Consider the following 57,671-nt stretch of genomic DNA (forward strand, 5'->3'; position numbering starts at 1 on the left):
CTGACTATATGGTGGGTCATATTTTGATCATTGACGGTGGAATATCGGCATTAGTGTAAACGGAGGAGAAAGGAAGGAAGAAATATATGGCGGAAAAATCCAATTTTTATAAAGGGCTTAAATTACTAGGCACACAAAAAGAGCAACAGCTGAATAGTAAAATTCAAAATCTGCTGAATAATCGCGAATTAATCGAAAGAGTGAGCGATAATGCGCAAATGCAGGTGCCAAGAATAAATAGTCTGCAGGAAGCATCAGAAAGAATGTCCATCATCATGAATTATCCAACAAAAAAAGATGTGGCGAGTTTAGCGAAATTAGTCATCCAACTCGAAGAAAAAATTGATGGGTTGGAAGAATTGGTCTCTATACTTGTTGAGAATAGGGGCGGGAATGTCGGGGGTAATTCTTCAATTCGCAATATAGGCAATGCCAATTCATCCCGCAGCATCAAAAAGAAATCAAGATTGGCATCCGATGAAAAGGAAGGGAGTAAAAAAAGGATATCTGATTTTCTAAATAACTCCTTATTGTTAAGCTCACAGTTGCCTGAGTTCAATTCAGTTCGACAGGAGAATTCAAATGGCTAAGCGGAAAGTGCCGAAAAATCAATCTGAGTCCAAAACTAAATGGCAACATTTATTGGATATTCCCAATCAGCCATTGCCTGAAATGGGACTGACTCCGAAAATAGCGGTATGGAAAAAAAACAAATCAACGCTTTGGTTTTATCCTTCAGCACAAAAAAAATATGAGGTACCGGTTTTTCTTATATATTCACTAATCAATACTCCTTTGATCCTTGATTTATCCCCAGGTAATAGTTTAATAGAATCTTTTGTAAATGAAGGTTTTGATGTGTATTTACTTGATTTTGGAAGCCCGGGATTTGAAGATGGTGACATATCGATCGAAGATTATATCGTCGATTATATTCAAAAAGGAGTGCAGCGTACATTACGCCACTCTGGAGCATCGGAAATTACAGTCATGGGGTTTTGCCTCGGCGGTACAATAGCCGCAATATATGCTGCCATTGCAGACGAGCCGATCAAGAATTTGATACTTTCCGTGACCCCGGTGGATTTCAGTGCCTCGGAATTTTTTGATCAATGGCAGGAGGCGCTTAAAGAAGGGACAGCGGATTTTGACGAGACAATAGATATTTATCAAACGATACCGGCCAGTGCAGTTAAATATGGAATCCGGTTAATTACATCGCCCGTCTATATATCACCTTATTTATCTTTATTGAATCAAGCGGATGATGAGAAATACGTTCAAAACTGGCGCCGCTTCAATGCTTGGGCTAATGGGCATGTACCATTATCCGGAGCAGCCGCAAAACAAATAACCAAGGATTTATTGATAAAAAATAGCTTGGTTAATGGTAGCTTTAAGGTAAGGGGAAAAAAAGCGAAGCTATCGAAAATTGATGCTAGTGTTTTGGTCATAGCAAGTAAGTATGATCGACTGGTCCCACAGGAAATGATTAATCCAGTAATGGAGCATTTAACATGTAAGGATAAGACATATAACCTATTGAAAAGTGGACATGCTGCTAAACAATATTCCGGTGTACTCCCATATTATTTGAAGGAATGGCTGCCAGGGCGTTCTTCACCCATTCAATAAGAGGGGGATGTGAAATATACGTGTTGAACCTCAGTGAGGATATCAAAATCATGCCGGTTGTTGAGTATATAGGCTTTGCGTCATTGATATTTTCAAAATTTTTTGCAACATTTCCGGATTACTAAAGCGAAATAAAATAAAAGGGCTGGCTCGTTATGTAGAGCCAGCCCCTATTATATCATTGATAATATTTCACTCTTTCATCAAGTGGTGAGAAGTCTTTATCGCCAGGTTCTGCAGTGGGTTTTCCAAAGGGCATCTGTGCGATGAGTTTCCAATCTCGTGATATATCCCATGTCTTTCTCACTTCGTCATCGATTAAAGGATTATAATGCTGAAGGCTTGCACCAAACCCCTCAATTTCCAAGGAAGTCCATACGACAAATTGTAAAATGGCAGAAGATTGGTTCGACCAAATCGGAAAATTTTCGGCATACGTTTTGTATTGTTCTTGGAGCCTATTTATTATGGCCTGGTCTTCAAAGAATAAAACCGTTCCATAACCATTTATAAAAGACCTCATTTTTTCTTCCGTTTTTTTAAAATCTTTGCCATCGGCTGCTATTCTTAATGTTTCTTTCGTGATATCCCATAATTGGTCGTGGCTTTGACCAGTTAAAACAATCACTCTGGCACTTTGGGAGTTGAAAGCGGAAGGGGAGTATTGAACGGCATGATCGATAACTTCTTTAATCCTTTTATCAGGAACAACATGTTCCTTGCTAAGGGAATAATAAGAGCGTCTATCTTCAATTGCGCTAAAAAAATCTTTAACCATATATCACACCTCCATTCTTATACCGATTTATTTTGGCCTGATTTTTTTATTTTATGATAAGTGAATCCGGTTGAAATTATTTGAATGAAAATGGTTGACAATTTTATCCCTGTGGTTTATCTTTAAATCAAGATATTTGCATTAAAAGTATTATTTCAGGTTAAATACCTTGAATTCGAGATATTATTAGCGGATTAATTCATCTCCGTAAGGGGAGATTTATAAAGATAGGAGTGGTACGGATGGAATTAAAAGGATTACATCATGTTTCGGCGATTACAGCAAAAGCGGGAAATAACTTTGAATTCTACACAAAAGTCTTAGGGATGCGATTAATCAAAAAAACGGTGAATCAAGATGATGTTCGTGTGTATCACTTATTTTATGGAGATCAAATTGGTTCACCGGGTACGGAATTGACGTTTTTTGAAATTCCAAATGCTGCCCGCACTCATGAGGGAAACAATAGCATTTCAGAAATTTCTTTAAGGGTGAAGGATGATGAGACGCTAGAATATTGGAAAAAACGGTTTGTGGAATTCAATGTTGAGCACGATGAAATATCGAGCCGTTTTGAAAGAAAGGTACTTTCTTTTAAAGATCCTGAAGGGCAGAGGCTTCTTCTGGTTTCCGATCAGGATAATAACGGTGTTCAAGGAGGATTTCCGTGGGATGGAAGCCCAGTACCGCAAGAGTTTTCCATCCTTGGATTAGGACCAGTAAAACTTACAGTACCCAATATTGAACAAACAGAAAGTGTTCTTATCGAGGTATTGGGATTCAGGAAATCAGGCACATATCCATCCGCTATCAGGGGGCAAAATCCGATAGTCGTTTACGAGACAGGTGAAGGAGGAACAGGAGCGGAACTCCATATTGAAGAAAGGAATGACATACCTCGGGAAAGGCTGGGGAGGGGTGGGGTACACCATGTTGCCTTCCGGGTGGATGATGAAGAAGAATTGAGAAAATGGGTAGAAAAGATTAGTGAATCGAAATTCGTGAACTCGGGATATGTGGACCGCTTTTATTTCCGTTCACTCTATTTTAGGGAGCCGAATGGCATATTATTTGAACTAGCTACTGATGGACCTGGTTTTGAAGTGGATGAAGCTGAGCAGCATCTAGGTGAGAACCTTGCCCTGCCACCTTTTTTGGAATCGAAAAGAAAGGATATTGAAGCGAATTTAAAACCACTAAATACAAAATCAACTAATTAATCAACGGGAAAGGAAGTAATCGGCATGCAAAAGCAAAATGCAGGGATACATCATATAACCGCAATTGTAGGCAATCCTCAAGAGAATGTGGATTTTTATGCTGGAGTATTGGGAATGCGTATGGTGAAGAAAACCGTTAATTTTGATGATCCAGGCACCTATCATTTATATTTCGGAGATGAATCCGGTTCACCGGGCACAATCATTACTTTCTTTCCTTGGCCTGAGGCATACCGAGGGACAATTGGCTCCGGACAAGTGGGGATTACAACATATGCAGTTCCGGAGGGTTCAATGGGCTTCTGGGAAAATCGTTTGGGTAAATTTAATATAGACTTTGAAAAGGTTTCACGTTTCGGTGAGGAATATCTTGATTTCCAAGACCCACATGGTTTGCAACTTGAACTGGTTGAGCGTAAAGAAGGTAAAAATAGCGAGTGGTCATTCGGCGGTGTACCAGCTGATAAGGCGGTCAAGGGTTTCGGCGGAGCTGTATTATTGACGTCAAAACCGATCAAAACGATGGAACTATTAGAGGAAGTGATGGGCCTTCAACAGGTTGGGGAAGAGGGCGATTTCATCCGCTTCAAATCCACATCGGATATCGGAAATTTGATCGATGTTAAAAAAACGGTTTTACCAAACGGTAAAATCGGAGTGGGAACTGTCCATCACATTGCATGGCGTGCGAGCGATAATGAAGATCATAAAGAATGGAGGGAGCATATCGGTAACCATGGCTATGGTGTGACACCCTTTACAGACCGACAATACTTCGATGCGATTTATTTCAGGGAAGATGGAGGCATACTCTTTGAAGTTGCCACAGATCCACCCGGCTTTGCTCATGATGAAACGAAGGAAACGATGGGCAGTAAATTAATGCTGCCGCCATGGTTGGAAGAAAAGCGGGAAGTTATGGAAAAAACGTTACTGCCGGCAGTGCCGAGAGTACTAGAGGAGGATAAATGATGAAACATATTTTTCAAAAAGGAAGTAATCCAGAAGCTCCGTTACTACTGCTTTTACATGGCACTGGAGGAACGGAAACAGATCTCTTGCCATTATCCGAAATGGTTTCACCGGGTTCATCCGTATTGAGCGTACGGGGAAATGTACTTGAAAATGGAATGCCCCGTTATTTCCGACGGTTAGCTGAAGGGGTTTTTGATGAAGAGGATTTGATCTTCCGAACGAAGGAGCTTTATGACTTCTTGGAATCAGCATCCGGAAAATATGACTTCGACCGTGACAGAGTGGTGGCATTAGGTTATTCCAATGGTGCAAATATAGCGGCAAGTTTGCTGTTCCATTACGAGGGGGCATTACAAGGAGCGATTCTTCATCATCCAATGGTTCCAAGACGAGGGATTGCTTTGCCGTCCCTTTCAGATATGCCTGTATTTATAGCTGCAGGTAAAAACGATCCGATTTGCCCAGCAGAAGAAACTGATGAACTTAATCAACTTTTACGGCAAGCTGGCGCTACAGTTGAAGTTCAGTGGGAAAATTACGGTCATCAGTTGACACGTTCAGAGGTTGATGCAGCAGGTTCATGGTTTCAAAAGAACTTTTTATAAGAATGAGAGGGAATGAAGATGATTTCTGTTAACCCTGAAAGTCTGACTGAACGGGATAATTATAAGTTTTTGACTGGAAGCATTATACCGAGACCTATAGCGCTGGTTACGACACAATCCGAAACCGGTACAATCAATATAGCGCCGTTCAGCTTTTTTAACATAGTCAGTTCAAATCCTCCGATGATTTCCATTTCTGTTCAACGGAAAGAAGGAGTTTCAAAGGATACAGCCCGAAATGCAATTCAAACAGGTGAGTTCGTTGTTCATATCACTGACGAAAATAATGTTGCTGATGCAAATCGAACGGCCAAGGAACTCCCATCTGACGAAAGTGAATTGGGTCTTACTAATTTCACGCTGGCTGTTAGTGATAAGGTATCCGTACCAGGATTGGAAGAAGCGAAGGTGCGGTTCGAATGTACATTAGAGCAATCGATTCCATTGGCAGGTTCCAAGAACAAACCTGGTTGTGATTTGCTGATAGGGAAAATAGTCTGTTATCATATAGAGCAAGATATTTATCATAATGGCCGTATTGACCCGAATGGGCTAAAACCTGTAGCGAGATTAGCAGGTCATACTTATACAAAACTAGAGGAATTATTTGAAATAGAACGTCCTTAAGGAAAAAGAAAAAAATGGCGACATCTTTTAAGATGTTGCCATTTTTAAGACCAATATGAACCCGGTTAGTTTTATTTGCCATTATAATACGCTTAGCGCTTGTTCCAAAAACAATTTAATATTAATGCCCCAGCCATGATCGTTAGCATTTAAAAGGAAGTCTTTACATTCCGAAACAAAACTTGACAATTTTTTCATAGATTGATAAAGTTATAAAAAAATAATTTCTTATCCAGAGAGGTGGAGGGACTGGCCCTATGAAACCTCAGCAACAGGTCTACAAAGACACTGTGCTAATTCCAGGGGGTGAAACCTTGATAGATAAGACCGTACGTGTTTATTTGTCAGTAACGCACTCTTTTTTGGAGTGCGTTTTCGTTTTTTCTGGATGCAAGATTAAGGAGAGTTAGAATGGAGAACAAAAGGAAGCATGATTTTCAAAGGCAAATGCAAGCACGGCATATAATAATGCTATCGCTTGGCGGGGTGATTGGAACGGGTTTATTCTTAAGTTCGGGTTATACGATTCAACAGGCTGGTCCGTTCGGAACCATCCTTTCGTATCTGATTGGTGCATTAGTGGTTTATCTAGTCATGCTATGTCTAGGTGAACTGTCAGTGCATATGCCCGAGACAGGTGCGTTTCATAGTTACGCAGCCAAATACATCGGACCAGGGACAGGGTATACAGTAGCCTGGTTGTATTGGCTAACCTGGACTGTTGCACTAGGTTCGGAATTCACGGCTGCAGGATTGTTGATGCAGCGATGGTTTCCATCAATCAGTGTCTGGATATGGAGTGCTCTATTTGCTATTTTGGTCTTGGCATTAAATGCGTGGACCGTAAAGTTTTTCGCTGAATCCGAATTCTGGTTTGCGTCTATTAAGGTATTTGCTATTGTGATATTCATTATTCTGGGAGCTGCGGCAATGGTAGGTTTCATTCCAATGATTAACGCACAAACAGCTCCGTTATTTTCCAATGTTACAAGCGCAGGGTTATTTCCAAATGGTGCTTTTGCCATTCTAATGACGATGCTCGCGGTGAATTTTGCATTTTCTGGAACTGAATTGATCGGAGTTGCAGCTGGAGAAACTGTGAATCCGGAAAAAACGATTCCAAAGGCAATCCGTATGACATTATGGAGATTGATTATCTTTTTTGTAGGAACCATCGTTGTTTTATCCGCATTATTGCCTGTTTCGGATGCAAGCGTATTAGAGAGCCCCTTTGTTGCCGTTCTAGAACGAATTGGAGTGCCATATGCAGCGGATATTATGAATTTTGTTATATTAACTGCCATTTTGTCTGCTGCAAACTCAGGACTATATGCCTCATCAAGGATGCTTTGGTCACTTGCAGATAAGAAAACCATTTCGCCAATATTTGCAAAATTGACAAAACGGGGTGTTCCATTGAATGCAGTCCTTTTCAGTATGCTGGGCGGTGTTTTAGCACTTTTCTCGAGTATTATTGCGCCGGATACTGTATACATAGTGCTTGTATCCATTTCTGGACTAGCCGTGGTTATAGTTTGGATGAGTATTAGCGCGTCACAGTTTCTATTTCGCAGACGATATATAAACGAAGGAAACTCAGTTAATGATTTGGCTTACCATACACCATTATATCCATTCGTACCAATCGTTTCATTTATGTTATGTCTTGCTTCTTGCATAGGAATTGCATTTGATCCTACACAAAGAATTGCACTATATTGTGGCATTCCGTTTATTTTGTTTTGCTATGGAAGTTATTATCTGACACAAACCATAAAGAAAAGAGGAGAAAAACCATGAAGAATAAAATTAACCCAATTGAAGCAATTTTACGAGGTCATTCAGTCATGATTTTGGACGGAGCTTTAGCTACAGAGCTTGAAAGTCATGGGTGTGATTTGGACGATCCCCTGTGGTCTGCACGTGTATTACTTGAAAATCCAGAAGTGATTTACCAGGTTCACTCTGACTACTTTCGAGCTGGTGCTGACTGTGCGATAACGGCAAGCTATCAAGCAACGGTTGAAGGTTTCGCCCTCCGCGGAATACAAGAAAAAGAGGCATTGGATCTAATCCGGAAAACGGTTTTACTTGCAAGAAAAGCAAGAGATGAATTTTGGAAGGAAGAATATCAAACGATTAGACCTAAGCCATTGGTTGCTGCATCAGTTGGACCTTATGGGGCTTATCTTGCAGATGGTTCAGAGTATGTTGGGAATTATGGTGTTTCAGATGAAACTTTAGCGGCATTTCATCGCTCACGATTATCAGCTTTGATTGAAGCAGGAGCTGATATTTTAGCATTTGAAACGATTCCTTCCCTGCAAGAAGCAAAAGTATTACATTCATTATTGAAAGATTATCCAGAAGTCTATGCTTGGCTGTCCTTTTCTTTGAAAAATGAAAAAGCGATAAGTGACGGCACATTGCTGGAGGAGTGTGCCAGATTGTTTGGGGACAGTGAGCAAATTGCCGCAATTGGCATCAACTGTGCGCCTGTATCAGTTATCACGGAAGCCATACAGGTGTTGCGTGCAAACACGCATAAACCAATTATCGTTTATCCGAATTCCGGTGAATCATATAATCCAGAAACTAAAACATGGCATGGTCCAGAATCATGTAATAGGCTCGATGTGAAATCTGAAGATTGGCACCATGCGGGGGCAAATATAATTGGAGGATGTTGCAGAACCGCTCCTCATCATATTGCGGGCATTTCAAGAAAGTGGCGACCTTCCGTGGTAACGTTCTCCTAGCATTTTTTGTTATCAAAAATATTGTTAGTCGGGAAACCTATAAACAAAAAGAACAGGAATCTGGCGGTTCCTGTTTTTTTTGAGCTCTTTATTCAGATTCGAGTAATCTGAAAGGATTGAACTATTAATTTCTTGGCACTTTAGAAATAAGTCGCGCAAGATCGGCTGAAAATTACGGGTAAACCAACCCTTTTGCAAAAACTGTAAAAAGAGAAATTAAATCATATTTTTTTCGTGCTTGGGAAAACTAGACAAACAATGAATGGAAAGGAGAGAATGAGTTATGAGTCGTGGTAAAAATTTTAATCATAAAGAAAAAGGACATCCAGGAAATTTACCAAATAATAGAATTAGCGAAGAGAAGGAACACAGCCGCCAGTATGAACAGATTGAGGATATTGTCACTCATGAAGCTTTCAAGAATAGGGAAAAAGAAGATGAAATGCCTTAATATATGGAAATGCAGCATATCTGTTGAGACATTATATTGAGCAATTTTCCATTTCTTTAAGGATTCCAATAATAGAAGCACATGAATTAAGACATAACTCTCACTTCATGTTGCTTCTTTTTTTGATTAATTCACCGGGGGAAACCATGATCTTTGCCATGTTTTTTCTTTCATTGCAAATAGATAAAGGGGGAAAAAGAATAAGGCTAAAGAGGACAACAGAAAATGAAGATGGATGATTTTTTTAAAAAAACGACTTTCTTCTATATAATAATTAATGAAATTTAAATTTCTAAACACAGAAATAATTACGTGCAACCGTCAAAATGGGCGAACCGACCTATCCTAATTGATGAAAGCCGCGGTATATTACAGTTATAATGAACATGTCAGGCAGTATAAGAACCTGCTGATGAAGTACGGTTCTTTTACCAAATACCAGTTTAAACTCAATGTCTGCTATGTTTCATTTTGTTTATCGCGATTTATTTCCACTTCCCGTTTAGCTCTAATAAAAGCGATAAATTGAATCGTTTCCTCTTCAGAAAGGGAAATTCCATCTACAGCTAGCTTCATATCTGGTAAATCCGTTAATTCCATGACTTGAGGTGACCCATTACCCATATCCTTAGATGGATAATCTACTCGACCCAGAATGTAATCAGTTGAGGTATCATATAAGCCTGCCAATAAATTAATCGTTTCTAATGAAGGGCGGCGGTGGCCCGATTCGTAACCGGCATAGGTACTTTTGGCGATTCCGAGCCTGTCAGCGGTATATTGCAAAGACCATCTTTTGGACTTCCTTAATGTAGTCAATCTATTTAAAATCATTTTTATTACTCTCCTTTTATATAAATCCATTATAACATCAAATTGAAAAAAGTGTACGCGTAATGAATAACTTTCGCTTGATTTCACTATGAAACATGACTATAATTACATGTGTTGTACGCGTTACATGAACATTTATAGCGGAAACATCCTTTTCTGAGATATTAGAATGATTGTGAAACAGGGAGGCTTATTAGGGGGTAGTATATTGGAAAAGTTAAAATCAAAAATGAAGAAGTTGATGTTGCTTACTACAGGTGGTACAATTGCATCGTTAGAAGGAAAAAATGGACTTGTTCCAGAAATGAAAGCTGACGAAATTTTAGGCCACCTACCGGGATTGGATTTACTATGTCAGATTGATAGTAAGCCTTTGATGAATATTGATAGTACAAATATGCAGCCGGAAGATTGGACAGAAATGGCACAATCCATCCATAAGCACTACCATGATTACGATGGCTTTGTGATTACCCATGGAACAGATACAATGGCTTACACTTCTGCTGCGCTCTCATATATGTTACAAGATTTAGGGAAACCAATCGTCATTACTGGTTCTCAGGTCCCGATTGCCTTTAAAAAGACAGATGCCAAAAGGAATATCTCTGATGCGATCCGGTTTGCTTGTGAAGATATTGGAGGAGTATATGTTGTTTTTGATGGCAGAGTCATTCAGGGTACGAGGGCCATTAAATTGAGAACGAAAAGCTATGATTCGTTTGAAAGTATTAACTATCCTTATATTGCGACCATATTCAAAGATAAAATTGAGTATCTAAAGCCAGTTCATTCACCAAAGAATAAGGAAGCTAAGTTGGATGCTTCCCTATGTACTGATGTTGCTTTAGTCAAGCTGCATCCCGGTATTAAGCCTGAATTCTTTGATTTCCTGAAAAAGCAATGTCGGGGAATCGTAATTGAAAGTTATGGAAGCGGTGGTATTCCATTTCAAGGAAGAAACATTTTAGAGAAATTGAATGAGTTAGTGCAATGTGGAATATCCGTTGTCATTACTACCCAATGCTTAGAAGAAGGGGAAGATATGGATATTTACGAAGTGGGACGAAAAGTGAACAAGAATGTCATCATTCGTTCCAGGAATATGAATACAGAAGCCATCGTTCCTAAGTTGATGTGGATATTAGCGAAGACACAGGATCCTAAAAAAGTGAAGGAAATGATGGAAACACCGATTGCAGAGGACATTACATTCTAGAACAAACAAAGGGGCAAGAGGAAATGTTGATAGAAGAGAAAACATACCGAATCGAGAAAGACTTTCTTGGGGAAAAGGAAATTCCAGCAGATGTTTATTATGGTATACAAACTTTACGCGCAGTGGAAAATTTTCCGATTACCGGTTACAAAGTCAATGAAGAAATGATTCGTGCACTGGCCATGATTAAAAAAGCGGCCGCTTTAGCGAATATGGATACCAAACGGTTATATGATGGTATTGGAAGCGCTATCGTCAAAGCTTCTGAAGAAGTGATCGATGGAAAGTGGCATGAATATTTCATCGTTGACCCAATTCAAGGCGGTGCGGGGACATCGATGAATATGAATATTAATGAAATCGTTGCCAACCGTGCGTTAGAACTTATGGGACACAATAAAGGTGATTATGTACATGTTAGCCCAAATAGCCATGTTAACATGTCTCAATCAACCAATGACGTATTCCCAACTGCCATTCATTTATCCACACTGCGTCTTTTGGAGCAATTGTTACAAACAATGACCAAGATGAGTACGGTTTTAAAGAAAAAAGCAAAACAATTTGATCATGTTATCAAAATGGGCCGCACACATCTTCAGGACGCAGTGCCGATTCGCCTTGGTCAAGAATTCGAGGCTTACAGTCGCGTTTTGGATCGGGATATAAAAAGAATAAGTCAATCACGTCAACATTTATATGAAGTGAATATGGGAGCAACAGCAGTGGGAACGGGATTGAACGCAGATCCGCGTTACATTGAAAACGTTGTTACATATTTAGCTGAAATCAGTAACTTGCCGCTTGTAGGAGCAGAACATTTAGTAGATGCAACCCAAAATACGGATGCATACACTGAGGTATCAGCTTCATTGAAAGTATGTATGATGAATATGTCTAAAATTGCAAATGATTTACGTTTGATGGCTTCAGGACCGAGAGCGGGATTAGGAGAAATCACACTTCCAGCCCGTCAACCAGGTTCATCCATCATGCCAGGTAAAGTAAATCCAGTCATGCCAGAATTAATTAATCAAGTCGCTTTCCAAGTAATCGGGAACGATAATACGATTTGCTTAGCATCAGAAGCGGGACAACTAGAGTTGAACGTAATGGAGCCAGTGCTTGTATTCAATTTGTTGCAATCTATCAGCATTATGAACAATGCTTTCAATGTCTTTACAGATTATTGTTTGGAAGGCATTGAGGCTAATGAGCAGCATTTAAAGGATTATGTCGAACAAAGTGTCGGAGTGATTACAGCAGTCAATCCGCACCTTGGGTACGAAGTGGTTTCACGTATTGCCCGTGAAGCGATATTGAAAGGGAAGTCAGTTCGAGAACTTTGTTTACAATATGATGTGTTGACAGAAGAAGAATTGGATCTGATTCTAAATCCTTATGAGATGACAAAACCCGGAATAGCGGGGGCTTCTCTTTTTGATCGGCAATAACCAGTATTTTGGTAGAAAATATGAATCTATATGATTTTTGATATAATGACCATGCCTTTAGGACCGTTGGTATAAAGGCATGGTCATTTTTTATATGCATTTCAATAAGGTATGTCAAACAAACGTCCGTCAACTGCTTTTCACCATATATAACTGAATATTCAGTCATTGTAAGGCGTCAATCTAATCATGGGTCGGTTTAACTGACAATAGAAAACCCATCCCCCTTAGAATATATCCAGGGGTATGGGGAAACTTGAGCTCAATAATATGCTTGTATTAGCCCTTTACCACTTCCTGTCCTCGAACATTCCAAGTACATGCAAAGACCACTACTGCCAGTACACAAGAAATCGTAATTAATGTAAAACCTGCATTCCAGCCTGAAAAGTCAACTACGTATCCCATAATGGCATTAGCCGCTACAGATCCACCTAGATATCCAAATAAGCCAGTCAGTCCTGCTGCAGTGCCTGCAGCTTTTTTAGGAACTAAATCAAGTGCTTGCAGACCTATTAACATTACTGGTCCATAAATTAAGAATCCAATCGCAATTAGGGATATAATATCAATCATTGGGTTGCCTGCAGGGTTAAACCAATAAACAAGGACTGCGATTAATACTCCTAGCATGAAGACAACGCCAGCAGGTCCCCGACGGCCTTTAAAAACTTTATCAGAGATATAGCCGCATAATAAAGTACCCGGAATACCTGCCCATTCGTATAAGAAATAAGCCGTACTGGACTCGTCCATGTTGAAGCCCTTTTCTTCGCTTAAATAGGTTGGTGCCCAATCAAGTACCCCATAACGGACGAAATATACAAAGATGTTTGCAATCGCAATCGCCCAGACCCATTTGCTATTTAATACATATTTAAATAATATCTCTTTTGTTGTAAGTTCTGTTTCAAACGTTTTTTTCATTTTATTAGGAAAATCATTACGATACTCTTCAATCGGCGGCAATCCAACTGATTGTGGTGTATCACGTATTAAGATAAATGATATGATTGCTATTAATATGGCAACTAGAGCAGGTAGTATAAAAATTCCTTCATAACCTGCATATGAAGAACCCATTAATGTTGCAAAGATGGAGACACCTGCAATTGCCAATGGTGCCATTAAGCCACCACCCACATTGTGGGCAACATTCCAAATTGCCGTTTTCCCTCCTCTTTCACTTACACTGAACCAGTGGACAAGGACTCTCCCTGATGGAGGCCAGCCCATTCCTTGAAACCACCCATTAATGAATAACATGATGAACATGATTGTAACCGATGATGTGAAAAATGGAACAAGTCCCATAAGTAAACTGACGATTCCAGCAAGTATCAAACCTACTGGCAAGAAATACCTCGCGTTACTTCGGTCTGACACAGTCCCCATTACAAACTTACTTATCCCATATGAAATCGAGATAGCTGATAATGCAAGACCTAGCTCTCCAGTTGTATAGCCTTCCTCCTTTAAATATGGCATTGCCATGGAAAAGTTTTTACGAATTAAATAATACGCTGCATATCCAATGAAGATACCGATGAAAACTTGTAATCTGAGTTTCTTATATTCAGAATCTATTTTTCCTTCCGGTAATCTTTCAACTGGTAGAGCTGGCTTAAATAATTTGAGCATCCAATTCCTCCTTAATATGATATTTTTGAACCTAATTAAATAAAGTAATGATGATGATACATAAAAAAACCCATACCAAAATAGTAACCTTTTGTTAAAAGGTCCTATTAAAGCATGAGTCTCCAAATCTCCACCATCGTTAACTTGTAATAATTATACTATCTTCATAAGAAAACGCTGTCAACATTTTTTTGTGCCCATTCGGACAAAGAAGGAACCATTGACTTCAAGTTACTGACTGAGTCCTTTTTGGCATCAGTTTTAGATCAGGATAAAATGTGGCTCACTTGAAATGGCTTAATCGGATAATCTTTCATTTGAAAATTTTTTCTGAACGAATGGTATGTGTCCAAAGTTCCAATGAATATTAATGGTAATGGTAAAAACCCAAATGGAATGACATGCGCAATTTTTCATCTTTTTTAGATTGTTAAAATGATGTAATCGTCATTTCCATATGGAAGGGAGGATATTTTGAAACAAGTGAATCGTTTTATCCGAAGCGTTACATTTCTATTGCTCGCATTTCTCATGTTTAGTGTGCAGGCTGCTTATGCTTCAACAGATTCAATATCATCGCAATCCACGCCAGACCTTTTGATTCGGCAAATCATGGGTTTAGCCTACGAATCACAACAATCCATTAGCAGTGGACCATTTTTTGTAGGTGATTCGTTGAAGAAAGTGGAAAAAGCCTGGGGTGAACCGGAAGATTTAAGTACCGTTGCAGCCAATTATTGGAGCCGGAATGTCCGATTCCTCTATGACGGTTCAACAGGTAGAAAGACGATTACCGCCATTGATGATTTTGATCCGCAATTGCAAACCATTCATTTATCCATGTTGAAGGAATTGATCGGTGAACCGGTAAGTGAAGTGGAACAAGAAGGGAATTACTATGTCACTTATACCGATTACGCAAATTATAAAGTGGTCTTCGTGTTTGAAAGCGCCTGGATTGACCCAAATCCAAGATTGAATATGTATACGGTTGAATTCGCACCAGATTAATAAGTTATTCTGATCCTGAACCTTCTTTAATTGTAGAAAATGAAGAAACTGAAAAAGATACGGAAGAATAATCTTTGCCTAAAAAAAAGACCCAGCGATTAAGCTGGGTCTGAGTTTGTAGACCAAAAGGGTTGCATCTGAATTTTAAGCAAAGTTTGATTGGAACGGAGGATACGAGACTCCTGCGGGAAAAGCGACCCTACAGGCGCCAAGAGCGCCGAGGGCGGACCGCACGCGGAAAGCGAGTGACTGGAGTGGAAATCAACGCTTATATTTTACATTCCCCCAAAAAAATATAGGCATTCAATATTTTTCGAGTTTGTCTAAAGTCTGAGGCCCAGCAATAAAAAACGATCGTACCTTTTTTACAGGGGCGATTCTTTGCTGTTATTATCTTTAAATGATATCTTACACCGGGGGAATTTTGTTCAAGATTCTAACCTTACCGTTCTATTCAGTATTGTTCAGCCATACATTACAAAGATGTAAATAGAATGATTAAGGGGGAACTGCTTTGTCAGAAGGTGTGCATAGTATCATATTACCTGTTTCCAAAAAAACGGTATGGGGTTTTGTAAGTAGCATAGATCGTTGGGCACCTCTAGTCCCAGGATATATCAATCATGAGATGATAAATGAGCGGACACTTATTTGGGAGTTTAAAAGCGATTTGGGATTAATGAAGAAGAAAATTAAACTGGAAGTGAATATATTGGAATGGATTGAACCCGATAAGGTAACATTTAAGCTTAAGGGATTAAATGAAAAATTTGATGGGCATGGCTATTTTTTAGCGGAAGAGTGCGGAATTGGACAGACTAAAATGACTGGCTGCCTGGCGATTACGGCAAAAGGCGCTAAAGCACCTATCGTCAATGCTTTGTTAAAAACCTACGTTCCCCAAATGACGATCGAGTTTTCTGAGGCAGTTGCACAAAGTCTTCTTGTACAAAAATAGGAATTACATATTGGAGTTTCATTGGATATTGGCACTTGACAATTATACCTAAGTGGTATGTATTATAAATTGTAAGATTTTTATCAAACCTTCATTTCGACTGAAAAGGTTTTATGATGGATGTCTGGATAGGATTCATAAGTAATAGGCAGGGTAGGAGGCCTCACATGGAGTACGATAAGCAGGTTAAAAATAGAGTGAAGCGAATTGAAGGACAGCTTCGTGGGATTTTGAAAATGATGGAGGATAATAAAGATTGCAGGGATGTAGTAACTCAGTTATCTGCAACCAGATCTGCAATCGATCGGACAATTGGGGTAATAGTAAGTTCCAATCTTGTTGAATGCGTCCGGGAGGCTAATGAATCCGGGGAAAAGAATCCCGAAGAGCTAGTGAAAGAAGCTGTGAATTTATTAGTGAAAAGCCGGTAAGCAATTATATTATTGTTAAATAGGGATTTTTAAGACAAATATTATTAGACAGCCTGGCCAATCTGAGAAATTTTAGTGTCCGGGGTGGATGGGATTTTTAAAATGGGCCTCTACAAGAAGAGGTCCATTTTTGTGAATTCTCTGTTTTCATTTCTGATAAGCAAATCCTTTGATATAAAGAATTTGCATGGTATCCTTAAAGGGATAAAAATTTAGTGAGGGTATGCTATGGAATTTACGCATGTTACATCGGTTTTGCTCGGCCTCGTCATCATTCTAAATATTTTATTTGCAACGATTGTCATATTTTTTGAAAGAAGGGAAGCGAGCACGACCTGGGCTTGGTTATTGGTTTTATATTTTTTGCCTGTAGTCGGTTTTATTTTATACCTGCTTTTTGGAACAAGTCTAAGGCACGCACACTTATTCCAATGGGAGGATAAGAAGAAGATCGGGATCGAAGAAATCATTGATAAACAGATGGAAGAGCTTTCAACGAATCATTTTCCTTTTCGAAATGCTTCTTCGAGTAATTATCGTGATTTGATTTATATGCATCTCCGAAACAATGATGCCGTACTTACTGAAGATAATCAAGTCGATATTTTTACGGAAGGGAAAAATAAGTTTGACCAGCTTTTTAAAGATATCGAAGCGGCCGAAAACCATATACATATACAATATTACATCATTCAAAGGGACGGCCTGGGTAAACGATTCATTGAAGCTTTGACTAAAAAAGCGAATGAAGGCGTCAAAGTTCGGCTGCTTTATGACGAACTGGGATCTAGAGGGATGACTAAACGTTTCTTCAGGGAATTTAGGCAGGCTGGAGGACGAGTGGAGGCATTCTTTCCATCCAAATTAAAATTTATAAATTTACGACTGAATTTCCGTAACCATCGAAAGCTCGTCATCATAGATGGAAAAGTAGGGTATGTTGGAGGCTTTAATGTTGGTGATGAATATTTAGGGCTTAATCCAAAATTCGGTTATTGGCGTGATACACACCTTCGTATAGAGGGTTCGGCTGTCAAAGCCATTCAAACTCGGTTTATCCTGGATTGGAATCAGGCATCAAAGCATCATGATATAACTTATCAGCCTCATTATTTCCCTATTGTAGAGACCCAAGGGAATATAGATTTGCAAATAGTGACAAGTGGGCCGGATTCTGAATGGGAACAAATTAAAAATGGCTATATTAAATTAATTTCATCAGCAAAGAAATCGATTCTCATTCAAACACCTTACTTCATACCGGATGCCAGTTTATTGGATGCACTCAGGATTGCGAGCTTATCAGGGGTAGATGTGAAAATCATGATTCCGAATAAACCTGATCATCTATTTGTTTATTGGGCAACGACTTTCAATGCAGGGCAGCTATTAAGAGCGGGTGCTAAGGTATACATCTATGATAACGGCTTTATTCATGCGAAGATGATCGTGGTGGACGAGGAGGTCTCCTCGGTGGGGACAGCAAACATTGATGTCCGTAGTTTTAAATTGAACTTTGAAGTCAATGCCTTCATTTATGATGAAGGAATGGCCGAAACACTGACCAGGATTTTTTATAAGGATGTCGAAGTATGCAGGCAGCTTACAATTGAAGAGTTTGAAAAACGATCAAAGTGGATTCGTTTTAAAGAGTCCATTGCAAGGCTGGTATCACCGATATTATAATATTTTAAATAAACGAACCATTACTACATGGTCTGTTCAGACTGTAGACAAATTCGAAAAATCGAGTTTGCCTGCAGTTTTTATAGTGCGGAGCTTGATTTCAGAAATCCATTCCATTTCAGTTGTAGACCATTGTTAATCATTGAGTTTGCAAAATCGTTGACTTCCTCTCCAGGCACTCGCTTTCCGCTGCGGGGTCTCCCTAGGACGCGCTCTTTCCGCAGGAGTCTTGCACACCCACTCCAATCAGCTTTGCTTTATTTTATATGGAACTTCTGTTGTCTCAAAGTCAATGATTGAGGCTTCCTGCATTTTTAAACCAAGTACGGAGCTAGATTTCATAAAACAGTAGTCTTATCCTAAAATCACGATATGTGGTGAGACCATTCCGAACTCGTTTTGGTAAAATAGTTTATATCCAGAAAAGGGGGAAAAGCTGTGAAAACGTTTATAATCACAGGAGCTTCAAAAGGTTTAGGTGCTGCAATCGCAAAAGGGTGTTTGCAGACAAGTGATCATTGCATTTTAGTTTCCCGTACGGCCCATCCTGAAATGCATCGGATTGCTGACGGTTCCGGGACGAAACTTACATTTATTTCACTGGACTTGAATGAAACTGAAAAGTTGCCTTCCTTAGTCAATGAGATCCTTACTGAAGTCGATGATACAAGTGACATTTATTTCATTAATAATGCAGGTGTCATTGAACCTATTAAGCCGGTAGGAAACCTTGGTATAGTAAATTTGGAAACGAGCATGCGGGTGAATTTCATGGCACCCATCGTATTGGCTGATGAATTCGTTAAACAGACAAAGGACTGGAACAGAAAGAAGGTATTGGTCAACATATCTTCAGGAGCAGCAAAAAATCCTTATCATGGCTGGGCAGCCTATTGCAGTACTAAGGCGGGGCTGGAAATGTTTACACGGGTTGCAGGGTTGGAACAGGATAAAACGTCTTTTCCTACGTCTCTCATTTCTTTTTCACCAGGTGTAATGGATACGGAGATGCAAGGGACAATCCGATCAGCAGAAGAACGGGACTTTGCCGATCGAGACAAATTTCATGAATATAAAGAGAAGGGCATATTAAGAAGCCCCGAATTTGTGGCAGATAAACTTTTGCAGCTGCTTGAAGCAGAAGATTTGGAGAATGGGAAGTTCTACGACATTAAGAATTTGCTTTGATGTATAGGAAATATGCCTTATAGCGTAGGAGGTGTCCCTTTGGACAGCCTCTTTTTTTTGTGATCCTTTATTCCATTAAAAAAACGAATCATCATTAGGAAATGTGATAATTCGTTCTATCCAATTACCTGAATAACATAAACTTTTTTGGAGGGAGTTTGGAGGGTTTTGAATGACGATCATTATTGTGAAAAAAGGTGACAGCCTTTGGGAAATTGCCTCGAAAAATAAAGTTGCCCCATCGAGGATAATTGAAGTCAACGGATTGGAATCAACAACTTTGGTTCCTGGTCTGGCATTGTATATACCTAATGAAAAAGCGGTGAATCGAAGGTATCTAATTAAAAGTCAGGATACCCTTACTAAAATCGGCAGTCGTTTTGGTACGAGTGCAGCGGCAATCAAGGAGGCAAACCCTGGAATCTCTGAAAACTCGCTAAAAGTCGGTACGGAAATATTGATACCGTCTCCTTACAAAAATCAATTGATTACGCTGGGTTTTGCCTTCCCGACTTCAGGTGGAATCGTATTTGAAACACTTGAGCAGAATGGTGATAAATTATCCTATTTAGCCATCGTCGCTTATTCGTTTACAAGGGAAGGGCATGCGTACGTTGATGGAGATGATCTCCCGCTTATCGCGAAATGCGAACAGACAGGGGTGAAGCCGCTACTGATGATCCGAAACTTTCAAGATGGAGATTTCGATGCTGATTTGGCTGGTGATGTCCTTGCCAGTTCAGTATACAGAGCGAATTTAATCAATAGTATGCTGACTTTCGTTAGGCAGAAAGGCTATGGGGGTGTCAGCATGGACATCGAATTCATCCCACCTGCCAGGCGTTCCGATTATGTGCTTTTTTTAAAAGAATTAAAGGAGGGTTTGAACGAACTGATCCTGCATGTGAACGTACATGCAAAAACAGCGGATAATCCTGATAATCGAATTGTAGGCGGGCATGATTATCGGGGGATCGGAGAGGCAGCTGACCTTGTTGCCGTGATGACCATTGACTATGGGTATCCGACTGGACCGCCTGAACCCATTTCCCCACTTTGGTGGATGGGAGAGGTTCTTCGTTATGCTTTGTTGAATATTCCTGAATATAAACTGCAGTCGGCATTTCCTATGTATGGATACGATTGGATAGTACCGAGCCACGAGACGAAAGCTTTATCAGCTCAAAATGCCCAAAACCTTGCCATTGCAACTGGTGCTGAAATAAATTTTGACACCTCAGCCGCTTCACCTTTCTATTCCTACCGAAGAGAGAATTCGAATCATGTCGTTTGGTTTGAAGATATACGATCGATAAGTGCAAAATATGAAATGATTGATGCATATGAACTGATAGGTGCAACTTATTGGCAGATTGGTTTGGAATTCCCGCAGAATTGGGAGTTTATAGATAATAATATTTGGATTATCAAATAGAATGAATGGGTGCAGGCGGTTTATATATTTACTTCCCTTGTTTGGTTGTAAAGCTTTTAACAGAGGCAGGCCAATCATACCGAGTAAGATTTTAAAGAGAGGCAATTGTGTTAAACGGGTCTTGAAACGATAAAAAAAGGAGCCATGGAAAACCAAGGCTCCTTTTTTTCGTGAATCGAAATCATCTAGGAAGATTAGATGACTTACTTGACAGCGATTGATCACATTGCTTCCCTTGTAAGTCGTTCCTTTTAAAAGTTGCATAGAGAAAGGCAAGGAATATCAGGGTGGAGGAAAATTGGAACGTTGTTTTGACACTGTATGTTTCCGTTATAAAGCCTAATAGTAAGACAGAGCCGGCAAATGTAAGATTGATGACTGCTCCCCAAACGGCATGAATTTTTGCAAGCGTCTTTTCCGTAGCATGGTCTTGGAATAGCTTGGTATAGATCACTTCCCGGATTTGTTCCGGGAGCCCATACAGGCATGCCAGCAGCAAAGCTAATGCAGGAATACTGGTAGTTCCAAAAAGCAGGATCAGCAGTGCACTGAGAAATAGCCCGAAAGTGATGAAGAATCCAATATGTTTTTCTAGTAACTTGGCAAAACGGATGACGATCAATCCACTGAAAATCATGCCGACAAAGTAGCTTGTGTTAATGTACCCCCACCATTCCTCACCCAGTTGCAGGTTCTGTTCTACATATATATAGATAACGGCAGCCACCCACACGCTTGAAGCTAAAGTGGTTATGAAATCAATGGAAATGAGGGTACGGATAGCTGGGATGTGACGAATCGCAACCCATCCGGATTTAATCGAATCCCAGTTTGAAGGAGCAACAGGGTCCGTCGCTTTTTCAGGGACTTTGATTCTTCCTGTATAGATCGTTGAAACGGCATAAAGCATGACCGTAAGCCAAATGATGAAACTGCTGTTTGTACTTATCAATAAGATGGAACCTAGTGGCCATCCTGCTACAAAGATGGTCTGGGTGATCACATTCAAGAAACCATTCGCTTTCATCCGCTCTTCTTTTGGAACTAATTGAGGAACCAAAGCTGCGCTAACCGGGGCAGCGATTCCGTCCAATAATGAAATCAAGGCAATGAAGAAAATGACAGCAACAGAAAAACCATGATCGATACTTATTATAAAGATTCCTAGGCAAACGAGTAAGATCGTTTTCCACCATTGAGATTGAACGATGATTCTTTTTAAAGGAAACCTGTCGATGACAAGGGGGGCAAGTAAACTGCTGATGAACCGAAAAATCGTTGTATTGAACGGGAGCAAACTCAAATAGAAGGCAGACCCCGTCAAATTATATAATAGTGAAATCAACCCGACTACATAAAAAATATCCCCTAGATTTGCAAATGCCTGACCAATCCAAAGGCATCGAAACGATGTATTTTTCATGAATACCATCCTTTACGAAAATAAAGTTCATGGATATTTAGAATGGTTATTTTTTTTACACTGGATTCACTCCTAAATTCAATTGATTGCATGAGCCGGGTTGGCTTTTTTTATAAATGATTTTACCATAATATGAACGTGGGCGTTCTGAAATGCTTGCTCAATATGGAATATGGAATTATACTCCTTAATATATGTAAAAAAGGAGAAAAATTTGATGATTCGACGTTTTGCTTCATATTACCTGCCGCATAAGCGGTTATTCATTATTGATTTCTTCAGTGCAGTGGTCGTGGCTGTACTTGAGCTTGCATTTCCGCTAGCTGTTCAGTGGTTTATTGATACACTGCTGCCTGGCGACGATTGGTCTGCCATTGTTTCGGTAAGTGCCGGTTTGTTCCTGCTTTATATCATTAGTACCTTCTTACAGTTCATCGTAGGGTACTGGGGTCACAAATTGGGTATAAATATCGAGACTGATATGCGTGAGGAATTATTTGAGCATGTGCAGAAACAATCTTTTCGTTTTTTTGATAACACGAAAACCGGCCATGTCATGAGCCGCATAACCAATGATCTGTTCGATATTGGTGAACTTGCTCACCATGGTCCCGAAGATTTATTCATTGCCTTCATGACTTTTATAGGTGCATTTTGGATTATGTTGACAATCAACGTGAAACTGGCACTCGTATCGGTTTGTATTTTACCGTTTCTCGTGTTATTGATTGTCATAAGTAATTTAAAGATGAATAAAGCTTGGAAGAAAATGTATACAGAGGTTGCGGATGTAAATGCCCGTGTGGAAGATAGCGTCTCAGGAGTGAGGGTTGTACAATCCTTTACGAATGAAACATATGAAATGAAAAGATTTGCTACTAATAATCGCAGATTCCGTAAAGCGAAACTACTAGGTTATAAGGTTATGTCCTTTAGCTTATCAGGCATTTACATGATGACGAGGTTCATGACCCTTGCCGTATTGGTGATTGGAGCTTGGCTGACTTTTCATGGGCAGCTATCTTATGGGGAACTGGTTGCATTCGTCTTATATGTTAACGTATTATTTAAGCCGATTGACAAAATCAGTGCGTTGATGGAACTCTATCCAAAAGGGATGGCCGGCTTTAAGCGTTTTACGGAACTACTGGATGTCGCGCCTGATGTAGTGGATAAAAAGGATGCAATTGAGATGACCACCCTATTAGGGGATATTTCCTTTAAAGATGTTTCTTTTAACTATGAAGACAAAAAGCCAGTTTTAAAAGGAATTGATCTAACAATTAAAGCTGGTGAAACCATCGCTTTTGTCGGGCCTTCAGGAGCTGGGAAAACGACTATATGTTCATTGATTCCACGTTTTTATGATGTTAAGGCCGGTTCAATATCCATTGATGGAATTGATATTCGGGAAATGACGAAAAAGTCATTGCGCTCACAAATTGGCATAGTCCAGCAAGATGTATTCCTTTTCACAGGAACTGTAAAAGAGAACATTGCGTACGGAATGCTTGGAGCATCGGATGAACAAATTCAGGAAGCCGCAAGGAAAGCCCATTTGGAGACTTTCATTGAAGGACTTCCAGAAGGCTATGAAACTCAAATAGGTGAACGAGGCTTGAAATTATCGGGTGGACAAAAACAACGAATTGCAATAGCGAGGATGTTTTTGAAGAATCCGCCAATATTAATTCTCGATGAGGCAACCTCTGCACTCGATACGGAGACGGAAAGAATAATCCAGCAGGCTCTTACGGAACTAGCTGAAAACAGAACTACGTTAATCATCGCGCACCGATTAGCAACCATTCGTAACGCTGACAAGATCGTGGTTGTTACGGAAGAAGGAATTGCTGAAGAAGGCGGTCACGATGACTTACTTAAGCAGGGGGGCATTTTTGCCAATCTGCATCAATTACAATTCCAAAAATGATGGTGATCAAAAGCTACATGCCCTTTTATTGAGGGTATGTAGCTTTTTTTATTTGGTGGAGTTATTTCTTATTAAGTGAAATACTTTCATTTTAAGAAAGAAATGAAAGTATGAAAAATAGGATAGTCCTTTTCGTTAACATATAACTTAATTCTTAACCAATGCTCCAATTACCTTCGTCTTCACTGTCATACACCTTGCATTTTATACAAGAGAATTACGATTCCATATTGGGATGTATATTAATGAAGTCACTCCTGCTTCTTTAGTAATCTCTACGAGGAACAAAAGGGTTGCGTCACGGTCAGCTAACGGTTCAAGCAAAGCGGATTCTTAAGTAGCTTCCGTACCTATCAGTTCTAATTTATTTTAGGCTGTCTGAATCCTAAATTGTTATCATTGTAGGGTACGGTATCCGGATATTCCCCAAAAAACCTGTCTTTGCTTGAAGCAGTCTATAACTATCTTTATCTTTAACACATTAGTTACCCAACTATTTGATACTCTTCAAATTGGCGAGTCGGGACAGTCATTACTTAACCTGCCAGTTGGTCTAGCAGGCTTGTCAACTGGATTGAGCCGCTTATTGATTGGCCTTACCGAACCGAATGTCAGTGGAAGTAGGTATCTAGTGTACTAACAAACCTAATCACGGTTAATCTAGGTTAGGGAAAATATGTAGAAGATGTTTAGCAGAAAGGACTTGGAGTTGATCCAGGTCTTTTTTGAATTTGGGTGTGTTAAGACGAATAGGGCTTCTTATAGATTCGTTTATTGGCTACCTTTTTTGAAATGGAAGATCTTGATAAAAGATTAATAAACTTATGATACAATTCCTGCTACAATTCCGTAGAAGCAACGTTACCGATTCTTCAAGTTATCAAATTTAATAATATTTAGTAGATGTTTACGATTTTGGTGAAAATTGCGAAAATCAATATGGAGGGGTTTGAAGAAGGTTGATACACCCAATATTTTTACAACCGGTTTTCAAAGAAAAAATATGGGGAGGCACTGCGGTACGAGACAAATTTCATTATAATATTCTTTCAAAAAATTATAGGTGAATGTTGGGCCACTTCTGCCCATCAGGGCAAAGTGTTGTAAATGCAGGTGAATTTAAAGGCTTTTCTCTAGTAGAGATTTAGGAAAAATACCCTGGGGTTTTTGGTGAAATGAAACAGCGGAATTTTCCACTTTTAACAAAAATTTAGATGCGAATAATGATTTATCTATACAAGTTCATCCTAACGATGAAAATGTTAATAACAAGGAAAACGGTACGCAGGGTAAAACAGAATGTTGGTATATAATCAACTGCGAAGAAGATTCAGAAATTGTACTTGGGCATAATGCAAATACAAAGGAAGAATTAATTAACATGATTGAAAATAAGCAATGGGACCGATTACTTAAAAGAGTAAAAATTAAACCGGGTGACTTTTTTTATGTACCAGCTGGTACGATACATTCTCTAGGTAAAGGAGTCCTCGTTTTGGAAACACAACAAAGCTCTGACTCCACTTACCGTGTCTATGATTATGACCGTGTCGACAGTAATGGTAACCTGAGGAAATTACATTTAGATATAGCGATTGATGTAACAATATCTCCTCATGAACTAAAAGAATCAGGGTACATGGTGATAAACAAAGAAGAGGCAACTATAACAAAATTGTAGATTCAGAGTATTTCTCTGTATATAAATGGAACTTAAATAGTTATTTTCTTATACCCAAAACGAAAGGTTTCAATTAGCAAGTGTAATCGAAGGAAATGGACATGGACAAATTAAGACAGCAGATGGAACATCTTTAATCAAAAAAGGAGACCATTTTATTCTGCCGTTCGATTTAGGGGATTTTGAAATTAAGGGTAATTTAGAGCTAATCGTTTCACACCCATAAGAATGTAGGGTAGAAATGACAGTGAATGGTGTGAAAAGTAAAATATAATAATAATACCCAAATATCAATAATAACTTAAGAAGGTAAACTGTTTTTTTTAAAAAAATAATTTGTATGTCAAGTGAGTATGTCTGTCATATAGTAATATGTAAAATCAACATGATTGGGAAGAAGCTCTTTGATTCTTGTAAAACTTCTGATAAAAGGTGGTAAAAATGAATGAAAGGAGTAATACTTGCTGGAGGTACAGGGTCTCGTCTAGAGCCATTGACAAAATTTCTGAATAAGCATCTTTTGCCAGTAGGACCTTACCCGATGATTTATTGGTCAATTTTAAAGTTGAAAGAAGCAGGAATAAATGAAATTTTAATTGTAACAAATAAAAACCATCTTAGTTCCTTTATCGACTTATTGGGACTTGGAGAAGATCTCCATGTAAACATTCAATTTAAAATACAGGGTAACGTAGGTGCAGGAATAGCAGATGCACTAATGTCAGCTAAAAAATTTATAAATAATGAAAAATTTGTCGTATTACTAGGAGATAATATTTTTGAAGATTCTTTATCCCCTTTTGTTCATTCATTTCAAAAACAGAAAAAGGGTGCAATGTTACTTCTAAAAGAAGTGGAAGAACTTACTCGATATGGTGTACCTCATTTAGACAAAACCAATCAAAAAATAAAGTCCATCATTGAAAAACCGAGCAGTCCTCCGTCTTCATATTGTGTGACTGGAATCTATATGTTTGATCAAAAGGTTTTTGAATATATTGAAACGATTCATTCTTCACATCGAAATGAGTTAGAAATAACCGATGTGAATAATCTATATATTCAAGATGATCAACTGCAATATGATATTTTGAAAGGATGGTGGGTTGATGCAGGTACACATGAGTCGCTTTATCAAGCGAATCAATATGTACACGAAAAAATAAAGAAGGAGGGTGCGAAGTGAAACGACACCTCCTCATAACAGGTGGAGCCGGTTTTATTGGATCCAATTTTATATCCTATTTGCTTGAGAATTCTAATTACTATATAACCAACGTGGACTCTTTAACCTATGCCGGTAATCTTGAGAATATCCAATCATTTATGAAATCGAATCGCTGTCGTAGTATTCAAGCGGATATTGGTAAAAAAACAGAATTATCCAAGGTATTTGATCAAGATTATTTTGCCATCATTAATTTCGCAGCCGAATCCCATGTAGACCGTAGTATTGAGAATGCATTTCCGTTTATTCATACAAATATTATTGGGACATATAACCTATTGCAAGCGGTTATATCTGGAAAAGCTCATAAAATGATTCAAATTTCAACAGATGAAGTATATGGTTCTTTAGAGCCGTATGATTCTCCATTTACTGAAACAACCTCTCTTTTTCCGAACAATCCATATTCAGCAAGTAAAGCTAGTGCGGATTTATTAGTAAGATCCTACTTTCAAACCTATCAACTACCGTTAACGGTAACACGATGCAGCAATAACTATGGTCCCATGCAACATACAGAAAAATTCATTCCTAAAGTCATTACGAGAGCCTTAAATAATATAGAAATCCCTTTATATGGCGACGGATTAAACATTCGTGACTGGATATATGTTGAGGATCATTGCCGGGCCATCCATACTGTTCTTGAAAAGGGATTGGCCGGAGAGATCTATAATATTGGAGGTTCGGAAGAAAAAACAAATCGAGAAATAATCGACTATATTTTAAAGAAGTTAAGAAAAGACGAAAAACTAATCAAGTATGTAGCGGACAGGAAAGGTCATGATCGCCGATACTCCATGGATTCCTCGAAAATCTCGAGGGAACTAGGTTGGAGTCCAACTATTTCTTTTCATGAAGGGATTCAAAGGACAATCGAATGGTATCGCCAAAACGAACAAAAGAATGGGTGAGAATTTGGATATTGTCATTACCGGTGCCAATGGCCAGTTAGGAAGAGAACTAGAAAGACGGTTAGGTCAATATCATACTGTAGTAAGTTTAAGTAAAAATGATTTAGACATCTCAGAAAAAGAGGAAGTATATAAAAAAATTACTCAACTTGAGCCGCAAATCATTATTCATGCTGCCGCATTTACTGCCGTGGATCAATGTGAAACGGAGCGTAAAAAGGCTTTTGAAGTAAATAGCCTTGGTACGGGCTATGTTTCGCTAGCTGCAAATATGGTTGGTGCCTGTGTGTTTTATATTAGTTCTGATTATGTGTTTGATGGAAATAAGCAATCTCCGTACTTGGAGGAAGATGTTCCAAACCCACAATCTATATACGGTATGAGCAAATGGATTGGGGAACAATTGGTACTTTCAACAAATAATGGGACAGTGATCCGGACTTCCTGGTTATACGGTCATGATGGAAATAATTTTGTGAAGACTATGATAGAACTTGCGAAAAAAAATAAAGAAATAAGAGTTGTAAATGATCAGGTTGGTTCCCCTACTTATGTAAATGATCTTGCTGAAACAATTAGTCATTTACTTGATAAGAAAAACGGCATTTATCATGTTAGTAATTCTGGTTCATGTTCTTGGTATATGTTTGCAAAATCGATTTTTGAGGAAGCAGGATTCAATCCAAATTTGGTGAAAACCATAACTACTGAAGAATTTGGTGCTATAGCTCCGAGACCTCATTTTTCAGTCCTAGAAAATAAAGCACTGCTTCGAGAAAAAGTTCAAATCCCCCGTTCATGGAACGAAGCATTAAAGGAATTTATTCGAAAAGAGGTCTCTCATGATTGAAGGTGTGAAGGTAAAGAAACTTGTTAAACATTGTGATGACCGTGGTTTTTTTGCAGAGCTTGTCCGCGATGATGAACCTGAATTGTTATCGAGATTTGGTCAGGCTTCTTGTTCGATGAGTTATCCAGGAGTCATTAAAGCTTTTCATTATCATGAGAAACAGGATGATCTATGGTTTTTTCCTTCAGGGAATGCCCAAGTCGTTCTTTTTGATTTGAGGGAAGGCTCTTCTACAAAGGGAGAAACTGATGTGTATTATATGGGTGAGGAAAATCCAATCATGCTACTGATACCAAAAGGCGTTGCGCATGGGTATCGTGTTCTCGGGCAAAAACCTGCTACGATTCTTTACTTCACAACTGAGTCATATAATCCGATAAATCCTGATGAGAAACGGATTGATTGGGATGATTCGGAAATAGGTTTTTCTTGGGAAACAGAAAACAAATAATGAGGTCTTTTCAGAAAAAAATGTATTGGGGCCGGTTCTATTGTAGATATTTAGTGGAATCTGGTCTTTTTCTATGTCAGTGACATAAAAAGAAAGGGCCGTTAACTCTAAGCTTGCTGAATCAAATAATGTGGGGTTCGCGTTACCATTGTCTATGTAAATCATAAAATGATTAAGAAATAAAAACATAAGAACAGTAGAATACAAGCTAATTCAATTTTAACATTGCTACAAGAATAAAAAAGGTGTGGACAAGTATGAAAGCATTCATATTGGCAGGGTGACAGGAAGGGCTTTTATGACCATTAATTCAGAGGAAAAGCCTAATCAATTTTAAACTTATATACTAATAAAACGATAATAAAACAAACTTACCAACGTTTTAGAAACTGGCGCTGACAAAGGTTGGATTTTCCTCACCCCAATAATACACATCCTTTTCCCTTGAGCAGGAGGATTCTCCCTCGAATCATAAAATACTATCAAGGCATTGCATGTAGGGTAAACACATAAATCTTCTTGTTTTTCATGATAGTGAAGGCCTTAATGAGCCCAGGAAACCAGATTGAACAGGAGCCTGACCGTCCTCAGGTTATGCTGCAATTTTCCTAAAGAAGTAGCTCATGGATATCGGATGTTAGGTTGGATATCGGATGTTAGGTGAAAGACCTATTACTATAATTATATTTTACGACAGAGTCTCATTATCAAGAAAATCTGGATGAAAAAAGATTAGATTGGAATGATTCAAATATCGGATTTAATTTGGAAACGAATTTTCGATAAAACAACGTATTGGACTCGTCTATTTAGGTCTCGATTAAATTTATGATGAGCTGGGTTATGGATAATGGGAATGAAGGGGAGTTATAGGGTCTTATAGTCCAGAAATTTGTTATAAAATATTTGTTAAATTTTTTATAATTTTAGCAGGAACACCATAAGCCAAGCTATAATCAGGTATATTTTCTACTACTACAGAGCCAGCCCCAATGATACAACCTTTTCCAATTTTAACGTTTGGTAAAACGATAACCCCTGTCCCTAATTCAGATTGTTTTCCTACAGAAACATGACCAGCTAAACGGGATCCAGGCCCAATATTTACAAATTCATCAATCATGCAATCATGATCAACGCTTGCGGAAGTATTTACAATACATCCTCTTCCAATTTTTACTGATGCGTTTATTACTCCCCCAGCATTTACAAAAGTCCCTTCACCAACCGTAGCAGAAGGACTTACAATAGAATTCACGTGAAAAATTGTAGGTATTAATAGGTTATTTTGTGTTAATTGTTCTAGCTTTTTCTCCCTGGTGGTTATATCTCCAATCGCAACATGCCAAACATCAATTGTGCCTTCATGCAGTTTTATAAGTTCCTCCTGATCTAAAAAGAAAGTGTATGGAATAAAAAAAGAATGATCAGGTTTGACCTTTGAAAAAAAGGTAACTTGTATGTTTTGATCGCAAGATTTAATGGCTTCAAGTACAACTTTACTGTGACCCCCAGTCCCGATTATTCCCCACTTCATTGTCTGTCATGCTCCTTCAGTATGTGTAGGATTTCCACCTGATTAATTAGATTAACTTTATCCGATCGATAGTCGGATAAGTATGATTTTTTGAAAATATCATTACTTGGGGGTCTTGATGAGATCACATACATTTCATCGTTTTCATACATGTTATTAAGTTCATATTCGCTTGCTAATTCTTCAAACAATTTTTCTCCTGGTCTTTTTCCAATTATTTGAACTTCGGGTTCTTTTAACTTTTTTTGTTTTGCTAATACAATTAAGCTATCTACTAAATCTGATAGTTTTAAAGCTTTCATTTTAAGAATGTATATTTCCCCTCCCTCTGCATAAACGCCTGCCTGTATTGTGAGTTGAACTGCTTCTTTGATTGACATAAAAAAACGAGTCATAATAAGATCTGTAATGGTTAAAGGCTTCTGATTCAAGAGTTGATCCATTAGAAGAGGTATGATAGAGCCACGTGAACCAAGAACATTTCCAAAACGAACAGAAGAGAACTTTGTATGCTGATTATTTAACTTGAAATTAGCCTGTGTAAATAATTTTTCTGCTAAAAGTTTGGTTACCCCCATTGTGTTAGTCGGATTAACTGCTTTATCTGTACTAATATTAATCACTTTCTTTACCTTATTTTTTATGGCAGCTTCAATAATATTTAAACTTCCTAAAAGATTGGTCTTAATAGCTTCATCTGGGTTTTCCTCACAAGTAGGAACCTGTTTTAATGCAGCACAATGAAATATATAATCGACCCCTTGTGAAACATATTCCACTCTTTGGTAATCCCGAATATCTCCTAATAAATAATATATATTAGTAAAATTTTTGAATCTTTGCTTCATTAAATACTGCTTTGTATCGTCTTTACTTAAGATAATGATTTTATTAGGCGAATATTTAACTAATTCACATACAATCTGACTACCAATTGAACCGGTACCACCAGTTATAAGAATTACTTTATCTTTATAATGATCGTATAATTTTGAATGAATAAATGTAGAATTTTTCTCCAATTAAAAAACCTCCTAATTATGGTGTGTAAAATATCCGCATTATCATGATATGTGTTATTAATGAAAAGGGAGTTAGTGAATACATACATTTTTTTATAAAATGAACTGGAATTCAAATGTAATCCTTTGGAGTTAGTATAGTTTGGACACATTTTAGCAAGTACTTACATAAGATCTTTGAGTTGATATTTCGGTCTTGGAACATAAGAATGCAGGTGAAAATATAATAATGAATTTAAGAAGACTATTTTAGATTTTTATCACTAGGGTAATTCGGTTAAAGAATTAAGCAGCGAATATGGTATATAGAAGTTATCATTTATAAATGGGTTAAAGAATTCACTCCAATCGGTTTAGGGGAAGAGTCCATGACTCCCAATTAATTAGCGGCCATTCAGAAGGAAAAACTTCAGTTAAAGCAAATGAGGAAGAAGTCAACCACGTACAATATCTAGACAATTAAACAGCTAAATTAGAGATGTTCCAATTTATTGAAGGTTGGTATAACGAAAAAAAAGAATTCACATAAACATGGGCATCAAACCACACAAGCCATTGAAGATTGAGATAAGGAATACAGATAAGGATTTAACTTTTTAGTGTCCAAAGTATTGGCTGAAATCCAATTCTTATAGAGAACAAGAATTTTTTTATTAGATAGGCTTTTGATATAAGCAGAAATCCTTCATCTAAATATAATATAAAGACAAATACATGTAGCCCAAGTGGTAAAATGTTAAACACGTAAAAACATAATAAAGAATAAATTACTTAAATTTATCATTCTAATAAGGCAAGTGAAATAAATGGATGCTAACAATTGTTTCAAAACATATGAAATATAGAGTAATCCTTTCTGAACTAGCTCTTATTATGAATAAACGGGGAGAATCTATGTGGAAATTCCATTATCTAAGCCTGATATAACTAACTTAGAAAAGACATATGTGTTGGATGTTTTGAATTCGGGGATATTAAGTTTAGGCAATAAAGGGAGAGAATTTGAACGGAAATTCATAGACTTTTTAAACGTTTCTTATGCAGTAGGTATGAATAGTGGTACTAGTGCCTTGCATGTTGCTGTTAAAGCATTGGGACTTAAGAAAGGTGATGAGGTCATTACGTCACCGTATAGTTTTGTCGCTTCTAGTAATTGTTTACTTTATGAAGGAGTAAAGCCTGTGTTCGTAGATGTACATCCAGATACAACAGTGATGGATGAAAGGTTAATAGAAAGTGCAATAACGGATAAAACAAAGGCAATTTTGGTTGTCCATATATTTGGTCACCCTTGTAATATGGATGAAATTGTAAAAATAGCCCAGAAACATAACTTAAAGATCATTGAGGATGCATGTGAAGCACTTGGAGCCACCTGGAACGGCAGATTTACAGGAACTTTTGGAGATGTAAGTATATTTGCCTTTTACCCTAACAAGCAAATTACGACTGGTGAAGGTGGTATGCTGGTTACGAATGATGAACAGATTTATAAGATTGCAGCCAGTCTTCGAAATCAGGGACGAAGCATAAGCAATGAGTGGCTAAGTCATGAGAGACTAGGATACAATTATAGACTTTCGGATATCCATGCGGCTATAGGGATTGCCCAAATGGAGAGACTCACCGGAATCTTAAAAAAGAGGGAAAAGATTGCGGAACAATACCATAAGCTCATTGATGAAAATCAAGTTCCTGTGACTTATTTAAAAAGTCATCACCATGCCACCATTAGTTGGTTTGTGTATCCTGTGTTGCTTCCTGAACATTGTAATCGAGATATAGTAATGGAGGAACTTCTAAGAAAAGGCATTCAATCAAAACCTTACTTTCCAACGATTCATTTACAACCTTTTTATATGGAACTATTCCAAACAAATGTTGGTGATTTTCCTGTAAGTGAGATGCTAGCAAAAAGATCCTTGGCACTTCCATTTTTTAATAATATAAGTGAAATGGAACAAAAATATGTGATCACAACTCTTTTGGAAATATTAATGAGGGATACTCCATGAGGTTAGAGTTGAACCATTTAAAGATTGATCGTGACAGTCGTACATTTATTATTGCTGAAATCGGAGTGAATCATAACGGATCATTAGTATTAGCTAAAAAATTGGTAGATAAGGCTATTGACGCGGGTGCAGATGCGGTGAAATTTCAAATGTTTGAAACAGAAGCTCTGACAACTGAACAAGCGGATTTAACCGAGTATCAGAAAAGGACGAAGGAAAAGAATCAGTATGACATGTTAAAAAAATTAGAGTTATCACCTGCCGAATTCATTGATCTAAAAAAATACTGTGATAAGAAAGATATTATTTTTTTAGCTACTCCTTTTGATTTGAATAGTGTTGATTTTTTGAACAAAATGGATATGTGTGCTTTCAAAGTGGGAAGTGGGGATCTTACGAATTTCCCTCTATTAAAACGAATTGTTAAAACAGGTAAACCGATTATTCTTTCCACAGGTATGTCTACGATTTCTGAAATTGACCAAACAATTGCTTATTTGAAAGCCTTAAATGAAAACTTGCAAATGGGTATTCTCCATTGCACCTCCAACTATCCAACTCCCGAACAACAAATCAATTTAAATGTAATTAGCGATTATTTAAAAAGATATCCTTTTGTAATCGGCTACTCTGACCACTCAATCGGGGCACATATTCCCATTGCTGCGACTGCTTTGGGTGCAAGGATTCTTGAAAAGCATATAACCCTCGACAACACCTTGCCTGGCCCAGATCATTTAGCTTCTTCCAATATAAAGGAATTCAAGGAAATGGTTCAATTAGTGAGATTGACAGAAATATCCCTTGGATCAGAAAAAAAGAGCATAACGGAAGATGAAAAACGAGTGAAACCTTTAGTAAGAAGGAGTATTTATTTAAAATCGGATACTCCAACCGGAACGGTAATTACAGAAGATCAGCTTATCACCCTTCGTCCACTAGCCGGCATAGAGGCCAATGAATTCGAAAAGGTAATTGGGAGAGTCTTAAAAGTTCCGAAAGAGAAGCATGCCCCATTATTTTGGACTGATTTTTATGACTAAAAAAGAAGTTTTTTGTGTTACTGGTACGAGAGCAGACTACGGAATCTATCGGCCTTTATTACTTAAACTTGAGGAGGATTCAGCATTCAACCTTTCCCTTATCGTAACAGGGATGCATCTGTTAGGTGAGTACGGGGAGACCATTCAAGAGATTGAAAAAGACCAACTAAGGATTTCAGCAACTCCTTCGATTTTAGTGAAAGGTGATAATAAAGCTTCCATGTCCCAATCGTTAGGGTTAGGAATCTTATACTTTACCGAGATTTTCAAGATGAATAACCCTGATTTCTTATTAGTTTTAGGAGATAGAGCGGAAATGCTTGCTGCCGCAATTACAGCACATTATTTAAATATCCCTATCGTCCATTTTCATGGAGGCGAAATAAGTGGTTCGGCGGATGATTCAATTCGTCATGCGATTACAAAATTAGCACATCTTCATTTTGTTTCTACTGAAAAGTCATATCGTACCTTGCTTAACTTTGGGGAGGAAGACTGGAGGATACATGTTATAGGCAGTCTTCGTAAAAAAGAAATTATTCAGGTGAAAAATCAGTCATTTTCCGAAATTGAACTTTTGCGGAAAAAATATTCTATTCAAACTAATAAAAATCTCCTGATAGTGGCTTTTCATCCAGATTCCCGAGATGCTATCCCTGTTGAAAAACAAGTGGAGACACTCCTTTTTTCATTAAAACCACTTTGTCATGAACAATTTATCTTTATTGGGGCAAATAGTGACGCTGGAGGAGAATTCATTAATCAAAAAATAAAGGAATTTTGCCACCTTAATAGAGCTACAACGTCTTTTTATTATTCCATACCGCAAGAGGATTATTTGTTTCTATTAAGTCAAGCGAACGTATTGGTTGGCAATTCAAGTAGTGGATTGATAGAAGCCCCTTTTTTTAATCTCCCGTATATCTTAATAGGAAATCGGCAAAAGGGAAGAGAACGAGGGAGTAATGTGGTTGAGATCCCCTATAATGAAGTTGAAATTACCACTGCAATAAAAACTGTATTACTCACGGAAAAGAGCAATAGTTCAAATCCATTTGATACTCTAAAATGTCCGGAAGATCAGGTGATTAAGGTATTAAAAGAAACGACACTTGATAAATGGATGTTAATCAATAAAAGCTTTAAAAAATAAAACAAGTTGAGGTGAACACGATTGTATAAAGGTAAAAAAATTATAGCTTTAGTACCAGCAAGGGGAGGAAGCAAAGCCGTTCCTTATAAAAATATAAAAATTCTCTGTAAAAAGCCCCTTATTGCTTGGACCCTTGACCTAGTGAAGGAAATACCTGAAATCGATAAAGTCGTCGTTTCAACTGATGATGTAAATATCTCAATCATTTCACAACATTTTGGTGCAGTTGTAATTAAGAGGCCTGAACCTATATCCGGTGATCACGCCTTGGCAATTGATGTAGTTAAGCATACAATTGATGCATTAAAAGAACAGAAGGAAACCTATGACATTATGCTCTATTTGCAACCGACCTCTCCGCTTCGCTCCAAAAAGGATATTTATGATTGTTTAGACCTCCTTATAGGAAATAATCAAGGGCATACAGCTGTTGCGACATTTTCAGAAGCTGAATTAAACCCAATTAGGGCTTGGGTTTTAGAGGAAACAAGTGCCAAAACTTTCATAGAAAAGGCAAATCCCTTTTTGCCACGTCAAAAGCTTCCGAAGACTTATCAACTAAATGGTGCTGTTTATGCACTTTTCCTAAATGAAATCAATGAAAATACTGAACAATTTTTTGGTAATCAACTGGGTGGAATCAATATTCCAAAAGAAAGAGCGGTCGATATTGATGAAGAAATGGACTTTTTAATCGCAGAGTTGCTTATGGAAAAGAGGTTAAATGATCATAAGGAATTTGAGCCTTTAGAGTGAATTTTACTTATTAGTGGGAAGTTTATAATGTGCGATGAAAATGTGGTGAAAAAATCAATACTTTCTGTGCACAATCTAATGCAGGAGAAGTAATAGAAAATGCTAAAGAATTAATACAGGTTGTAACAAAAATAACGATTGATATATAGATGATTATAGAAAATAGGAAAGATATTTGTTACAGAGACGCCTGTAACTGAGGAACAGACTCCTGTTCGAATGAAAAAATAAAAGAAATTATATTGAAACATTTATAAGTTGTCTTTTATTGATAACGGTAACAGGTGCACTTTTTTTATGAGGGGGAGATATAAACAATATTGTCCAAACTTTTTTGTAATAAACGCGTGAAAAATAGGCGTTAGAAACAATCATAAACCAAAGTTTGTAGTGCTACTTGCTAATTATTCCATCTTAAACATTAAATATCTTATACTTATCTATTAAGGAAAATTTAAGGGTTGGAAGAATATAAGAAAAAAGGGTAAATATTATTTAATAATTATTTATTGGAGGGCTTTTAAATGTTCGGTGAAAATGAGGTAAATGATTATCATCTACTAAAATATTCATTGCTATACGATTTTTTTGTGTATTTTTCTTCGGTTGAAATTTATGGATTACCATTGGCACAATGTTTATCTAGGCTATTTCTTTTACCCCATATTCAACCATTTGTTGATCAGAATCTTGGTAATCAAATTCTTATGAGTGAACTTCATAAGCAACGAAAATTTCATTCAATGGGAAATATTAATCAAAAATTAATAGCCTTTGAAACCATTGCCTCAGTTACCCTTCCAAAAAATAAGAATTCGATACTGCTATCGGATGACTATTATGCCTTTGCGATTGATCAACTTAAAGAATATGAAATCACCTTGTATGGGGTCCAACATAAAGAAATTCATGATAATCTTCCACATAAGTTTAAAAGTTCTTTTTTCAGAAATGAATTGTTAAAAGTTGATAACAAGGAGGTTAAGAAGCAACAAGCTCTTCTTAAGAAACAGATTGATGAAAATTTAAGGATTCGACCACAGCATTATTATTTCAGGACACAATTATTTCAAGAATGGCTTTCAAAAGCCTGTATTGGTATTATAAAGTGGGTTTATATTTTGAATAAGGAAATTTTGAAGACACGACCAGCTTTAATCATAAATCCTTCAGAGGCTAGTATTTTTGGTACAATTCTTGGGCTACTTTCAAAAAAATACCAGATTCCATTTGTCAACCTACCTCTCACAACAATTGGAGATCTTAACATAATTCCATCTCGGGCCGATTATTACTTTGTATGGGGAAAATATCAAAAAAACTGGTTAATGAAGCGATATATAAGTGAAGATAAGATAACTGAAACTGGAAATATAAAATTCTATTATGATAAAAAAGATCCCTCAGTTTCAAAAGAATTATTTAATGAAAAACATAAAATACCAAGTAATCATTTCATCTTAGGTTTTACAACTCAACCGTTTTTAGAAACCAATGATAAACTAGAAAAATGGATAGAAGCTATACCTACTAATCTTCCTGTAACCATCTTAGTCAAAAAACATAGAAACGATAAATATGAATATCCAGTGTTAAGTACAAAGAAGAATGTACGAATATTACCTAGTGATTACCCATTGTACGATTTTTTACATTATATAGATTGTTTAATGACTATTTCATCTACTACCGCATTCGAAGCTGCACTCTTAGATAAACCACTTCTAATCCTTCAACCAAGCATGCCCTACCATTATGTATTAAATCACAATCAAAACAATTCTTATTTTGCACAATCTCAAGCGGGCGAAATAATAGAAAATGCTAATGAGTTAATCCAAGCGGTAACAAAAATAACAACGGTCCCAAGCTATGTAGTTTATTTAACAAAGAAATTAGAAACATTCAAAAAAGGTTCAATTAAAACAGTAAACTGGGCCCCTGCTTTAACAAAAAATAAAATAAAGGAAATTATGATGAAGCATCTTTGAAATATTTTTTTATTGACATATACTAAAAGATTTTTGGTGAGTACAAAACTGGAGTATTAAAGAGCAAGTTATTTTTTTCATGGGAGGTCTTTTTATGTACGGTGAACTTGAAGTAAATGATTATCATCTACTTAAATACAATTTAGTATACGATTTTTTTCACCACTTTTCTTCGATTAAAATATATGGCTTACCATTAGCCCAATGTTTAGCAGCACAATTTGAGGTGCATATTCAACCATTTATTGATAACAACCGTTTAAATCAAGTGATTATTAGCAGCCTCCGTAAGCAAAATAGATTTCAGACTATGGGAGATATTTGTCGAATATTATTAACCTTAGAAAATATTTCTCCGGTTGCTATCCCTAAAAATAAGAATTCAATATTGCTTTCGGAAGACTACTATGATTTTGCGGTTGATCAACTAAAAGAATACCAAGTCACTTTGTTTGGTGTTCAAGATAAAGTGCAAAATAATATTTTCCCAAAGCATTTTAAAAAATACCTATTTAGCAATGAACTCTCAAAACTTAATAACCAGGTGGTAAATCAGAAACAAGTGCTTATAAAAGCAAAGGTAGCCAATTTATTAAAGGCTATTCCACCACATTATTATTTCAGTACATCAGTATTTCAAAACTGGTTGCTAAAGGCCTGTATCACATCGGTTAAATGGGCTTATATTCTAGAACAGTTAATTATGAAATCGAAACCAGCTGTAATCATAATTCCTTCAGAGGCAAGTGTTTTTGGTACAATACTTGGGCTTCTATCAAAAAAATATCAAATCCCTTTGATCAACATGCCAGTTTTTTTAATTGGAGACCGGACTATAATTCCTTCAAGAGCAGATTATTATCTTTTATGGGGGAAAAATCAAAAACAATGGTTTATTAAGAGAAAGATTAAAGAGGATAAGCTTACTGAGATAGGAAATGTAAGATTTTATTATGAAATGAAAGGTCCAGTTAGTTCAAAAGAAACATTTTATAAAAAATTTAACATTCCATTTCATCATCAATTACTAGGTTTCACATCTCAACCATTTCAATCCACCAATGAACAGCTTGAAAAATGGATAGAAGCAATACCGAAGAATATTCCGGTAACCATTTTAATCAAAAAACATAGGGGTGATAAATACGATTACCCGTTATTAAGCAAAAATAAAAATGTGAAAATCCTATCAAGTGATTACCCATTGTACGATTTTTTACATTATATTAATTGTTTAATGACAATATCATCCAATACTGCGATTGAAGCTGCAATTTTAGATAAACCACTTTTAATTCTACAACCCAATATTCCCTATCATTATAACTATAATAACAATCAACACCATGCTCATTTAGCAAAAGCTCAAGCTGGAGAAATAATTAAGAATCCGAAAGATTTAATTAACGCGTTAACAAGAGTAACAACAGAACCCAGTTATTTGGATGTTTTAAAAAAGAAAGGGAATAAATTTTTAATAGAGACACTTATAGCTGTAGAACAAGCTCCTATATTAGCAAAAAAGAAAATACAAGAAATTATTTTAAAACATTCATAAATAGGGAGGAGAACATAATTGTTTAAAGTTATAATTATCGGGTGTGGGAATATTGGATTTAGACATTTCGAAGGACTGCTAAAGTCAAATTTATCTCTAATCATCTATGTTATTGATCCCAACTTGGAAGCTTTAAATCGTGTACAAAAGTGCTATGAGGCATCTAATTCACTCGAGAAAACATGCTATTTTTTTGAATCCATACAAAATATTCCGGAACAAATTGACCTATGTATTGTTGCAACTAACTCAAAAGTGAGATTGAAGGTTTCAGAAAGTATATTAAAAAATACGACAGTAAAGTACCTAATTTTAGAAAAAGTATTATTCCAAAAAGAGAGTGACTATGATAAGATGTCATCCCTTCTTAAGGAATTTAATGTAAATGGTTGCTGGGTGAATTGTCCTTTAAGAACCGTTCCTATATTTAAGGAATTGAAAGAGAGAATATATTCTAATTTAATCTATCATGTTGAATATAGAAATTTTGGGATTGGGTGTAACAGCATTCATCAATTAGATTTGTTTGCATTTTTGACAAATTGTTTAGATGTGAATCTTGAAATGAATCAATTGGAAGATGTAATTGAAAGTAAGAGAAAAGGTTATTTAGAAGTTTTAGGAACATTAACTGCTTATACAAATAAGGGGGATAAATTGGTCATTTCTTCGAACCACCAATCTAGTCCTAATTATTTTATAAGATTTAATTTTAATGAAGAGATTTGGACGGTATTCCCTCTTACTGAGAGAATGAAGATCGAAAATATTCAAAATAATGAAGTTATAGAAAAGGTTATCAACTATCCAAAGCAAAGTTCAATGACCTCTCTTTTGGTGAGTGATTTATTGTTATTTGAAAAATGCTCTCTCCCAGATTATGAGACATCAAAAAAACTTCATGTAACTTTAATTAATAATTTGAATGTTTTCTTTTCGAAAATTCTAAATCATGAGGTGATTGAATGCCCAATCACATAAAACCCACCCTTCTTGTTGGAGCAGGAAATATGGGGATTGAGTATGCAAAAGTATTAAATAGCATGAATAAAGCCTTTCATGTATTCACAAGAACAGAGAGAACAGCTATTCAATTTAATGAGTTGACTGGCAAGCAGGCTTTATTTGGAAATTTAGAACAACTGCTGAGTGAGGGGCCTTCATATGACAAAGCTATCGTGGCAGTTTCCATAGAGCATTTAAAAGAAGTGGCAATTACTCTTATGCAAAACGGTGTGAAAGAAATATTGTTGGAAAAACCAGGAGCAGTTAGTGCCGATGAATTAAAAGAATTACAAGTCGCTTCCCAAATATTTAATGCAAAAATATTGATTGGATACAATAGAAGGTTTTATGAGTCAGTTCAAAAGATGCTAACGTTCATCACTGAAGATAACCCCATTCGGTCAATACAATTTGATTTTACAGAACTAAGCAAGCAAATTGAAAAAAATGTTAATTCAGATAAGATAAAAAGCAACTGGCTAATTGCTAATTCTTCACATGTTATTGACTTAGCATTTTTCATAGCGGGTAAACCTAAATTATTACAATGTTATTCAACTGATAATGTTGCTTGGCACCCTAAGGCTGCCATCTTTACAGGTGCTGGAGTGACAATCAATAATGCATTATTCAGTTATCATGCGAATTGGAAATCACCAGGTAGATGGGGGATTGAAGTGATGACTGATCAATACAAATTCGTACTTCAGCCCCTCGAGAGACTATATATAATGAAGCATAATTCTTTTGTGGTAGAAGAAGTATATTTTCCAAAGTCTCATGATACTGAATTTAAACCTGGTCTCTTCAAACAAGTCCAAGCTTTTTTTTCTGATAAAAGGAACTTAGTCGATGTGGCAGAGCAAATTCAAAACTTTGAGCTGATTTACACCCCGATCATTTTTGGTCATAAAATGAAAATAGAATAATTATGGTGGTCATATTACCAGATTCAAATACTCCCATATTAGAATTAAGTAAAGGCATATCCATATACTCATAGATTTCTTACCTTTTTTATTATGAAATATATTCCAATAAATAGATCGATAAACGTTATTCATTAATTGTGGATTCACCTCATAAAATAAAAAGGTCTAATCGTCAGAAAGTTATGTTTTTAAATCTAAGATTAATAAAAGTCACCAAACGTATCTTATAAGAGGTGTCCATATGACTGGAGAAAGCATAATCTTTACTGGTAAAGAACGGATAAACATTGCTTCTTTACTGAATGACCTTACAAATACATTTACTTATGAATTTTGGATTAAGCCATCTGCCGAACATCAAATTGATCGTGAAGCTGTAGTAGGGATTTCTGGTACCTGTGGTCAAAGATATGTCGTGTTTCCAGGGCATGGTAAACAAGAAAATGAAGCAGGAATAGGTATTTCAATAGGGAATAATGGAATTTCAGTATATGAACATACCGTCAATCATTTACCGGCCACTTTAGTACATCTTTTTCTAATAAAAAATTGGACACATATAGCTGTCGTATATAAAAATAAAACACCTTATTTATATATAAACGGAGAGTTCGTTAAAAAAGGACTGGCAACTACAAAGGAAACACTGTATGCATCGGGGGTTTTTGGAGGTTCAAAATATGGTTATTTTATAGGGGAATTACGTGAACCAAGGGTATGGTCCTATGCAAGAACACCAGCTGAAATCAAGGAAGAGATGAACAAGAGCTTAACTGGCAGTGAAGCTGGATTGTATATTTATAATGAACTTAAAAATAATCGTATAGACGGCACTCGAAAAAATATGGAAACCATATTGAATAAATATCCTGTTTTTATAAAAGAAAATATTGATTTATTGTATAGATGGGGAATAATAAATGAAAGCCAAAGTTTGAATTTAAAAGATCATTATAAAATGAATCTTTCAAGGAACACTTTAGAAACCTATACATTTCAGAATGAACGGTACTTAACGGACGTTTTATTCATGTTTGGATGTTATCGAAAAGATTATGAGTATCTCCTTTTTCCTGTAGCAAATAGGCTCGCTGAAAAGGGTGTATCTGTCCATGTTATAATCCATGATAAATCCTCTCCGAATTTAAATATGCTTTCTAAAAAAGTGAATATTTTGTTCTATGATAATTTATTAAGGGAATACAATACGCATAAAAAGGCTAATAAATTTTTTAATAGCAATATGCTTAGGTATCTTGATGAATTCAGTCATGAAATGGGACTAAACGCTTCACAAAAGAAAAGGTTACAAGTATTTTATCGAATTTATGCTATTGATAAGGTTTTCACAACTAATTTGCTGGCTAAGCTAAGACCTAAATGTGTCTATAGCATCCATTTTATCTTAAACCCAGGTTGTATTAATGCTATTAAGGCCACAAGATACCCTGTAAAATGTTTTCTCATTCAACATGGTCTAATAAATCCAGATAGTAGTGGTAATCATGATTTTAGAGGGGCAGATCTAGTGTTTTTATGGGGAGAATATTTTAATAGTATTTTAAAGGAAAAGGTGAATGCTCCTAACACTAAGGTTATAGGAAATCCAAAAATTGAGCAAATCCGATTTGACATAAAAGAGAACAGTGACTTTCTTTCAATGCCAAAAACAATGAAAGAAAAGGAACCTTTGATTATTCTTTATATATTTACAGGCTCTCCAAAACAGGGGTACAATACCAAAAATTTAGCCCTTTTTTTTAAGGGCATTAGTCCAATCAATAATATTGAAGTAATTTATAAACTCCATCCTACATCTTCACTTGATGACTGTCAAAACTACATTCGTCAGGGGCACATGGAGCAAAGTCAAATCATAAAAGATGGCAATACCTATGGTTTAATGAAACAAGCTGATATTATTGTTGGAGATTTTTCTACGTCAATATTCGAAGCAGCAGCATTGAATAAACCAGTAATTCAAATATTCCAGGATAATTACTCTGAAAGGTTCATTAAATTTACACATGTAAAGTTTCCAGAAGAGTTAACTAAAATCATTAATCAGTTAAGGGGTGATCAAAAGTATTTTTATGATTTTATGGTAAACCAACAAAAGACTTTGTTTGATTTATTTAATACCATCGATGGTTCTACTGAAAGAATAGCTTCATATATAGATAAGCTGATAAACGGCGAAGGAAAGTCTAAATAGCATCTGAGCTTAAAGGTGAAAGTTTATTGGAAATAAAAAGCCCTTCAAAAAGGAATATAATGACGTTCCCGATTGAAAGGCTTTTCGCTTTCCACAGTTTCTTTAATCTCTTTCAGATTACTCATCTTCCATTTAAGAAAGAACTTTTTTTGGCTGTCTAGGATGATTTTATTCTGCAATGCTCTATTTAACCTAAAACTACTACTGCCATAATGATGAATAAAAACATCATTTGCTACCCATAGTTCTCTATTTGAAATTTGAGCTCTTATACTGAAATCTGTATCTTCAAAATACCCTGGGGAAAAGCGTTCATCAAGACCCCCAATCATATCAATCAAACTTCTTTTAAAGATCATACAAAGACCACTTAAGTAATCCACTTCATAGCCTTGCTGATCATGCTTTTGTGTCCATTCATTAGCGAATTTTTGCATTTGATCCATATTCTTGTAGGGAGTTGGGGTAATTGCTTGATGTGAAACGACATTATTTGATCTGGGCCCAACAATGCCAATGGAAGGGTCCTTATTAAGTTGCCATAGAAGCCGGCATAACCATTGGTTTGTAACAACAGTATCATTGTTTAGAAGGACAATATTTTCTCCTCTTGCAATAGTAATACCCTGATTGCATCCGCCAGAAAATCCTTTATTTTTTTTATTTGCAATTACTTTGGTGTAAGGTAGCGTTTTAAGAAATTCAAGGGTGCCATCCGTAGATCCATTGTCAACTAAGATCAATTCAAAGTTTTCCTTGGTGTGGCGAAATATGCTCGATATGCATTCCTTTGTAAAAGGAAGACCATTTCGGGTAAGGATGATAATTGAGGTAAGTGGTGATGTATAAGATTGGTGTTCATGATTAACGGTCAAATTTTTCGCCCCCAATATTTATCTGTTTTTTTAGAAGAAATTTTCAAGTTTTACTCTCAAATCAAACCTGGTAGATGACTTTTTGCATTTTAGAAATCTATATTGAATTTGGCAAAGTACCAATCATCATCATATTTTCGTTTTTGAAAGTAGGCCCGTCGCTGCTTTTTAACTCCATCAAGGAGAACTTGGGATTCAATAGGGTTTGCTTTTACATGGATCATGAGTTTTTTGCACTTTTGTATGCGATGAGTATTAAAATGAGAGTAGGCCATCCTTAATAAATTATAATAAACTTCATCATAGCTAACTTCATAGGGGTGAGTTTTTCTGAATAAATGGATAATTTTTACATTAGACAAAGCGTGGCAGCGGAATCCAAATAGCCATAGCTTAATAGAAAGCTCTACATCTTCATGTCCCCAAGTTTTAAATCCCGTCTCAAATCCGCCCACATCTTCAAACACTTTTTTTGAGATAATAAAACATCCTCCGGGTAATACGGCAGTTTCAAAGAGGCCATTTTGTTTAGCGTTCCATTTAATTCTGAGGTTTGACTTTAAGGTCTGACCATAGCCAATGAAATCGGAATTGCCAAACGAAGCGATTGCTGGGGTTACTGCATCAGATTTTCCTGTAAGCAGGGGTTCTACAATATGATCGATCCACAAATCTTCAAACTGTAAATGGGCATCGCAAAAAATCAGGAATTCTCCAGAAGCTTTTTTTGCTCCTAAATTTCGTGCGCTGGCAGCTCCAATTCCTTCTGTTTCAAAAAGTTTAACCTGGTTTGCGTGATTATAGGTAGTAAGAAAATCACAGCAATCATCTGATGATCCATCGTTTATAATAATCACTTCGAAGGAATAATCTGTATCAACTGAAAATAATGAATCGAGAGTGGTTTTCACATTTTCCCCTTCATTTTTGGCAGGAAAAATTATTGAAATTAAAGGATGATTTTTCACTTCATTTATCTCTCCTTTTGTAACGATTTTTCATTAGTAAGAAAAATCAAGGACTGTGATATTGAAGTTAATAGGGAGATTATCACAATCCTTGATCTTCGGTTGAAAGTGGTATTTAAGTTTCTGTTTGTAGTTCCATGAGTTAAAGTGAGGGTACATATACTCTTAATAATGGTTATTATTAATGCTTTCTAAAATTCTTAAAGGGATCTATCGCTGTTTTTTGCGCTCCAGAATGTAAATTATATAAAGGATGATTTTTATAAAACATATCTAATGAAAATGAATCTGACTTAGTGTTTTTAAATGGAGTATCTTGGTAATCTTTTTTCTGATACGATGACAAGATCCCGGAATTATAATTTTGTTGAGTTCGACCAATTTCTGTGTAACTCGGTTTATTTAGGGGAGAGGATATTTGACTATGTGATGTTTGCATATTAAAATTTTGGGTTGTATTTTTTTGTTGGTTTGTTTCATTCGAGAATCGAAACGCACTTGGTTGATTAATTACTTCTTTGTTATTTGGCGAATTGAAATTTCCCATATTAACACGAGTATTTCCAACTTGCTGTTGTTTTCCATTATTATTAAAAGGTTTTTCCATTTTTCCTGTTGCTTGGAAATGATTTTTTTCTCGTTGTTTAATATATTTTGTTCGTTCATCTTTATCATGTATTTCTTTTGCTTTTTGATCATTTACCGTTTTACTTGTAGTTTCCATTTTTTTTAAATAATTAATTTCTTTATCTTTTAAATCTATTATGGAACCGGTTAAGTTCTTAATTTCCTGTTGATGTTGGCTTTCATTTTCCTTTAAATTGATAATCGTCTGTTCTAAATGATTAATCTCGGCTTTATATTTATTTTCTTGCTCTGAAACACGAGCAATCGATTGATTTAACTGCTCGATTTCTTGTTGATGTTGAATTTCATTTTCCTTAAAATGAATAATCATTTGCTCTAGGTTTTCAATCTCTGCTTTATATCTATTTTCTTGCTCCGAAACAAAAGCGATCGTTTGATTTAACTGCTCGATTTCCTGTTGACGTTGATTTTCATTTTCCTTAAGGTTGATAATCGTCTTTTCTAAATGATCAATCTCAGTTTTATATTTATTTTCTTGCTCCGAAACACGAGCAATCGATTGATTTAACTGATCGATTTCTTGTTGTTGTTGACTTTGATTTTCCTTTAAATTGATAATCGTCTGTTCTAAATATTCAATCTCGGCTTTATATTTATTTTCTTGCTCCGAAACAAGAGCAATCGTTTGATTTAACTGCTCGATTTTTTGTTGATTTTTATCTTCATTTTTCTTAAAATTAATAAGCATTTGCTCCAGGTTTTCAATCTCGGCTTTATAATTATTTTCTTGCCCTGAAAAAAGAGTAATCGATTGATTTAATTTTTCGATTTCTTGTTGATGGTTATCATCATTTTCTTTAATATCAATAATCATTTGCCCTAGGTTTTCAATCTCTGCTTTATATTTATTTTCCTGTTCGGATAGGTGGTCGATGGTTTGGGTATAATTTTCAATTTCCTGGTTAAATTTGTCGATAACTTGTATATGATGACTTTCCTTTTCGGAAAGTTCAATCATGGCTTTTTCTAATCTTTCAATTTCCTCTTTATATTTATTTTCTTGTTGGGATACAACGCTAATCGTTTGATTTAACTGCTCGATTTCTTGTTGATGATAGTTCTCTTTTTCCTTTAAATCTATAATCATCTGTTCTAAATTCGCAATATCCACCTTATATTGACTTTCCTGTTCCGATAGTTGGCCGATAATTTGGGAATAATTTTCAATTTCCTGTTTAAAGTTGTCGATAACTTGTGTCTGCTTTTCTTCTTTTTCGGAAAGTTCGATCAGGGCTTTTTCTAAACGTTCAATCTCCACTTTATATTTATTTTCTTGCTCCGAAACAAGAGCAATCGTTTGATTTAACTGCTCGATTTCTTGATGATGGTAGTTCTCTTTATCCTTTATATCGGTAATCATCTGTTCCAAATTCTCAATGTTCAATTTATATTGACTTTCCTGTTCGGACAGGTGGTCGATCGTTTGAGTATAATTTTCAATGTCCTGTTTAAAGTTGTCGATAACTTGTATATGATGATTTTCCTTTTCGGAAAGTTCAATCATGGTTTTCTCTAAACTTTCAATCTCCGCTTTATATTTATTTTCTTGTTGGGATACAACACTAATCGTTTGATTTAACTGCTCGATTTCTTGTTGATGGTAGTACTCTTTTTCCTTTAAATCGGAAATCATCTGTTCTAAATTCGCAATGTCCACCTTATATTTATTTTTCTGTTCCGATAGTTGATCGATCATTTGAGTATAATTTTCAATGTCATGTTTAAAGTTGTCGATAACTTGTTTCTGCTGCTCTTCCTTTTTGGAAAGTTCGATCATGGATTTCTCTAAATTTTCAATCTCGGCTTTATAATTATTTTCTTGTTGGGTTACAACGCTAATCGTTTCATTTAACTGCTCGATTTCTTGTTGATGGTAGTTTTCTTTTTCCTTTAGATCGGAAATCATCTGTTCCAAATTCCCAATATTCACTTTATATTGACTTTCCTGTTCGGATAGGCGGTCGATCGTTTGCGTATAATTTTCAATGTCATGTTTAAAGTTGTCGATAACTTGTATATGATGATTTTCCTTTTCGGAAAGTTCAATCATGGATTTCTCTAAATTTTCAATCTCCGCTTTATATTTATTTTCTTGTTGGGATACAACACTAATCGTTTGATTTAACTGTTCGAGTTCTTGTTGATGGTAGGACTCTTTTTCCTTTAAATCGGAAATCATCTGTTCTAAATTAGCAATATCCACCTTATATTTATTTTTCTGTTCCGATAGTTGATCAATCATTTGAGTATAATTTTCATTTTCATGTTTAAAGTTGTCGATAACTTGTTTCTGCTGCTCTTCCTTTTTGGAAAGTTCGATCATGGATTTCTCTAAGTTTTCAATCTCGGCTTTATAATTATTTTCTTGTTGGGTTACAACGTTAATCGTTTCATTTAACTGATCGATTTCTTGTTGATGGTCGTTCTCTTTTTCCTTTAAATCGATAATCATCTGTTCTAAATTTGCAATTTCTGCCTTATCTTGACTTTCCTGTTCCGATAGGTGGTCGATCATTTGAGTATAATTTTCAATTTCCTTTTTAAAGTTCTCGATAACTTGTTTCTGCTGCTCTTCCTTTTCGGAAAGTTCGATCATAGCTTTTTCTAAACTTTCAATGTCCAATTTATATATATTTTCTTGTTGGGATGCATCGCTAATCGTTTGATTTAACTGATCGATTTCTTGTTGATGGTAGGACTCTTTTTCCTTTAGATCGGAAATCATCTGTTCTAAATTAGCAATGTCCACCTTAAATTGACTTTCCTGTTCGGATAGGTGGCCAATCATTTGTGTATAATTTTCAATTTCAAGTTTAAAGTTGTCGATAACTTGTTTCTGCTGCGCTTCCTTTTCAGTAAGTTCGATCATCGATTTCTCTAAATTATCAATCTCCGTTTTATATTTAATTTCTTGTTGGGATGCATCGCTAATCGTTTGATTTAACTGCTCGATTTCTTTTTGATGGTCGTTCTCTTTTTCCTTTTGATCGGAAATCATCTGTTCTAAATTAGCAATGTCCACCTTAAATTGACTTTCCTGTTCGGATAGGTGGCCAATCATTTGGGTATAATTTTCAATTTCAAGTTTAAAGTTGTCGATAACTTGTTTCTGCTGCTCTTCCTTTTCGGAAAGTTCGATCATAGCCTTTTCTAAACTTTCAATGTCCAATTTATATTTATTTTCTTGTTGGGATGCATCGCTAATTGTTTGATTTAACTGATCGATTTCTTGTTGATGATAGTTCTCTTTTTCCTTTAAGTCGATAATCATCTGTTCTAAATTTGCAATTTCTGCCTTATCTTGACTTTCCTGTTCGGATAGGTGGCCAATCATTTGGGTATAATTCTCAATTTCAAGTTTAAAGTTTTCGATAACTTGTTTCTGCTGCGCTTCCTTTTCAGAAAGTTCAATCCTCGATTTCTCTAAATTATCAATCTCCGTTTTATATTTAATTTCTTGTTGGGATGCATCGCTAATCGTTTGATTTAATTGATCGATTTCTTGTTGATGGTAGGACTCTTTTTCCTTTAGATCGGAAATCATCTGTTCTAAATTAGCAATGTCCACCTTAAATTGACTTTCCTGTTCGGATAGGTGGCCAATCATTTGGGTATAATTCTCAATTTCAAGTTTAAAGTTTTCGATAACTTGTTTCTGCTGCTCTTCCTTTTCAGAAAGTTCAATCATCGATTTCTCTAAATTATCAATCTCCGTTTTATATTTAATTTCTTGTTGGGATGCATCGCTAATTGTTTGATTTAACTGCTCGATTTCTTGTTGATGGTAGGACTCTTTTTCCTTTAGATCGGAAATCATCTGTTCTAAATTAGCAATGTCCACCTTATATTGACTTTCCTGTTCGGATAGGTTGCTTATCTTTGAAATGTAATGATCAATTTCTTTCTTATATTTTTTTATATCTTTTTTATGATGCTCTTCCTTATCTGAAAGTGCTTTTTCTAAGTGATTCATCTCCACTTTATATTGCTTTTCTTGATCGTATAAAAGATCAATGGTTTTAGTAAGCTGATTCATTTCATTTTTATAATTCATTTCTTTTTCGTTGAGGGAATGAATGGTTCCTTTTAACTCTTGAATTTCATTTTTGAAAATATTTTGCTCGTGAAAATAAAACATAACTTTTTCAACTAATTTCTCAATCTCTAAATTTATGCTTTGTACATCTAAGTTAGTTATTTTTTTATTAACTGGAGCAAGAAGGGATTTCACCTCTGTAAGCCCATCCGCCATTTTTTGAAAACCATCATGGCTTTTAAATTCCTCATTTTTGACATATTGTTTTTGAGCAGACTCATAATCTTTAACTTTCTTTTGAAGAGAAGCAATTTCACTTTGTAATAATTTATTCTTATCTCCAAGAGTTTTTATGTCGTTATTTTTCTTTTCGTCGTTTGTTTTGGTTTCTTTAAAGTACTGTAGTTCAGCCTTATATTTCTTAATTTCTTCTTCCAATTTCTGAACCTTGGTTTCTGCACTCTTCCTTTCATGTTCCTTCCGATTGATTAGTTCTTGATATGTTCTTTGTTCATTTACCATTTCTTCATTGTGTTTTATTAGTTTTCTTATTTTCTTTTTACTATAATCGACTTCGTATTCATTAACTTTTGATTTGTATAGGGAAAGTTCAGATCTAAGATGAATGATCATTTGCTGAAGTTGAACTGGAGTTATTTTATTCAATTTGCTTTTTTGAATTTCATTGGCTTTTTCATCATCTGTGTACAAAATAACCACTCCTTATTTTTGATCACGTGTGAACAGGCGCAATCTCCAGCCATTACTAATAAGGAATCAATTAGACAGGTTGAGATTGAGCGACTGTAAATGACCAAGAAGTTCCTATGCGGAGATGTTTATCAAGATTTTTATGGGTGTGGAGTACCGTTCGTCAGAGTGTTGGTGTTGCTTCATGATTAGGAACACTGCGACATCCAAATCATTGTAGGGGTAATGGTAGACAAAAGAAAATTCCTCCTCATAAAATGATCATCTTGACCGAAAAATCTTTGATTTCAATTTTTCAATATTCATGTGACTGGTTTTAATCAAATACTGATCCCTTTATAAATGATTCCATAATAGTTATATGTACCGTATTTCAAAAAGGTGATTATATTCATCACCTTTTTGATTCCCTCATAAAATTCATTTACAGGGATGGAGGCACTACATTTCCTTTTAATATTGTATACACAAACTTACACAAGGATTAGAGTTTGCCGAGTGTATTCTTTATCATTTCTTCATTCTTCTTACATATTATAAATATTGGGTGATATAAGGGGTGTGGGAAAAGGGACGTACGGTATTAATTAATCCTATTAAATAGTAAAGCTGCTAAGGATTAACAAAAAGGGGGATACATAAATGGACATTAAAGTAGAAGTTGGAGATAAGGGTGCAGGAACCATCCCCTATGAGTCTCTTCCGGCATTTACTTATCTTTTTAGGGAATTGGGTTTTGAGGTGCAGCCAGATACTGAAAATAAAAAAGTACAATTATGTTCTGCATTGCATGGTAAAAGGATTGTCATTTCATCCGACTATGATGTTAAATATAACACCTTTAGAAAGCACCTTCTAGAAAGGAAGGTGCTGGTGTATATTCAAACATTCCTATCTGCATGCGGGGCAAAGGTGATTATTATGGATGAAAAGAATGAATCAGAAAGGGCGGATTTTCATGTATACTTTTCACTCTTTGAAATTCCAGGAATAAAAGAGCCCATTCTTGAATTAGTTCATAATTCAAAATCTGCTAATAAAAAGTTATTGGATATTTTTCAATATGAATGTAAAAGGACTGGAACAAAATTTAAATCTAATGAGGTAGTCAGAAGCGTAAATAACCCTTTTATTAATATACAGATTATGTATCCTGTTTTTACGGATGAAGATTTTTGGGGGAAACTTGGTGAGAAATATGCGATGTCCATAACTATAGGAATATTGGCTAAATTTCACGAAAGCTCACCTTTATCTGTTTTGTCATTAGTTCCAATTGAAATTTTCTCAAACATGTTTATTCATTCTGAAAAAACTGGGATAAATTTAGAGCCTACCATGCAAAAAGAAAAAAGTTTACCAGAAAAGAAAAAGTTTTTATTAAAGAAACCAACCATTACTAAAAGAAAAGAAGCAGAAGTGTTTTTAGATTATCATATTTTTATTGAAGAACTTGAAGAACGTAACAAAATCAAGCTTATTGGAAATCTTTATATTAAAAATATAGGTACGGAGGTTTTGCGGAATCCAGTTATCTGTCTGCGTTCCAGCCCTTCAGAAAGTATAAAAATATCTGGGCAAATATTGCCGCCCAATGTTGCCGAAACTTTGGGGGTCATGAAAAATGAAGAAACAAAAGGGTGGCAATATATGAATGAGGATTGGTTTGAAGAAATGGAGAAGGGTGAAACCTGGATATGTCCAATTCAATCTAAACATATAAACCCTAGGCAAACAGAATCTTTAACTAACTTACAAATAAGCGTCCTTCAACCTGAAGAAAACAGCAATATTCGTGTAGAGGCTTTTGTATTTTTTAAAGAACAAGATCTGGAAATCAGTTCAAGCAATCAAATTTCCTTATTATTAACGAAGAAACAATAAGGTGATAGATTTAATGGCATAGTAAACCGGGGGTGGGAGTGGGGTGATTGAAGGAAATTATCACTTTGAGAAATACTTATTAGATAATAGGAAAGTGATAAAATTATTGGACCAAGCGATAAAACAGAATAGAGGCTTTTCTCTTGCTCGTTTTGGAATCGGTGAAATAAGCTATTTAAGCTATCCAGCCAATGGATTGCTTGTACAGGAATTTAAACGGTATGAATCTTATGCGGGCGTATCCAATGTACCAGAGATAATGAGGAGGGAGTTGGTCAGGTCATTGCGGGATGCCGATATTGCCGGGTTGATAGCTCCTTGGCGGCTGGATCCTTGGGCAAAACAAACTAGAACTGTACTTGAACAACTGAAATTCATCCCTTCGAAAGTTTGTTGTGCTTGGATCATGCAGAGCCTCTTGGATGAGGGGACATTATGGCCATGGCTGAGTAATAAGAGGGTATTTCTTGTTGGACGCCGTTCAAAAGAAGCAGAAATTGTTTTTAAAAAACAAGGCGTACAAATTACTGGCAGTATAAATTTAAATGGGTATGAAGAATTAAATAAAGTACAAAATGAGCTACAGTCTAATCAGAAATGGGAAATAGCGTTAATTTCTGCCGGGATTCCGGCAACCATTTTAGCTCCAAGAATTGCAAAATTGACCCAGAAGGTTGCCATTGATTTCGGGCATGCCCTTGACATGATTCTTGATGGAAAAGAATACAAACATTCCGACCTAGTAAAAAAGTGGAACGATCAGTTTAAAGAAGAAAACAAAAATTAAAAATATAATCATTGGAGGGAAATAATATAAAAGAATACTCGCAGATTCAACCTTGAATGCAAAAGGAAGAGGTGCGAGTATCTTAGTTACACTAAATTCAGTTTACGAATTTTAATTGAATAGGAAAGGATTTTTTTCCTGTTAGTTTGAAACATTTTAATTCAGGGGTCGAGTTTGCAAACGAAATAATTAGGTGAGCTACCTCTGGGTAGTTATTTAAAGCAATATCCCCCTCTGACGGATAAGCACCATCTGTTGGGTGGGAATGGTAGATGCCAATAAATTCTTCATTCCTCCTATCGATAAGTTCAAATACATGACGAATTTGATCTAAATCCATCGAGTAGGAAAAGGAGCTCCTATTGACATTTTCCATAGGCCAAATTGTTTCTGCGACCCCATTTCGCCCTGAAAGCAGTCCACAGGCCTCATAAGGAAGTTCTCGTTTGCAATGGGAAATCATTTCTAGCCTAACATGATTGTTGATGTAAAAAGTACCGGATGTTAAACTTAAATCATTTGTTTTTTCCACAGCAACCTTTTGCTCGTACTGGCCGAACCTGGAGGGCAGAGGGAGTTTGTTGATGTTGTTGAGCGGGCTGCGGGTTAGGCATTCCTAGTTTTCTTCTTACTTTACGTCTTAGCTTATCAGATGCCATTTTTTTCTCTCCTTTTATAGGTATGCTCTATAAATATGAAAACATGAATCTTTATGTAACCCAATAATTAATAAATGGGTGGCCTAAAATGTGGGATGCATTTACAAATTGTTGAAGTAAATGATGGAATTAGACTTACCCAAGTTTCTTTACAAAAAAAAACCGAGAGATTAATATCCCTCGGGTTTTTAGTATTATACAGGGAAACGATCGCAATCTCCTACTTCAACCTCTAATCCAGGGTTAGCTGCATCTGTCAGAGCAATAGTAACAGTTGAAGTTGCACCAGTTATTAAAAGTGTAGCAGCATCTCCTAAAGGATCAGCATCAGTTAGAGTTAGTGTGAATGTAGCATTTTCTGGTACACCTCCGGCTGGTGTTATAACACCGGTACCAGTTGCAGTAAGCCCAGTTACTAATCCAGTAGCAGGATCTGTAACACATGTAGGCTGGTTAAAGTCATTGGCTGTAAATGTGAAGCTTTGGTCAAGATCGGCATCTGGTGTTCCAATTGGAGTAGGTCCTAATGTATCGATGTAGGTAACTTGAATCCTGCTACCAGCAAGGGTACATTGGTCGCAAACTAGGGCAGTCAAATCTAAGTTTCCTGTTGTTGGACCACCTAGACCGTCCTCAAATACAAGGATGGATGCTTCGCCAGTAAAGTCTGCTGAACCTTGGCAGTCGCAGTTCAATGTCGGGAAGAAGGTTGGGCATTGTTGAGGGAATCTTGGTGTTGGGCACACGAACCCATCTTCTTCAATTGGAATGACAGGACGTGGTCCACAGAACTTAGCCTCGACCTCTAGCTTAACCTCAGCCTCAACTTGAACATCTTTACACATGGTCACATCAAGTACAACCATATCACCAAGCATTTGATTTAAAACAACTGTACATTGAACATCGAAAATATTACAGTTGATTTCTGTTCCCTCAGGGAAACATAGGATTACTTCATCCATGAAACTAACAGGTACTACGAAATTACAACCTGGCAGTGGTTCTCCATTGCAAAAGAATTGAACGCGGATATGGACATGGAAGGCAAGGGAAACAATTTGGGCCCCTGGAACACTAGGAATGTTAGCTGGAATGGCTCCGATAAAATCACAGCTTCGTGTACCAACTACTTCCGAACAAGTAGCGGTTATTGTGTTACCATCATGACGTGCATCTTCAATTGCCGCAAAGCATTCCTCAGGTATTTGAACTTTATTGCGGTCACGATTTGTTAGAACAACCCAGTCATATACTTTAGTAACTCGAATACATTCAGGTCCGATGGGGTTCGGTACCACTTGTCGGCCCTGAATAGATTTGACGTTCCTTTTTTTCATCAAACATCTTTCCCTTCAGTATCAGGTTTTGAACACATTAACATACTATGGGGATATCTTTTTATGGGTACATTTTTCTTAGAAAATGGGCTAATAAAATATTATGAATGTATAAATGTATATTTATATAATCAAAATTCTAATCATAAAATCTTAAAAGAAAGATCAGGAGGTGAATAGGTGTTGGCTATTGAATGGCTTGATTTTTTTATTTTAATATTGGCTACCTTTCGGTTAACACATTTAATCGTATTTGACGAAATCACTTCATTTATCAGAAAACCTTTCTTGACTGCCACCATCCAAGAAAATGCCTCAGGACAACTGGAGGAAATCATTGAAATAAAAGGATCGGGACTTCGTCATTTCATTGGTTCGCTTTTAAGTTGCTATTGGTGTGTAGGGTTTTGGTGTTCCGTCATTACTGTACTTATTTATTATTATTTACCTGCCGCTTTTCCACTCCTATTGGTCTTTGCTGTTGCGGGAGCTGCCGCTTTTATTGAATCTAAAACATGAAAGCATAATGGTATAGGGGGGAGAAGCATAATGAACTTTATGTATCGATATTCAGACTAATAGTATATGCTGAACATCATAAAAGTGCTTCATTGACAGAGTGGCTAGGTTTTAGATGATAATCAACCTAAAAAGCTGTTGTGGATTGATAGCAAGTAAAAGTGGGCATTAAATTTTATTATTAAGCATCAGGGAGCAAGCGATTGATTAAAATCCATTCGGTACGAATGGATTTTTTCTTATAATAATAGGAATTGAAATGGAAATATAAATTGGAGTAAAACTTCATTAAAATACATGTCTGCCGAGATGATGGGGGAGAGCCGATTAGTAGGCATATGATGCCGAAGAAATCTTTAGCTAGTTCGATTCGCTGAAAATGGGAATAAAACCCTATTCTTAGAACACAGTTTCTCCTGCAAAAAATGTTAGAACTCCCCATACAAAAGATGAAGATAGATTAATATGTATGGGATTAAGCCCGGAAATGCTCAGGGAGGTACTTATCGCGACTTGAGTTTACTCGTCCTAAGGTGGCTGAGTTCTTATTAGAGGCATGAAGATAAATGAAGGCGAGTAAGCTAATGTAAACGCGTTTATAGAGATTTTTCAAAAGTTGATAGCTTTTTT

The 57,671-nt window shown here is 36.3% G+C and carries 46 protein-coding genes, 1 pseudogene and 1 riboswitch (1 of these 48 cut by a window edge); of the genes and pseudogenes, 36 read left to right on the forward strand and 11 right to left on the reverse strand.

Features of this window, described 5'->3' with window-relative positions:
- The 3 genes in view from ACFX4H_RS04605 to ACFX4H_RS04615 are tightly spaced (at most 27 nt apart) and all read left to right on the forward strand, a layout consistent with a single transcriptional unit that may run on beyond the window.
- A protein-coding gene (locus tag ACFX4H_RS04605) for an SDR family oxidoreductase (protein ID WP_048679861.1) crosses the window boundary here: on the forward strand, positions 1-59 show its 3' end. The gene continues 703 nt to the left of window position 1, outside the view; only the last 59 of its 762 coding nucleotides appear in the window; its start codon lies beyond the left edge, outside the window; its stop codon occupies positions 57-59.
- A gap of 27 nt (positions 60-86) precedes the next feature.
- A complete protein-coding gene (locus ACFX4H_RS04610; RefSeq protein ID WP_377434153.1) occupies positions 87-590 on the forward strand; it encodes a hypothetical protein in 504 nt (167 codons plus the stop codon).
- A complete protein-coding gene (locus ACFX4H_RS04615; RefSeq protein ID WP_377434155.1) occupies positions 583-1,635 on the forward strand; it encodes an alpha/beta fold hydrolase in 1,053 nt (350 codons plus the stop codon). Before ACFX4H_RS04610 ends, ACFX4H_RS04615 begins: the two co-directional genes overlap by 8 nt.
- 178 nt (positions 1,636-1,813) lie before the next feature.
- Here ACFX4H_RS04615 and ACFX4H_RS04620 read toward each other — a convergent pair whose 3' ends face one another.
- The gene (locus ACFX4H_RS04620) at positions 1,814-2,413 is read right to left on the reverse strand and encodes a nitroreductase family protein (protein ID WP_377434157.1); all 600 of its coding nucleotides are present in this window, start codon (positions 2,411-2,413) and stop codon (positions 1,814-1,816) included.
- 242 nt (positions 2,414-2,655) lie between these two features.
- Here ACFX4H_RS04620 and ACFX4H_RS04625 point away from each other — a divergent pair, with 242 nt between their 5' ends.
- From ACFX4H_RS04625 to ACFX4H_RS04655, 7 genes are all read left to right on the forward strand, one after another.
- Positions 2,656-3,633, forward strand: a complete 978-nt coding sequence (locus ACFX4H_RS04625; protein WP_377434160.1) for a ring-cleaving dioxygenase — start codon at positions 2,656-2,658, stop codon at positions 3,631-3,633.
- A gap of 24 nt (positions 3,634-3,657) precedes the next feature.
- Entirely contained in the window at positions 3,658-4,605 is a 948-nt protein-coding gene (locus tag ACFX4H_RS04630) for a ring-cleaving dioxygenase (RefSeq protein ID WP_377434163.1), read from the forward strand.
- Positions 4,605-5,213, forward strand: a complete 609-nt coding sequence (locus ACFX4H_RS04635) for an alpha/beta hydrolase (RefSeq protein WP_241636382.1) — start codon at positions 4,605-4,607, stop codon at positions 5,211-5,213. Before ACFX4H_RS04630 ends, ACFX4H_RS04635 begins: the two co-directional genes overlap by 1 nt.
- 18 nt (positions 5,214-5,231) lie before the next feature.
- Positions 5,232-5,840 (forward strand): flavin reductase family protein, encoded by a 609-nt coding sequence (locus tag ACFX4H_RS04640; RefSeq protein ID WP_377434165.1) that lies wholly within the window; start codon positions 5,232-5,234, stop codon positions 5,838-5,840.
- Positions 5,841-6,065: 225 nt separating this feature from the next.
- Positions 6,066-6,168: riboswitch (SAM riboswitch) on the forward strand.
- Positions 6,169-6,251: 83 nt separating this feature from the next.
- On the forward strand, positions 6,252-7,640 hold the full coding sequence (mmuP, locus tag ACFX4H_RS04645; RefSeq protein ID WP_377434167.1) for an S-methylmethionine permease: 1,389 nt from the start codon (positions 6,252-6,254) through the stop codon (positions 7,638-7,640).
- Positions 7,637-8,599, forward strand: coding sequence for a homocysteine S-methyltransferase (gene mmuM, locus ACFX4H_RS04650; protein ID WP_377434169.1), 963 nt, complete (start codon positions 7,637-7,639; stop codon positions 8,597-8,599). The genes mmuP and mmuM overlap by 4 nt, the downstream gene beginning before the upstream one ends.
- 283 nt (positions 8,600-8,882) lie before the next feature.
- The gene (locus tag ACFX4H_RS04655) at positions 8,883-9,050 is read left to right on the forward strand and encodes a hypothetical protein (RefSeq protein ID WP_162878727.1); all 168 of its coding nucleotides are present in this window, start codon (positions 8,883-8,885) and stop codon (positions 9,048-9,050) included.
- Between the two features lie 459 nt (positions 9,051-9,509).
- Here ACFX4H_RS04655 and ACFX4H_RS04660 read toward each other — a convergent pair whose 3' ends face one another.
- Entirely contained in the window at positions 9,510-9,884 is a 375-nt protein-coding gene (locus tag ACFX4H_RS04660) for a helix-turn-helix domain-containing protein (protein ID WP_063590942.1), read from the reverse strand.
- A gap of 229 nt (positions 9,885-10,113) precedes the next feature.
- On the opposite strand from ACFX4H_RS04660, the gene ACFX4H_RS04665 reads away from it, so the two are divergent.
- Together ACFX4H_RS04665 and aspA are read left to right on the forward strand one after the other, a co-directional pair.
- Positions 10,114-11,103 (forward strand): asparaginase, encoded by a 990-nt coding sequence (locus tag ACFX4H_RS04665; protein ID WP_191930155.1) that lies wholly within the window; start codon positions 10,114-10,116, stop codon positions 11,101-11,103.
- A 23-nt stretch (positions 11,104-11,126) separates the two neighbouring features.
- Positions 11,127-12,557: an aspartate ammonia-lyase gene (gene aspA / locus ACFX4H_RS04670; RefSeq protein ID WP_034307227.1), complete on the forward strand. Its 1,431-nt coding sequence runs from the start codon at positions 11,127-11,129 to the stop codon at positions 12,555-12,557.
- Positions 12,558-12,836: 279 nt separating this feature from the next.
- Here aspA and glpT read toward each other — a convergent pair whose 3' ends face one another.
- A complete protein-coding gene (glpT, locus tag ACFX4H_RS04675; protein WP_377434171.1) occupies positions 12,837-14,198 on the reverse strand; it encodes a glycerol-3-phosphate transporter in 1,362 nt (453 codons plus the stop codon).
- 483 nt (positions 14,199-14,681) lie between these two features.
- On the opposite strand from glpT, the gene ACFX4H_RS04680 reads away from it, so the two are divergent.
- From ACFX4H_RS04680 to ACFX4H_RS04705, 6 genes are all read left to right on the forward strand, one after another.
- Positions 14,682-15,209, forward strand: coding sequence for a DUF4309 domain-containing protein (locus ACFX4H_RS04680; RefSeq protein WP_377434728.1), 528 nt, complete (start codon positions 14,682-14,684; stop codon positions 15,207-15,209).
- A 514-nt stretch (positions 15,210-15,723) separates the two neighbouring features.
- The gene (locus tag ACFX4H_RS04685) at positions 15,724-16,167 is read left to right on the forward strand and encodes an SRPBCC family protein (protein WP_054395643.1); all 444 of its coding nucleotides are present in this window, start codon (positions 15,724-15,726) and stop codon (positions 16,165-16,167) included.
- 167 nt (positions 16,168-16,334) lie between these two features.
- Entirely contained in the window at positions 16,335-16,598 is a 264-nt protein-coding gene (locus ACFX4H_RS04690; protein WP_034307218.1) for a metal-sensitive transcriptional regulator, read from the forward strand.
- A 228-nt stretch (positions 16,599-16,826) separates the two neighbouring features.
- A complete protein-coding gene (gene cls, locus ACFX4H_RS04695) occupies positions 16,827-18,284 on the forward strand; it encodes a cardiolipin synthase (protein WP_053535236.1) in 1,458 nt (485 codons plus the stop codon).
- A 438-nt stretch (positions 18,285-18,722) separates the two neighbouring features.
- On the forward strand, positions 18,723-19,472 hold the full coding sequence (locus tag ACFX4H_RS04700) for a (S)-benzoin forming benzil reductase (RefSeq protein ID WP_241636373.1): 750 nt from the start codon (positions 18,723-18,725) through the stop codon (positions 19,470-19,472).
- Between the two features lie 172 nt (positions 19,473-19,644).
- Positions 19,645-20,907: a glycoside hydrolase family 18 protein gene (locus ACFX4H_RS04705; protein WP_377434174.1), complete on the forward strand. Its 1,263-nt coding sequence runs from the start codon at positions 19,645-19,647 to the stop codon at positions 20,905-20,907.
- Positions 20,908-21,088: 181 nt separating this feature from the next.
- Here ACFX4H_RS04705 and ACFX4H_RS04710 read toward each other — a convergent pair whose 3' ends face one another.
- Positions 21,089-22,330: an MFS transporter gene (locus ACFX4H_RS04710; RefSeq protein WP_377434177.1), complete on the reverse strand. Its 1,242-nt coding sequence runs from the start codon at positions 22,328-22,330 to the stop codon at positions 21,089-21,091.
- Positions 22,331-22,547: 217 nt separating this feature from the next.
- Between ACFX4H_RS04710 and ACFX4H_RS04715 the strand changes: the two genes are divergently transcribed.
- The 6 genes and pseudogenes from ACFX4H_RS04715 to ACFX4H_RS04740 all read left to right on the forward strand — a co-directional run bounded on the left by ACFX4H_RS04715 (position 22,548) and on the right by ACFX4H_RS04740 (position 29,387).
- A complete protein-coding gene (locus ACFX4H_RS04715) occupies positions 22,548-24,263 on the forward strand; it encodes an ABC transporter ATP-binding protein (RefSeq protein WP_063590947.1) in 1,716 nt (571 codons plus the stop codon).
- Positions 24,264-25,222: 959 nt separating this feature from the next.
- Positions 25,223-26,170 (forward strand): annotated as a pseudogene (gene manA, locus ACFX4H_RS04720) (mannose-6-phosphate isomerase, class I).
- Between the two features lie 219 nt (positions 26,171-26,389).
- Positions 26,390-27,130, forward strand: coding sequence for a sugar phosphate nucleotidyltransferase (locus ACFX4H_RS04725; protein WP_377434179.1), 741 nt, complete (start codon positions 26,390-26,392; stop codon positions 27,128-27,130).
- The gene (rfbB, locus tag ACFX4H_RS04730; RefSeq protein ID WP_377434182.1) at positions 27,127-28,086 is read left to right on the forward strand and encodes a dTDP-glucose 4,6-dehydratase; all 960 of its coding nucleotides are present in this window, start codon (positions 27,127-27,129) and stop codon (positions 28,084-28,086) included. The genes ACFX4H_RS04725 and rfbB overlap by 4 nt, the downstream gene beginning before the upstream one ends.
- Before the next feature lie 4 nt (positions 28,087-28,090).
- Positions 28,091-28,936 carry a dTDP-4-dehydrorhamnose reductase gene (rfbD, locus tag ACFX4H_RS04735; protein WP_377434184.1) on the forward strand — a complete coding sequence of 282 codons (846 nt, stop codon included), beginning with the start codon at positions 28,091-28,093 and terminating at the stop codon, positions 28,934-28,936.
- A complete protein-coding gene (locus tag ACFX4H_RS04740) occupies positions 28,929-29,387 on the forward strand; it encodes a dTDP-4-dehydrorhamnose 3,5-epimerase family protein (protein WP_202317203.1) in 459 nt (152 codons plus the stop codon). Before rfbD ends, ACFX4H_RS04740 begins: the two co-directional genes overlap by 8 nt.
- 895 nt (positions 29,388-30,282) lie before the next feature.
- Here the strand turns inward: ACFX4H_RS04740 and ACFX4H_RS04745 are convergent.
- Positions 30,283-30,924, reverse strand: coding sequence for an acetyltransferase (locus ACFX4H_RS04745; RefSeq protein WP_377434187.1), 642 nt, complete (start codon positions 30,922-30,924; stop codon positions 30,283-30,285).
- Entirely contained in the window at positions 30,921-31,946 is a 1,026-nt protein-coding gene (locus ACFX4H_RS04750) for an SDR family NAD(P)-dependent oxidoreductase (protein WP_223255885.1), read from the reverse strand. The genes ACFX4H_RS04745 and ACFX4H_RS04750 overlap by 4 nt, the downstream gene beginning before the upstream one ends.
- Before the next feature lie 896 nt (positions 31,947-32,842).
- On the opposite strand from ACFX4H_RS04750, the gene ACFX4H_RS04755 reads away from it, so the two are divergent.
- The 9 genes from ACFX4H_RS04755 to ACFX4H_RS04795 all read left to right on the forward strand — a co-directional run bounded on the left by ACFX4H_RS04755 (position 32,843) and on the right by ACFX4H_RS04795 (position 44,614).
- Positions 32,843-33,961 (forward strand): DegT/DnrJ/EryC1/StrS family aminotransferase, encoded by a 1,119-nt coding sequence (locus tag ACFX4H_RS04755; protein ID WP_377434190.1) that lies wholly within the window; start codon positions 32,843-32,845, stop codon positions 33,959-33,961.
- The gene (locus ACFX4H_RS04760; RefSeq protein WP_377434192.1) at positions 33,958-35,004 is read left to right on the forward strand and encodes an N-acetylneuraminate synthase family protein; all 1,047 of its coding nucleotides are present in this window, start codon (positions 33,958-33,960) and stop codon (positions 35,002-35,004) included. Before ACFX4H_RS04755 ends, ACFX4H_RS04760 begins: the two co-directional genes overlap by 4 nt.
- A complete protein-coding gene (gene neuC, locus ACFX4H_RS04765) occupies positions 34,997-36,157 on the forward strand; it encodes a UDP-N-acetylglucosamine 2-epimerase (protein ID WP_377434194.1) in 1,161 nt (386 codons plus the stop codon). Before ACFX4H_RS04760 ends, neuC begins: the two co-directional genes overlap by 8 nt.
- Positions 36,158-36,178: 21 nt before the next feature.
- Complete coding sequence (locus ACFX4H_RS04770; RefSeq protein ID WP_377434197.1) at positions 36,179-36,913, forward strand: acylneuraminate cytidylyltransferase family protein; 735 nt, start codon at positions 36,179-36,181, stop codon at positions 36,911-36,913.
- A 524-nt stretch (positions 36,914-37,437) separates the two neighbouring features.
- Positions 37,438-38,904: a CDP-glycerol glycerophosphotransferase family protein gene (locus tag ACFX4H_RS04775; RefSeq protein ID WP_377434199.1), complete on the forward strand. Its 1,467-nt coding sequence runs from the start codon at positions 37,438-37,440 to the stop codon at positions 38,902-38,904.
- A 94-nt stretch (positions 38,905-38,998) separates the two neighbouring features.
- On the forward strand, positions 38,999-40,462 hold the full coding sequence (locus tag ACFX4H_RS04780) for a CDP-glycerol glycerophosphotransferase family protein (protein WP_377434202.1): 1,464 nt from the start codon (positions 38,999-39,001) through the stop codon (positions 40,460-40,462).
- A gap of 18 nt (positions 40,463-40,480) precedes the next feature.
- Positions 40,481-41,443: a Gfo/Idh/MocA family oxidoreductase gene (locus ACFX4H_RS04785; RefSeq protein WP_377434204.1), complete on the forward strand. Its 963-nt coding sequence runs from the start codon at positions 40,481-40,483 to the stop codon at positions 41,441-41,443.
- Positions 41,428-42,396 (forward strand): Gfo/Idh/MocA family protein, encoded by a 969-nt coding sequence (locus ACFX4H_RS04790; RefSeq protein ID WP_377434207.1) that lies wholly within the window; start codon positions 41,428-41,430, stop codon positions 42,394-42,396. Before ACFX4H_RS04785 ends, ACFX4H_RS04790 begins: the two co-directional genes overlap by 16 nt.
- Positions 42,397-42,640: 244 nt before the next feature.
- The gene (locus tag ACFX4H_RS04795; protein ID WP_377434209.1) at positions 42,641-44,614 is read left to right on the forward strand and encodes a LamG-like jellyroll fold domain-containing protein; all 1,974 of its coding nucleotides are present in this window, start codon (positions 42,641-42,643) and stop codon (positions 44,612-44,614) included.
- Between the two features lie 44 nt (positions 44,615-44,658).
- Here ACFX4H_RS04795 and ACFX4H_RS04800 read toward each other — a convergent pair whose 3' ends face one another.
- The 3 genes from ACFX4H_RS04800 to ACFX4H_RS04810 form a co-directional block, all read right to left on the reverse strand.
- Positions 44,659-45,489: a glycosyltransferase family 2 protein gene (locus ACFX4H_RS04800; RefSeq protein WP_377434212.1), complete on the reverse strand. Its 831-nt coding sequence runs from the start codon at positions 45,487-45,489 to the stop codon at positions 44,659-44,661.
- Positions 45,490-45,578: 89 nt separating this feature from the next.
- Positions 45,579-46,466 (reverse strand): glycosyltransferase family 2 protein, encoded by an 888-nt coding sequence (locus tag ACFX4H_RS04805; RefSeq protein WP_377434731.1) that lies wholly within the window; start codon positions 46,464-46,466, stop codon positions 45,579-45,581.
- Positions 46,467-46,638: 172 nt separating this feature from the next.
- The gene (locus tag ACFX4H_RS04810; RefSeq protein WP_377434215.1) at positions 46,639-51,852 is read right to left on the reverse strand and encodes a hypothetical protein; all 5,214 of its coding nucleotides are present in this window, start codon (positions 51,850-51,852) and stop codon (positions 46,639-46,641) included.
- Between the two features lie 642 nt (positions 51,853-52,494).
- Between ACFX4H_RS04810 and ACFX4H_RS04815 the strand changes: the two genes are divergently transcribed.
- Positions 52,495-53,736 carry a hypothetical protein gene (locus tag ACFX4H_RS04815; RefSeq protein WP_377434217.1) on the forward strand — a complete coding sequence of 414 codons (1,242 nt, stop codon included), beginning with the start codon at positions 52,495-52,497 and terminating at the stop codon, positions 53,734-53,736.
- Positions 53,737-53,779: 43 nt separating this feature from the next.
- Positions 53,780-54,523 (forward strand): GT-D fold domain-containing protein, encoded by a 744-nt coding sequence (locus tag ACFX4H_RS04820; protein WP_377434220.1) that lies wholly within the window; start codon positions 53,780-53,782, stop codon positions 54,521-54,523.
- A gap of 97 nt (positions 54,524-54,620) precedes the next feature.
- Here ACFX4H_RS04820 and ACFX4H_RS04825 read toward each other — a convergent pair whose 3' ends face one another.
- Both ACFX4H_RS04825 and ACFX4H_RS04830 read right to left on the reverse strand, forming a co-directional pair.
- Positions 54,621-55,055, reverse strand: a complete 435-nt coding sequence (locus ACFX4H_RS04825) for a M67 family metallopeptidase (RefSeq protein WP_377434223.1) — start codon at positions 55,053-55,055, stop codon at positions 54,621-54,623.
- A 321-nt stretch (positions 55,056-55,376) separates the two neighbouring features.
- On the reverse strand, positions 55,377-56,483 hold the full coding sequence (locus ACFX4H_RS04830; protein ID WP_377434226.1) for a BMQ_0737 family morphogenetic spore coat protein: 1,107 nt from the start codon (positions 56,481-56,483) through the stop codon (positions 55,377-55,379).
- A 219-nt stretch (positions 56,484-56,702) separates the two neighbouring features.
- Between ACFX4H_RS04830 and ACFX4H_RS04835 the strand changes: the two genes are divergently transcribed.
- Positions 56,703-57,041 carry a DUF1360 domain-containing protein gene (locus ACFX4H_RS04835; RefSeq protein WP_095392311.1) on the forward strand — a complete coding sequence of 113 codons (339 nt, stop codon included), beginning with the start codon at positions 56,703-56,705 and terminating at the stop codon, positions 57,039-57,041.
- Positions 57,042-57,671: the final 630 nt, after the last annotated feature.

Source organism: Peribacillus sp. YIM B13477 (assembly GCF_042787955.1).
GTDB lineage: Bacteria > Bacillota > Bacilli > Bacillales > DSM-1321 > Peribacillus > Peribacillus frigoritolerans.

Coding starts and splice junctions, on each gene's coding strand:
- ACFX4H_RS04610 (WP_377434153.1), top strand. CDS start 87: ATGGCGGAAAAATCCAATTTTTATAAAGGGCTTAAATTACTAGGCACA.
- ACFX4H_RS04615 (WP_377434155.1), top strand. CDS start 583: ATGGCTAAGCGGAAAGTGCCGAAAAATCAATCTGAGTCCAAAACTAAA.
- ACFX4H_RS04620 (WP_377434157.1), bottom strand. CDS start 2,413: ATGGTTAAAGATTTTTTTAGCGCAATTGAAGATAGACGCTCTTATTAT.
- ACFX4H_RS04625 (WP_377434160.1), top strand. CDS start 2,656: ATGGAATTAAAAGGATTACATCATGTTTCGGCGATTACAGCAAAAGCG.
- ACFX4H_RS04630 (WP_377434163.1), top strand. CDS start 3,658: ATGCAAAAGCAAAATGCAGGGATACATCATATAACCGCAATTGTAGGC.
- ACFX4H_RS04635 (WP_241636382.1), top strand. CDS start 4,605: ATGAAACATATTTTTCAAAAAGGAAGTAATCCAGAAGCTCCGTTACTA.
- ACFX4H_RS04640 (WP_377434165.1), top strand. CDS start 5,232: ATGATTTCTGTTAACCCTGAAAGTCTGACTGAACGGGATAATTATAAG.
- mmuP (WP_377434167.1), top strand. CDS start 6,252: ATGGAGAACAAAAGGAAGCATGATTTTCAAAGGCAAATGCAAGCACGG.
- mmuM (WP_377434169.1), top strand. CDS start 7,637: ATGAAGAATAAAATTAACCCAATTGAAGCAATTTTACGAGGTCATTCA.
- ACFX4H_RS04655 (WP_162878727.1), top strand. CDS start 8,883: ATGAGTCGTGGTAAAAATTTTAATCATAAAGAAAAAGGACATCCAGGA.
- ACFX4H_RS04660 (WP_063590942.1), bottom strand. CDS start 9,884: ATGATTTTAAATAGATTGACTACATTAAGGAAGTCCAAAAGATGGTCT.
- ACFX4H_RS04665 (WP_191930155.1), top strand. CDS start 10,114: ATGAAGAAGTTGATGTTGCTTACTACAGGTGGTACAATTGCATCGTTA.
- aspA (WP_034307227.1), top strand. CDS start 11,127: ATGTTGATAGAAGAGAAAACATACCGAATCGAGAAAGACTTTCTTGGG.
- glpT (WP_377434171.1), bottom strand. CDS start 14,198: ATGCTCAAATTATTTAAGCCAGCTCTACCAGTTGAAAGATTACCGGAA.
- ACFX4H_RS04690 (WP_034307218.1), top strand. CDS start 16,335: ATGGAGTACGATAAGCAGGTTAAAAATAGAGTGAAGCGAATTGAAGGA.
- cls (WP_053535236.1), top strand. CDS start 16,827: ATGGAATTTACGCATGTTACATCGGTTTTGCTCGGCCTCGTCATCATT.
- ACFX4H_RS04705 (WP_377434174.1), top strand. CDS start 19,645: ATGACGATCATTATTGTGAAAAAAGGTGACAGCCTTTGGGAAATTGCC.
- ACFX4H_RS04710 (WP_377434177.1), bottom strand. CDS start 22,330: ATGAAAAATACATCGTTTCGATGCCTTTGGATTGGTCAGGCATTTGCA.
- ACFX4H_RS04715 (WP_063590947.1), top strand. CDS start 22,548: ATGATTCGACGTTTTGCTTCATATTACCTGCCGCATAAGCGGTTATTC.
- ACFX4H_RS04725 (WP_377434179.1), top strand. CDS start 26,390: ATGAAAGGAGTAATACTTGCTGGAGGTACAGGGTCTCGTCTAGAGCCA.
- ACFX4H_RS04740 (WP_202317203.1), top strand. CDS start 28,929: ATGATTGAAGGTGTGAAGGTAAAGAAACTTGTTAAACATTGTGATGAC.
- ACFX4H_RS04745 (WP_377434187.1), bottom strand. CDS start 30,924: ATGAAGTGGGGAATAATCGGGACTGGGGGTCACAGTAAAGTTGTACTT.
- ACFX4H_RS04760 (WP_377434192.1), top strand. CDS start 33,958: ATGAGGTTAGAGTTGAACCATTTAAAGATTGATCGTGACAGTCGTACA.
- neuC (WP_377434194.1), top strand. CDS start 34,997: ATGACTAAAAAAGAAGTTTTTTGTGTTACTGGTACGAGAGCAGACTAC.
- ACFX4H_RS04775 (WP_377434199.1), top strand. CDS start 37,438: ATGTTCGGTGAAAATGAGGTAAATGATTATCATCTACTAAAATATTCA.
- ACFX4H_RS04780 (WP_377434202.1), top strand. CDS start 38,999: ATGTACGGTGAACTTGAAGTAAATGATTATCATCTACTTAAATACAAT.
- ACFX4H_RS04790 (WP_377434207.1), top strand. CDS start 41,428: ATGCCCAATCACATAAAACCCACCCTTCTTGTTGGAGCAGGAAATATG.
- ACFX4H_RS04795 (WP_377434209.1), top strand. CDS start 42,641: ATGACTGGAGAAAGCATAATCTTTACTGGTAAAGAACGGATAAACATT.
- ACFX4H_RS04815 (WP_377434217.1), top strand. CDS start 52,495: ATGGACATTAAAGTAGAAGTTGGAGATAAGGGTGCAGGAACCATCCCC.